We start from the raw sequence: 57,671 nt of genomic DNA, 5'->3' as shown, positions 1-57,671 counted from the left end.
CGATGGCAAAGCGCTGTCGGAAAGCCGATTGAAAGAACTTGGATGTCTGGGTGTGAGCGCGCTGGAAGATGGCGTATGGCACTTGCTGGTGGGGGATCGGGCGCAGAGCCTGAGTGCGGCGTTGGAGGGGTTGGTTAATCGGAGTGAGGTGAGTGCAAAAGTCTGATGGTCGCCATCCAGTTTTGACTTTAAGCGATTACAAACAAGAGACCCGGCCCAGGCCGGGTTTCCTGTTTCATTTGAAGCAACCACCGCAGGACCGGAGCTTCCGAGGGGCAAGCTAAAACCAAATGGGAAGATTCGGTAAAACCCACACATCTTTAAACATTCGAAAATGGAACGCGGAGCGTCCCAGGCTGCATTCCCACGCGGAGCGTGGGAACGATCAAGCAGTACAAAGTTACCTTCTGCTTCCTGCTTCCTGCTTCCTGCTTCCTGCTTCCTGCTTCCGCTTCTGCTTTCGCTCCCCACCACTCAACACGATGAGCGTTAGCTCGAGTAAGGCTTTGACGTGCCGGCCCCATCGGCAGGCTGAGTGGAGGGATTTATCCGGGGGTGGGAGCGCAGCGACCGTGCGGCGCAGCCGCATGCATCGAGAGGAGGTGCAGCGAAGCAAACCGTAGGCGATGCCCCCGGATGAATCCCGGAACGAAGGAACACCGAGCCAAAGCGAGGTGCCGAACGCCGGGGCCCAGCGTTTTTGGTTACTTTTTTCTGGGCCGGCATTCCGGGCGTTTGAAAAAAGTGACTCGCCGTAAGGGCGAAACCGCCAGTGGCAACACCCGAAGCAACGGATATTCACTCAATCCCAAAAACCAAAAAACCCGCTGAAATCACTCTCAGCGGGCTTCCCGTTTCAGCAGCCAAGGAAGATCAAAAATCCTCCAACCGCCAAACCTCATAAGCCGGCGTCTCGTAGGGATGGCTCAACTTAAGAGCCGCCACTACCGAGCGAATCAACTCATCGCAAACGACAAGCTCAACCTTCCACTCCTCGACCCGCTCAACCCGCCCCGCCTCACCAATGAACGGCTGACTCCCGTCCAGAGGCCGAAACTGACCCGTACCAAGCACCTGCCAAGCACAGTGGTCATAGTCACCAATCCGCCCACCACCGGCAGCGAACACAGCCCCTTTGACCACCTCAACATGACTGTCAGGAACAAAAAACCCGAGCTTGTACACAGCGCTTAGTTCACCCACACACGAGCGTTACGGAACATACGCATCCAGGGTGCGTCTTCGTTCCAGTCTTCCGAACGCCACGAGTTCTGCACGGCGCGGAACACACGCTCCGGGTGCGGCATCATGATCGTCACGCGACCGTCGCGGCTGGTGAGGCCGGTGATCCCGCGCGGCGAACCGTTCGGGTTGGCAGGGTAAGCTTCGGTGACCTTGCCGTGGTTGTCGACGAAACGCATCGCCACGCAACCCGACAAATCGGCTTCGAGCAGTGCCTCTTCGCTTTCGAATTCGGCATGGCCTTCACCGTGAGCGATGGCGATCGGCATGCGCGAACCGGCCATGCCCTGCAGGAAGATCGAGTTCGACTCCTGAACCTGAACCATCGCCACGCGCGCTTCGAACTGCTCGGAGCGGTTGCGCACGAAGTGCGGCCAGAATTCGCTGCCCGGGATCAGCTCGTGCAGGTTGGACATCATCTGGCAACCGTTGCACACGCCGAGGGTGAAGCTGTCGTTACGTTCGAAGAAGCCCTGGAACGCATCGCGGGCACGGCTGTTGAACAGTGCGGACTTGGCCCAGCCCTCACCGGCGCCGAGAACGTCGCCGTAGGAGAAACCACCGCAGGCCACCAGACCCTTGAACTCGTTCAGGTCGACACGGCCGGCCAGAATGTCGCTCATGTGCACGTCGATCGCGTTGAAACCGGCGCGGTCGAACGCTGCCGCCATTTCCACCTGACCGTTGACGCCCTGCTCACGCAGTACGGCAACCTGTGGGCGGATGCCTTTCTTGATGTAAGGCGCGGCGATGTCCTGGTTGACGTCGTAGCTCAGCTTGACGCTCAGGCCCGGGTTGTCTTCTTCCAGCAGTGCATCGAACTCTTGCTCGGCGCAGTCGGCGTTGTCGCGCAGACGCTGGATCTGGTAGCTGGTCTCGGCCCACTGACGTTGCAGCAGACGACGCTGGCCTTCGAACACGGTGTCACCGTTGAAGGTGATGTTGATCTGGCCATTGTTGATCGGCTGACCGATCACGGAAACGCAGTCGCCCAGACCGGCAGCGCTGAATTGGGCGAGGATGTCCGGGGTCGCGTCCTGGCGAACCTGGATCACGGCACCCAGTTCTTCGTTGAACAGGATGGCGGCGATTTCAGCGGAGCTTTCGGCAACGCTGTCCAGGTTGAGGCTCAGACCACAGTGACCGGCGAAGGCCATTTCCACCACGGAGGTCAGCAGACCACCGTCGGAACGGTCGTGGTAAGCCAGCAGGTGACCGTCGGCGTTGAGGCCCTGGATCACGGCGAAGAACGCTTTCAGGTCTTCGGCGTCGTCGACGTCCGGAGCCTGCTTGCCGAGCTTGCCGTGAACCTGCGCGAGGATCGAGGCGCCCATGCGGTTCTGGCCGCGACCGAGGTCGATCAGGATCAGGTCGGTGGTGCCCTTGTCCATGCGCAGTTCCGGAGTCAGGGTCTGACGGATGTCAGCCACTGGCGCGAAACCGGTCACGATCAGGGACATTGGCGAGGTGACGGTCTTGTCTTCGCCGTTGTCGTTCCAGCGGGTGGCCATGGACATCGAGTCCTTGCCAACCGGAATGGTCAGGCCCAGCTCAGGGCACAGTTCCATGCCGACCGCTTTCACGGTGTCGTACAGACGCGCGTCTTCGCCCGGATGGCCGGCAGCGGACATCCAGTTCGCCGACAGTTTGATGTCGGAGAGCTTGTTGATGCGCGAAGCGGCAATGTTGGTCAGGGTTTCGCCGATGGCCATGCGGCCCGACGCCGGCGCATCCAGCAGCGCCAGCGGAGTGCGCTCGCCCATCGCCATCGCTTCACCGGTGTAGACGTCGAAACTGGTGGCGGTGACGGCCACGTCGGCCACCGGAACCTGCCAAGGGCCGACCATCTGGTCACGGGCCACGAGGCCGGTGATGGTGCGGTCGCCGATGGTGATCAGGAAGCTTTTGCTTGCCACGGCCGGGTGGTGCAGAACGCGCTCGATGCTTTCGCCGATGTCGAGGTTCGACGGATCGAAGTCATCGCCCAGCTCGGCTTCGCGAACCACCGAACGGTGCATGCGCGGCGCCTTGCCCAGCAACACTTCCAGTGGCATGTCCACTGGGTTGTTGCCGAAGTGGCTGTCGGTCACGGTCAGTTGCGGCTCGGCGGTGGCTTCACCGACAACGGCAAACGGGCAACGCTCACGTTCGCAGATCGCCTTGAAGCGCTCGAAGTCGGCCGGGCCGACCGCCAGAACGTAACGTTCCTGGGATTCGTTGGACCAGATTTCGTGCGGGGCCATGCCCGGTTCGTCGTTCGGAATGTTGCGCAGTTCGAAACGGCCACCACGGTCGCCGTCGTTGACCAGTTCCGGGAAGGCGTTGGACAGACCGCCCGCACCCACGTCGTGGATGAAGCTGATCGGGTTCTTGTCACCCAGCTGCCAGCAACGGTCGATGACTTCCTGGCAGCGACGTTCCATTTCAGGGTTTTCACGCTGAACCGAAGCGAAGTCCAGATCCGCCGAGCTGGTGCCGGTGGCCATGGAGGAAGCAGCGCCGCCGCCCAGGCCGATCAGCATCGCCGGGCCGCCGAGCACGATCAGCTTGGAGCCGACAACGATCTCGCCTTTCTTGACGTGTTCTTCACGGATGTTGCCCATGCCGCCAGCCAGCATGATCGGCTTGTGGTAACCGCGAACTTCGTCACCGTGCGGAGTGGTGATCGATTGTTCGAAGGTACGGAAGTAGCCGGTCAGGGCCGGACGACCGAATTCGTTGTTGAACGCGGCGCCGCCCAGCGGGCCTTCGATCATGATGTCCAGCGCGTTGACGATGCGCTCAGGCTTGCCGTACGGCACTTCCCAAGGCTGTTCGAAGCCAGGGATCTGCAGGTTCGACACGGTGAAACCGGTCAGGCCGGCCTTCGGCTTGGCGCCACGACCGGTTGCACCTTCGTCGCGGATCTCGCCACCGGAACCGGTAGACGCGCCCGGGAACGGAGCGATCGCGGTCGGGTGGTTGTGGGTTTCGACCTTCATCAGGATGTGCACCGGCTCCTGCACCGCGCCGTACTGGCGGGTTTCCGGATCCGGGAAGAAGCGGCCGGCGACGTTGCCGACGATCACCGAGGCGTTGTCCTTGTAAGCGGACAGCACGCCTTCGCTGTGCATCTGATAGGTGTTCTTGATCATGCCGAACAGGCTTTTTTCCTGGCTCTCGCCGTCAATATCCCAACTGGCGTTGAAGATCTTGTGGCGGCAGTGCTCGGAGTTGGCCTGGGCGAACATCATCAGTTCGATGTCGTGCGGGTTGCGCTTGAGACCGTTGAAGGCGTTGACCAGGTAGTCGATCTCGTCTTCGGCCAGGGCCAGGCCCAGTTCGACGTTGGCTTTTTCCAGCGCGGCGCGACCGCCGCCGAGGATGTCGATAGCGGTCAGCGGCTTCGGTTCGGCGTGGCTGAACAGACCGGCGGCCTGCTCGAGGTTGGCCAGAACGATCTGCGTCATGCGGTCATGCAGTACATCGGCAATCTGCTGTGCTTCGGCTTCGCTGAACTGACCGGCCACATAGAACGCGATACCGCGCTCCAGACGCTGGATCTTGCTCAGGCCGCAGTTGCGGGCGATGTCGCTGGCCTTGCTCGACCATGGCGAGATGGTGCCGAAACGCGGCAACACCAGGAACAGACGACCGGTCGGCTCTTGAACCGGAACGCTTGGACCGTACTTCAGAAGGCGCGCAAGCACCTGCTGTTCGTCGCCGGTCAGGACGCCGGTGACTTCGGCGAAGTGAGCGAATTCAGCATACAGGCCACTGACAGCTGGAACCTTCTGGCTCAGTTGCTCAAGGAGTTTGCTGTGGCGAAAGGCAGAAAGGGCAGGAGCGCCGCGCAGGATCAACATCTTCGGGACAGCCTCGGGAAGGGGTGTGCTTTGAGGCCGTGCATTCTAGCCTAAACCGCCCTCAACATCACCCGAAACGCTACGCACGGTTGCACCCGGATGTCGAGTGGTGTTCCTGCCTTGAGGGTCAAATTTATGGGGTATTGCAAGGCGGGTTATTTTTTCTGTCACAAAATGCCTTTCGGGCCCGTTTCTGCGGGGTTTCGCGCGGTTTTGTGATGCCTAGCAGACAACCCCTCGACTGTCGAGATATGGCGCCCGTTGTCCTTTGCGTATACTGCGCACATGTTTTCCCCAACGGCTTTGCGTCCGCGATACGCCAAATGGCTGATCGCTACCGGACTCTTCCTGATGCTCAGTGGCTGTGTTGATAAACCCAACACACTCGAGCGCGTAAAGGAGGATGGCGTGCTGCGGGTGGTCACCCGAAACAGCCCCGCCACCTACTTTCAGGATCGCAGCGGTGAAACCGGCTTCGAATACGAGCTGGTGAAGCGCTTTGCCGACGATTTGGGGGTCGAGCTGAAGATCGAAACCGCCGACAACCTCGACGACCTGTTCAACCAGGTCGGCAAGCCTAACGGCCCGGTACTGGCGGCCGCCGGCCTGGTCAGCAGCGAACAGCGCAAGAAACAGGTGCGCTTTTCCCGCTCCTACCTCGAAGTCACCCCGCAGATCATCTATCGCAACGGCCAGTCACGCCCTACCGATGCGGGCGATCTGGTGGGCAAGAAGATCATGGTGCTCAAGGGCAGCACCCACGCCGAACAACTGGCGGAGCTGAAACAGAAATATCCTGGCATCCAGTACGAAGAGTCCGACGCCGTTGAAGTGGTCGACCTGCTGCGCATGGTCGATGAAGGTCAGATCGACCTGACCCTGGTCGATTCCAACGAAGTGGCGATGAACCAGGTGTACTTCACCAACATCCGCGTGGCCTTCGACCTCGGCGACGCGCGCAGCCAGAGCTGGGCCGTGGCCGCCGGCGAAGACAACAGCCTGCTCAACGAGATCAACAGTTATCTGGACAAGGTGCAGAAGAACGGCACCCTGCAACGTCTGAAAGACCGCTATTACGGCCACGTCGACGTCCTCGGCTACATGGGCGCCACCACCTTCGCCCAACATTTGCAGCAGCGGCTGCCCAAATACGAACAGCACTTCAAGGCCTACGCCAAGAAAGAGAAAGTCGACTGGCGCCTGCTGGCGGCGATCGGTTATCAGGAATCGCTGTGGCAACCGGCGGTCACCTCGAAGACCGGCGTGCGCGGGCTGATGATGCTGACCCAGAACACTGCCCAGGCCATGGGCGTGTCCAACCGCCTCGATCCGAAGCAGAGCATTATGGGCGGCGCCAAGTACCTGGCCTACATGAAGGATCAGCTCGACGAGTCGATCCAGGAACCGGATCGCACCTGGTTTGCCCTGGCGGCCTACAACGTCGGCAGCGGTCATCTGGATGACGCGCGCAAACTGGCGGCCAAGGAAGGGTTGAACCCGGACAAGTGGCTGGATGTGAAAAAGATCCTGCCGCGCCTGTCGCAGAAGCAGTGGTACAGCAAGACCCGCTACGGCTATGCCCGGGGCGGCGAACCGGTGCATTTCGTGGCGAACATCCGTCGCTACTACGACATCCTGACCTGGGTGACCCAGCCGCAGCTTGAAGGCGATCAGGTGGCCGAGGGCAACCTGCATGTGCCGGGGATCGACAAGTCGAAACCCGCTCAAGAGCCCGCCCCGTTGTAACAAACACCCCAAAATAAATGTGGGAGCGAGCCCGCTCGCGAAGGCGTCGTGTCAGCCGTCATCATCGTTGACTGATACAGCGCTTTCGCGAGCAGGCTCGCTCCCACAGTTTTTTTTGTTGAGGCTTAGTGTTTGGCGGCGGCCAGGATCAGCGCTTTCATTTCAGAGACAGCAGACTTGAAGCCTACGAACAACGCGTGCGCCACCAGCGCATGACCGATGTTCAGCTCGTTGATGCCCTTGATCGCGGCAACCGCCTCGACGTTGTGATAGTGCAGGCCATGGCCGGCATTGACGATCAGGCCCTGGGCCAGACCGAAGGCCACGCCGTCCGCCACACGCTTGAGCTCTTCAGCCACTTCGGTCGGCGTTTCGGCATCCGCGTAACGCCCGGTGTGCAGCTCGATGGCCGGTGCGCCGACGCGCTTCGACGCAGCGATCTGCCGCTCGTCGGCGTCGATGAACAGCGATACCTCGCTGCCGATCTTCGACAGACGCTCGACCGCCGCCCTGATCCGCTCTTCCTGCCCTGCCACATCCAGACCGCCTTCGGTGGTCAACTCCTGACGAGTCTCCGGGACCAGACAGATGTGCGCCGGACGGATGCGCTCGGCGAACGCCATCATCTCTTCGGTGACGCCCATTTCGAAGTTCATGCGGGTTTGCAGCACATCCTTGAGCAGCAGCACGTCGCGCTCCTGAATGTGCCGACGGTCTTCGCGCAGGTGCACGGTGATGCCGTCAGCGCCCGCCTCTTCCGCGTCCAGCGCTGCCTTGACCGGATCCGGATAGCGCGTGCCCCGGGCCTGACGCAGGGTGGCGACGTGGTCGATGTTCACGCCAAGAAGAATGCGATTGCTGGTGGTCACGGATGCGCTCCTGAATGGAAAGATTCGGCGCACAGCATACGGCGAGATCAGGGCTTGCGAAACAGCTCGCGACTGACGAGAGGACGACCGCCCAGATGCACGGCCAAAGCTTGGCGCATCAAGCGCTTGGCGGCGGACAGCGCGCCCGGTGCCGACCAGTCGGCTTCGGCCATGGCCAGCAGTTCGGTGCCGTTGAACAGGCCGGGTTGCAGCAGATAGACCCGTTCGAGCCCGGCATCCACCTGCAAACGGTATAGGCCATCCGCAGCGATGGGTTCGTCGTTGATGTCGGTGTTCAGGGAAAAGCCATAACCGAGGTCGTCGAGCAGCCGCCATTCGAAAGAACGCAGCAGCGGCTCCAGCGGCCGGCCTTCGGCCAATGCCAGCAAGGTCGCCGCGTAATGATCGAATACTGCCGGGTGTGGGTCTTCGGCGGGCAACAGGCGAATCAACAGTTCGTTGAGATACAGGCCGCTGAACAGCGCCTCGCCGACCATCCACGTGGCGTTGCCGACACTCTCCATGCGCCCGACGTTCTTCAACTCACCCTTGCCGCGAAACTCCACTTCCAGCGGCACGAACGGCCGCGCCAATGTCCCGGCCTTGCCCCGTGCACTGCGCAACACCGCCCGCAGCCGACCTTGCGGCGTGAGGAAGTCCACCAAGGCGCTGGTTTCGCGGTAGGCGCGGGAGTGGAGGACGTAGGCGGGTTGGGCGGGAGGCGGGCTTTGCGACATTGAGTTCTCGATGACGAAACGCAGTTTTACACACAAACCCAAAAACTAATGTGGGAGCGAGCCTGCTCGCGATGAGGGTGTATCAGACAACAAGGATGTCGACTGAAATACCGCTATCGCGAGCAGGCTCGCTCCCACAGTGGGTATCGGTGTTCTCGGGATCAGCGCTTACAGGTCGCCGTAACCCAACGAACGCAGCGCACGCTCGTCGTCGGACCAGCCGCCCTTCACCTTGACCCACAGGTTGAGCATGATCTTGGAGTCGAACAGCAGCTCCATGTCCTTGCGTGCCTCGGTGCCGATGCGCTTGATGCGCTCGCCCTTGTCGCCAATGATGATTTTCTTCTGGCCGTCACGCTCGACGAGGATCAGCGCATGAATGTGCAGCGTCGCCCCCTGCTGCTTGAACTCTTCGATTTCCACGGTGATCTGGTACGGCAGCTCGGCGCCGAGCTGGCGCATGATTTTCTCGCGGACCAGTTCGGCGGCGAGGAAACGGCTGCTGCGGTCGGTGATCTGGTCTTCCGGGAAGAAGTGATCGTTCTCCGGCAGATGGTCGGCGATGACCTTTTCCAGCGCGTCGAGGTTGTGCCCGTGTTGCGCCGAGATCGGAATGATCTGCGCATTCGGCAGCTGTTCCTGCAACCACGACAGGTGCGGCATCAGCTCGGCCTTGTCTTCGATGCGGTCGGTCTTGTTCAGGGCGACGATCAAAGGGCCGGTCACGTACTGCACGCGCTCCAGAACCATCTGGTCTTCTTCGGTCCATTTGGTACGGTCGACCACGAAGATCACCACGTCGACGTCTTTCAACGCGGCCGAAGCAGTCTTGTTCATGTAGCGGTTCAGGGCCTTTTCGCCACCCTTGTGCATGCCGGGAGTGTCGACGTAGATCGCCTGCACGTCGCCTTCGGTCTTGATCCCGAGCATGTTGTGGCGAGTGGTCTGCGGCTTGCGCGAGGTGATCGCCAGCTTCTGGCCGAGGATGTGGTTCAGCAGCGTGGACTTGCCCACGTTGGGACGGCCGACGATGGCAACATAGCCACAGCGCGTTGCGTTTGTATCAGTCATTGCCATTCTCCACACCCAGGGCAATCAGTGCTGCGGCGGCCGCTACCTGTTCGGCAATACGACGGCTCACACCCTGACCCCGGCTTTTTTCATTCAATAGGACAACTTCGCACTCGACGAAGAAGGTACGGCAGTGCGGCTCGCCCTGGATATCCACCACTTCATAACGCGGCAATTCGCAGCCGCGCGATTGCAGGAATTCCTGCAGGCGGGTCTTCGGATCCTTGTTGGTGTCGACCAGCGTCAGGCCTTCGAACTCGCCGGCCAGCCAGGCCAGTACGCGCTCGCGGGCGACTTCCATGCCGGCGTCGAGGTAGATCGCACCGATCAGCGCTTCAAGGGCGTCGGCCAGAATCGACTCGCGACGGAAACCGCCGCTCTTCAACTCGCCGGAACCCAGGCGCAGGTAATCGCCCAGATCGAAACCGCGGGCCAGCACCGCCAGCGTCTCACCTTTTACCAGCCGTGCGCGCAAACGCGACAACTGGCCTTCGCGAGCCAGCGGGAAACGGTCGAACAAGGCTTCGCCGGCAACAAAGTTGAGGATCGCATCGCCGAGGAATTCCAGACGCTCGTTGTTGCGTCCGGCAAAGCTGCGGTGCGTAAGGGCCAGGACCATCAGTTCCTGGTCCTTGAAGGTGTAACCGAGCTGACGCTCGAGACGGCTTAGAGAAACGCTCACGGTTTACCCACGCTGAGTTCGTGGCTGGATTCCACTGCCATCGCCGGGATACGGCGCAGGCCTGGGACAATTAACGCTGTGTTCAAAAATGACGTCCTGAATATCGTGGCTTCATGCCCCGGAGCCGGTTGTGCCGACGCCAGAAATGCATTCGGCGCTGTGGTCAACAGCGCCGTGTTTGTTTACTTGATCAGGCCGACCCGCGAGAAGTTCGGCAGGTGGCTGAGTTTCGGTTCCGGCCAGCTCATCCAGACCGCGAAGGCCTTGCCGACGATGTTCTGGTCGGGAACCATGCCCAGCAGATCCTTGGGAATGTTCGGATCATCCCAGTAGCGACTGTCGTTCGAGTTGTCGCGGTTGTCGCCCATCATGAAGTAGTGACCGGCCGGCACGGTCCAGCTATGGTCCGGCGTGGCGCGGTAGCGGCTCATTTCCTTGCGGATCAGGTGCTCGGCGGCGCCGAGTTTTTCCTTGTAGAGTTCCGCGCTGCCCAACGTACCCGGCTCGGAGCCGACCAGTTGCTCGGCAATCGACTCGCCGTTGACGAACAGGCGCTTGTCGGCGGTGTACCGCACGGTATCGCCCGGCAGGCCGACCACACGCTTGATGTAATTGACGTTCGGGTCGCTCGGGTAGCGGAACACCATCACATCGCCGCGCTGTGGGTCACCGACTTCGATGATCTTCTTGTCGATCACCGGCAAACGGATCCCGTAGGAAAACTTGTTCACCAGAATGAAGTCGCCGACGTCCAGGGTCGGTTTCATCGAGCCGGACGGAATCTGGAACGGTTCCACCAGGAACGAACGCAGCACCAGCACGATGAACAGCACCGGGAAGAACGACTTGCCATATTCGACCAGCAGCGGTTCCTTGTTCAGCTTCTCGACCACCACCACATCAGGCTGGCTGACGCTGCCCTGATAGGAGGCGATGGCGGCACGCCGACGCGGTGCCAGGATCAACAGATCGAGCAACGCCAACAGACCGCAGACGAACACGGCAATGACCAGCAACAGCGGGAAATTTAGTGACATAGGACCTGACTATTCCAACCTGAGCACGGCGAGGAAGGCTTCTTGCGGGATTTCCACGTTGCCGACCTGTTTCATGCGTTTCTTACCGGCCTTCTGCTTCTCAAGCAGTTTTTTCTTACGGCTGACGTCGCCGCCGTAGCACTTGGCCAATACGTTCTTTCTGAGTGCCTTGACGGTTGTCCGGGCGACGATCTGACCGCCAATGGCAGCCTGGATGGCCACGTCGAACATCTGACGAGGAATCAGCTCTTTCATCTTCTCGGTCAACTGGCGACCTTTGAAGTGCGAATTGTCACGGTGCACGATCAACGCCAGAGCGTCGACCTTGTCGCCGTTGATCAGCACGTCCAGTTTCACCAGATTAGCCGATTGGTAACGATCGAAATGGTAGTCCAGCGAAGCATAGCCGCGGCTGGTGGATTTCAGACGATCGAAGAAGTCCAGCACCACTTCGTTCATCGGCAGGTCGTAGGTCACTTGCACCTGACTGCCGAGGAACAGCATGTCGACCTGCACACCGCGTTTCTCGATGCACAGAGTGATGACGTTGCCCAGATGCTCCTGCGGCACCAGAATGTTGGCGCGCACGATCGGCTCGCGCATATCTTCGATCGACGAGACGTCCGGCAGCTTCGACGGGTTGTCGACGTAAATCGTTTCACCGGTTTTCAGCACCAGTTCGAAGATTACGGTTGGCGCCGTGGTGATCAGGTCCAGGTCGTATTCGCGCTCCAGGCGCTCCTGGATGATTTCCATGTGCAGCATGCCGAGGAAGCCGCAACGGAAGCCGAAGCCCAGCGCGTCGGAGCTTTCCGGGGTGTATTGCAGCGACGAGTCGTTCAGGGTCAGTTTCTGCAGCGCTTCGCGGAAGTCCTCGAAGTCGTCGGAACTGACCGGGAACAGACCGGCGTAAACCTGCGGCTGGATGCGTTTGAAGCCTGGCAGTACCGGAACGTCCGGGGTGGAGCTCAGGGTCAGGGTGTCACCGACCGGCGCACCGTGAATGTCCTTGATGCTGGCGATGATGAAGCCCACTTCGCCGGCCTTCAGGTCAGCGGTGGCGGTGTGTTTCGGGTTGAACACACCCACGCTGTCGACCAGATGCACCTTGCCGGTGGACTTGACGAGAATCTTGTCGCCCTTCTTCACGCGGCCATGACGCACGCGCACCAGGGAGACAACGCCCAGGTAGTTGTCGAACCAGGAGTCGATGATCAACGCTTGCAGCGGATCTTCGATGTTGCCGGTCGGCGCAGGAATGGTGGCGACCAGACGCTCGAGCACTTCGTCGACACCCAGGCCGGTCTTGGCGCTGCAGGTGACGGCGTCGGTGGCGTCGATGCCGATGATCTTCTCGATCTCGTCCTTGACGCGATCGGGCTCGGCCTGTGGCAGGTCGATCTTGTTCAGGACCGGCATGACCTCGAGGCCCTGCTCGATGGCGGTGTAGCAGTTGGCCACGGACTGGGCTTCCACGCCCTGCCCCGCATCGACCACCAGCAGCGCACCTTCACAGGCCGCCAGGGAACGGCTGACTTCGTAGGTGAAGTCGACGTGGCCCGGGGTGTCAATGAAGTTCAGCTGATAGGTGACGCCGTCTTTGGCCTTGTAATAGAGGGTAACGCTGTGGGCCTTGATGGTGATCCCGCGTTCGCGCTCCAGATCCATGGAATCCAGTACCTGGGCTTCCATTTCACGCTCGGCCAGGCCACCGCACATCTGGATGAAACGGTCAGCCAGCGTCGACTTGCCATGGTCAATGTGGGCGATGATGGAGAAATTGCGGATATGACTCAAATCACTCACGGATCAACACTCAAAAAGGCTGCAGGCTTGGCCCGCCGAAAAATAGCCGGGAATTGTACCTGATACACGGCGCAAGCGTCACGTTCGCCTGTCACCCGGATTGCATGCAAAAACGCCCCGGTCTGGCGACCGAGGCGTTTTCAAGGCTAAAGCGTGGGTGAAACCTTGTTCATCAACCGGCTCGGCGCAACAGCCAGACACCTGCCAGCGCACACACGCCAGCCGGCACCAGCACCGCGAACAGCGGCGAGAAGCCGAATACCAGGCTGGATGGACCCAGCAGATCCTGGACGATGCGGAAGGTGAAGCCCACCAGCACACCGGTGAACACCCGCTGACCGAGGGTCACCGAACGCAGCGGGCCGAAGATGAAGGAGATTGCCATCAGCACCAGCGCGGCGGTCACCAGCGGCTGCAACACCTTGACCCAAAATGCCAGCCAGTAACGACCGTTGCTCAAGCCCTGATCAGCCAAATAGTGGATGTAACCCCACAGACCGGTAATCGACAGCGATTCCGGCGCCATCACCACGGTGCTCAACAGTTGCGGGCTCAGGGAAACGTCCCAGCGCTCGACCGGCGTATTGACCACTTCGGTGCTGCGCTCGTGGAATTTGGTGGTGGTCACGTCGGTGAGCTGCCAGTGATCGGTGTCGAACTCGGCGCGCTTGGCGAAGCTCGAGCTGAGCAGATGGCGCTCCCTGTCGAAGTGATAGCGGGTCACGCCGTACAGACGACCGTTGGGTTGCACGGAGTTGATGTGGATGAATTCGTCACCCTGGCGGTGCCACATGCCGTGCTTGGCGCTTTGCGCGTCGCCGCTGCCTTGCGCCAGCGAACGGTTGGCCTGGGCCATGCTTTCGGTGGCCGGCGCCACGTATTCACCGATCAGCACACCGGCCAGCATCAGCACCAGCATCGGCTTCATCACCGCCCAGACGATGCGCCCGATGGACACACCGGCGGCGCGCATCACGGTCAGCTCGCTGCTGCTCGCCAGACTGCCGAGACCGATCAGGCAGCCGATCAGCGCCGCCATCGGCAGCATGTCGTAGAGCCGACGCGGCGCGGTCAGGAGCACGAAGCTCAGAACGTCGACCAGGGTGTAGGTGTCACTGACGTCGCCCATCTCGTCGATGAACGCAAACAAGGTGGCCAGGCCGAGAATGATCGCCAGCACTGCGATGATCGCCATGAACACGCTGCTGCCGATATAGCGGTCGAGTTTAACCACGGGCCACCTCCAGCGCTGCGCTGCGACGGCTGGCCAGCTTCAGGCGCAAAGGCTCCCAGTACAGCAGACCGAGACCGATCGCCAGGAAGATCGCATGCACCCACCACAAGCCGAGCGCCGGTGGAATCTTGCCTTTCTCGAGGGCGCCGCGGGCGGCAATCAGGATGGTCAGGTAAGCCATATAAAGAAGAATCGCCGGCAGCAGCTTGAGGAAACGCCCCTGACGCGGGTTGACCCGCGACAGCGGCACCGCCATCAGGGTCACGATGAACACCAGCAACGGCAGCGACAGACGCCATTGCAGTTCGGTTTTCGAGCGAATGTCGTCGCTGCCCAGCAGGGACGAAGTCGGCATGGCGTCACGGTCGGTGACTTCCTCGCTGACATCCGGCTTGGGCAGCAGTACGCCGTAGGTTTCGTAGTGGATGGCGCGGTAGTTGGCCTGACCCGGGCTGCCGTCGTAGCGGTAGCCATTGTCGAGGATCAAGTAGCGGTTGCCGTCGGGACGCACTTCCTGACGACCTTTCTCCGCCACCAGCACGGAAATCCCGCGATCTTTCTGGTTGGCGCCGAGGTTCTTCTGCGAAATGAACACGCTGCCAAGGTTGACCCGATCGTCGCTCAGGGTTTCGGTGTAGGTCACCCGCGTACCGTCGCGCAGGGCCTGGAAGCGGCCTGGCTCGAGGGTGTCGAATTCGGTCAGGGCGTCCTGCTTGTTCAGCAGCAGCTGGAACTGGTTGGCGCCTTGCGGGGCCAGGCTCAGGCTCAGCCACGCAACCACCAGTGCCACCAGGGTGGCCGGGAACAGGGTCATGCGAAACAGCCGTTGCTGACTCATGCCGGTGGCCGAGAGCACGGTCATTTCGCTTTCCAGATACAGCCGGCCGTAGGCCAGCAGAATCCCGAGGAACAACCCCAGCGGCAGGATCAATTGCATGAAGCCCGGCAGACGGTAGCCCATGATCAGGAACAGCGATCCCGGATCGAGCTGGCCCGCGGCGGCCTGGGCAAGGTATTTGATGAAGCGACCGCTCATGATGATGACCAGCAGCACGGCACTTACCGCACTCAGGGTCAACAGGACTTCGCGGGACAGATAACGGAAGACGATCAAACCAGACACTCCAGGGTTGTCAGGCTAAGGCGGCCAAACAAGCAAACGTATCGACGGGCCCGCAAGGCAGAGCCGTCGAAAAAAGATGCGGCATTATCCTGTGATTGAGGGCGCCTGTCACTGCGCACACTCACGCAAGCATGCAATCCGTTGAAGATCGTACAACCGAGGGTTGTCAGGCGCGGTGAGCGAGGTTCAAACTGCCGCCTCTGTCGCAGGCACTGGCCTGCGCCTCTTCTCTCTATAAGCAGGCGACGGCGGACACGTCGAACGCCTGCGTGTTGACCATTCATTCAGGGATCCGGACATGGAACTGGTTGTAAAAAGCGTTAGCCCAGAAACGTTGAAAACCGCCACCCTGGTGGTTGCCGTCGGCGAAGGCCGCAAACTCGGCGTTGCCGCCAAACAGGTCGACGAACTGAGCGGCGGCGCCATCAGCGCCGTGCTCAAGCGTGGCGACCTGGCCGGCAAGGTCGGCCAGAGCCTGTTGCTGCACAGCCTGCCGAACCTGAAAGCCGAACGCGTGCTGCTGGTCGGCGTGGGCAAGGATGAAGAACTGGGCGACCGTCCGTTCCGCAAGATCGTCGCCGGCATCCTCAACACGCTTAAAGGCCTGGGTGGCAGCGACGCCGTGCTGGCGCTCGATGAAATCATCATCAAGAACCGCGACAGCTACGGCAAGACCCGTCTGCTGGCCGAAACCCTGGTCGATGGCGAATACACCTTCGACCAGTTCAAGAGCCAGAAAGCCGAACCGCGCGCCCTGAAAAAAATCACCCTGCTGACCATCAAGGCCGCTCAGGCCGAAGTGCAACGCGCCGTGAACCACGCCACCGCGATCGCCAACGGCATGGCGTTCACCCGTAACCTGGGCAACCTGCCGCCGAACATCTGCCACCCGACCTTCCTCGGCGAGCAAGCCAAGAACCTCGGTAAAGAGTTCAAGGATCTGAAAGTCGAAGTCCTCGACGAGAAGAAGATCAAATCCCTGGGCATGGGTTCGTTCTACGCCGTCGGCCAGGGCAGCGCCCAGCCGCCGCGCCTGATCGTCATGCAATACAACGGTGGCAAGAAATCCGAGAAGCCGTACGCACTGGTCGGTAAAGGCATCACTTTCGATACTGGCGGTATCAGCCTGAAACCGGGCGCCGGCATGGACGAGATGAAGTACGACATGGGTGGCGCCGCCAGCGTGTTCGGTACCCTTCGCGCCGTGCTGGAACTGAAACTGCCGATCAACCTGGTGTGCATCCTGGCCTGCGCCGAGAACATGCCGAGCGGCACCGCTTCGCGCCCGGGCGACATCGTCACCACCATGAGCGGCCAGACCGTGGAAATCCTCAACACCGACGCCGAAGGCCGTCTGGTGCTGTGCGATGCACTGACCTACTCCGAGCGCTTCAAGCCGCAAGCCGTGATCGACATCGCCACCCTGACCGGTGCCTGCGTCGTTGCGCTGGGCGCCCACACATCGGGCCTGCTGGGCAACAACGACGAACTGATCGAGCAACTGCTGAGCGCCGGCAAGGCTGCCGACGATCGCGCCTGGCAACTGCCGCTGTTCGATGAGTACCAGGAGCAACTGGACAGCCCGTTCGCCGACATCGCCAACATCGGCGGTCCGAAAGCCGGCACCATCACTGCCGCGTGCTTCCTGTCGCGCTTCACCAAGAACCTGAACTGGGCGCACCTGGACATCGCGGGCACCGCCTGGACCAGCGGCGGCAAGGACAAGGGCGCCACCGGCCGTCCGGTTCCGTTGCTGACTCAATACCTGCTGGATCGCGCCAAAGCCTGAAACCGATGAACCTGGGCGGCGCTGCCTTCGGGTGGCGCCGTTCGAGGCTCAGGAACCGCAATGACCAAAGTCGACTTTTATATCCTGCCCAGTGCCGACCCTTCGGCGCGTCTGGATTTTGCCTGCAAGCTCACCGATAAAGCCTGGCGCATGGGCCACCGCATCTACCTGCATTGCAGCGATGCCGCCCAGCGTGATGATCTCGATGCGCGACTGTGGGCGTTCAAGGGCGAAACCTTCGTGCCTCATGGCCCGGCCGACAGCGAACCGGAAGGACTGATCGTGCTGGGACTGGGCGATGACTGCGGCCAGCACACAGACTTACTGGTCAACCTTGACCTGAAAGTCCCGGTTTTCGCCAATAAATTCGCCCGCGTTGCCGAGGTGGTGGTGGAAGATCCGGCGATCCGCACTGCGGCGCGGGAGAGTTTCCGTTTCTACCGCGAACAGGGCTATCCTCTGCAAGACCACCGTTTACAGCGACTCTGAGTACGCCGATGGACACTCCAAAACCGCTGCAAAAACCCGCGCACCTGCTGGACGACCTCGAGTCGATCCGCCAGTTGCTCGGCGATGACAACCTGCAACCGCCGCTTTTGACCGACACGGTCGATGATGGCGAACAGGAACAGATTCCGATGTTGTTCGATTCGGTCGACAACACACCGCAAGCCGTCGAAGCTGCACCCGCGCCAACGCCTGCTCCGCAATCTGCCGCTGCGCCTGTGGAGAAAGGCCCCGACGCTATCCTGCACCTGGACAGCGAACTGCGCGCCGCTGCGCAACTGATCATGCAGGACGTGATCGACGACTTCGCTCCGCACATCGAAACCGAAATCAAACGTCGCCTCGAGGCGCGGATGGAACGGCTTCTCGCCGCAGCTTCGAGCGGCAAGCTTTAAGCGGCGAGCAAAAGCCGCATACCTTCTGAAATCCACAGCTGCCTGAGTCCGCAGACAATAGCTTGCGGCTCGCAGCTTGTAGCCTGCCGCTGCCCCCCCAGCTATACTTCCCGGCTTTTCCTGAATAAATGCCAATAGGGTCCCGCCGCGCATGGATAAGACCTACCAGCCGCACGCCATTGAAACTTCCTGGTACAACACCTGGGAGTCCGAGAACTACTTCGCCCCGCAAGGCGCGGGCGACTCCTACACCATCATGATCCCGCCGCCGAACGTCACCGGCAGCCTGCACATGGGTCACGGTTTCAACAACGCGATCATGGACGCCCTGATCCGGTTCCGCCGCATGCAGGGTCGCAACACCCTGTGGCAGCCGGGCACCGACCACGCCGGTATCGCCACGCAGATGCTGGTGGAGCGTCAACTCGAAGCCCAGGGCCAGAACCGCCATGATCTGGGCCGGGAAAAATTCCTCGAGAAAGTCTGGGAGTGGAAGGATCAGTCCGGCGGCAACATCAGCCGTCAGATCCGCCGCCTCGGCTCGTCCGTAGACTGGAGCCGCGAGCGCTTCACCATGGACGACGGCCTCTCGGAAGCCGTTAAAGAAGCCTTCGTGCGCCTGCACGAAGACGGTCTGATCTATCGCGGCAAGCGTCTGGTCAACTGGGACACCAAACTGCACACGGCGATTTCCGACCTCGAAGTGGAAAACCACGACGAGAAAGGTTTCCTGTGGAATCTGAAATACCCGCTGGCCGACGGCACGAAAACCGCTGAAGGCAAGGATTTCCTGATCGTCGCGACCACCCGTCCGGAAACCATGCTCGGCGACTCCGCCGTCGCGGTGAACCCGAACGATGAGCGCTACAAAGCCCTGATCGGCAAGTTTGTCGAGCTGCCGCTGGTCGGCCGCCGCATTCCGATCATCGCCGACGATTACTGCGATCCTGAATTCGGCACCGGCTGCGTGAAAATCACCCCGGCCCACGATTTCAACGACTACGAAGTCGGCAAGCGCCACAACCTGCCGCTGCTGAACATCTTCGACAAGAACGCCAACGTGCTGCCGGCAGCGCAAGTGTTCAACCTCGACGGCACGCTGAACGACAGCATCGACGGCAAGATTCCGGCCGAGTATGCCGGTCTCGAGCGTTTCGAAGCGCGCAAGCAGATCGTGGCTGCGTTCGACGCCGCCGGCCTGCTGGTCAGCGTCGACGATCACAACCTGAAAGTGCCGAAAGGCGACCGTTCCGGCACCGTGATCGAGCCGTGGCTGACCGATCAGTGGTACGTGTCCACCAAGCCGCTGGCCGAGCCTGCGATTGCTGCCGTTGAAGACGGTCGTATCCAGTTCGTGCCGAAGCAGTACGAAAACATGTACTTCTCGTGGATGCGCGACATCCAGGACTGGTGCATCAGCCGTCAGCTGTGGTGGGGCCACCGGATTCCGGCCTGGTACGACGAGTCGGGCAAGGTCTACGTCGGTCGCGACGAAGCCGAAGTGCGCGCCAAGCACAACCTCGGCCCGGACGTTGCGCTGCAACAGGACAACGACGTTCTCGACACCTGGTTCAGTTCGGGCCTGTGGACCTTCTCCACCCTGGGCTGGCCGGAAAAGACCGAGTTCCTGAAGAAATTCCACTCCACCGACGTGCTGGTTACCGGTTTCGACATCATTTTCTTCTGGGTTGCCCGGATGATCATGCTGACGATGCACCTGATCAAGAACGAGGACGGCACGCCGCAGGTTCCGTTCAAGACCGTTTACGTGCACGGTCTGGTGCGTGATGGCCAGGGCCAGAAGATGTCCAAGTCCAAGGGCAACGTCCTGGACCCGCTGGACATCATCGACGGTATCGAGCTCGAAACCCTGGTGCAGAAACGCACTTCCGGTCTGATGCAGCCGAAACTGGCGAAGAAGATCGAGAAGCAGACCCGCGACGAGTTCGCCGACGGCATCGCCAGCTACGGCACCGACGCCCTGCGCTTCACCTTCTGCTCGCTGGCGTCCACCGGTCGCGACATCAAGTTCGACATGGGCCGCGTCGAAGGCTATCGCAACTTCTGCAACAAAATCTGGAACGCCGCGCGTTATGTTCTGGACAAGGGCGAAGACTGCGGCCAGAACGGCGAAGCCTACGAGCTGTCGCTGGCGGATCGCTGGATCATCTCGCAACTGCAACGCACCGAAGCCGAAGTGACCCGTCAACTGGATCAGTTCCGTTTCGACCTGGCGGCGCAAGCGCTGTACGAGTTCATCTGGAACCAGTACTGCGACTGGTATCTGGAACTGTCCAAACCCGTGCTGTGGGACGAAAACGCACCGATCGAGCGCCAGCGCGGCACCCGTCGCACACTGGTTCGGGTACTGGAAGTGGCGCTGCGCCTGGCGCATCCGTTCATGCCGTTCATCACTGAAGAAATCTGGCAGCGCATCGCGCCGCTGGCCGGCATTCAGGGCAAGACGATCATGCTGCAACCTTGGCCGGTGGCCAACGAAGAGCGTATCGATCCGGCGGCCGAAGACGACATCGAATGGCTCAAGGGTCTGATGCTCGGCACGCGCAACATCCGTGGCGAAATGAACATCGGCCCGGGCAAGCCACTGCCGATCTACCTGAAGAACGTCAGCGCTGAAGACCAGCGTCGCCTGACCGAAAACGAAGCGCTGCTGAAGAAGCTGGCGCGTCTGGAATCGATCACCGTACTGGCCGCCGGCGAAGAAGCGCCGCTGTCCGCGACCGCGCTGGTTGGCGAGATGGAAGTGCTGGTGCCGATGGCCGGTCTGATCGACAAGGGCGCCGAGCTGGCGCGCCTGGACAAGGAAATCCTGCGTCTGCAGGGCGAAGTCCAGCGGGTCGGCGGCAAGCTGTCCAACGCCGGTTTCGTTGACAAGGCCCCGGCCGAAGTCATCGAGAAGGAGCGCGCCAAACTGGCCGAGGCTGAACAGGCCTTGGGCAAACTGGCCGAGCAGCACGCGCGGATTGCCAGCCTGTAACGGCGTATCGCACTGAAAAGGGAGGCCCGCAACGGCCTCCCTTTTTTGTGCCCGGCACTTTTCCGGCCAACAACACGGCTCCCTGTGGGACAATGGCCGCCACTTTCAGCCCTACCCGAATCGACCACGCCCATGAACGCCCCACGTACACCGAAACCTGCGCGCAAGAAGCCTGACTCCGCCACCCCGGCCAAGCCCGTGGCGCCGCGTAAAGAGGCCAGCCTGCATCCGCGCAATCGCCATCAGGGTCGTTACGACTTCCCGGCGCTGATCAAGACCACGCCGGAACTGGCGAAGTTCGTGATCACCAACCCGTACGGCAAGGAAAGCATCGACTTCGCCAGTCCCGATGCAGTGCGTGTGTTCAACCGGGCGCTGCTCAAGTCGTTCTACGGCATCCAGCATTGGGACATCCCGGCCGATTATCTGTGCCCGCCGGTGCCGGGCCGTGCAGACTACATCCACTTCCTGGCTGACCTGCTGGCCAGCAACAACGACGGCGTGGTTCCGCGCGGCGCCATCGTCAACGTGCTGGATATCGGCATGGGCGCCAACTGCGTGTATCCGCTGATCGGCAACAGCGAATATCGCTGGCACTTCCTCGGCTCGGAGATCGATCCGACCGCCGTGGCCGCCGCCAGGGCTATCGTCCAGTCCAACGACCTGAACAAGGTCATCCAGCTGCGCCAGCAGGAGAATCGCAAGCACATCCTGATCGGCCTGCTGGAACCCGGCGAGCGCTTTGACCTGACCATGTGCAACCCGCCGTTCCATGCCTCGATGGAAGAGGCCACCAAGGGCAGCGAGCGTAAATGGCGAGCCCTGGGCAAGGCCGACCCGAAACGCAAACTGCCGGTGCTGAATTTCGGCGGTCAGTCGGCCGAGCTGTGGTGTGAAGGCGGCGAAGCGCGTTTCGTGACGCAACTGATCGCCGAAAGCGCGAACTTTGCGCACAAGGTGTTGTGGTTCAGCACCCTGGTCTCGAAAGCCTCGAACCTGCCTGCCATCGAAACCGCACTGAAGAAGGCCGGCGCGCTGGAAAGCCAGGTGGTGGAGATGTCCCAGGGCCAGAAGCAGAGCCGCTTCGTCGCCTGGACCTTCCAGACCAAGTCCGAGCAGCAGATCTGGCGGCGCGAACGCTGGGTGCGCACGTAATACGTTTCAGCTGGGGCGGCGCTAATTCGCAAAGCAGCCGCTGCTACTGCTGAAACACAATCGGCAGGCACAAAAAAACCGTGCCCGGATCACTCCGGTGCACGGTTTTCTTTTATCGCTGCGTCTTACTTGTTCACAGCGTCGGTCAGGCCTTTGGCCACAACCAGCTTGATCACTTTCTTGGCAGGGATTTCGATGGCAGCGCCAGTCGATGGGTTACGGCCAGTGCGGGCAGGACGCTCGGTCACTTTCAGCTTGCCGATACCTGGCAAAGTGATTTCGGCACCGTTTTCCAGCTGATCGGCAACGATTTGGCCCAGTTGGTCCAGAGCGGCACGCGCGGTGGTTTTCGGCGCGTCGATAGCTTCAGCGATGTCGGCGATCAGTTGGTCTTTAGTAAGAGCCATGTAGTGTTCCTTCCCTATCAAATTCATATGGATTGCAGAGTGCAGTGTCAGCCATCGAGCCCGATCTTCTGGATCTGGCACCCTCGGCGATAACCACGACGAGTCGGGGTTATAGATGCCGAAATCAAGGTTTGGTTCGACCTGACAAAAGCTGAATGCATGCTTGTCGCGGTGACTTCGCACAAGACCGGGCAAAACTAGCACAGAGACAAGGAAATATCCGCTTCCAGCTAGCCAAATGGTCAGGTTTATTGCGCTAAATCGGTAAATAAATGCATAAGGGCGGTCGGCTGACCCGGATTTGCCCTTCACCCCGCGCCAAATCCAGTGGTTGCGGTACACTGGGCGCTTTTTCGGGGGAGCCCGCCCTCCTCCCTTCCACCAGCCGAGAAGCCTATGCCGATCCGTCATTGCATCGTCCATTTGATCGACAAAAAACCCGACGGCACACCCGCAGTTCTGCACGCCCGTGACTCCGAACTGGCTGAGTCCGCAGCCATCGAGAACATGCTCGCCGATCTCAACGAGAGCTATAACGCCAAACAGGGCAAAGCCTGGGGGCTGTTCCATCCGGAGTCTGGTGCGTTTCCGTTCAGCGGCTGGCTGAAGGAATACATGGAAGGCGGCAAGGACTTCACTGCGTTCAGCAAGGTCGCGGTCGAGCACCTGCAAAAGCTGATGGAAGAATCGAACCTGTCGGTCGGCGGCCACGTGCTGTTCGCCCACTATCAGCAAGGCATGACCGATTACCTGGCCATCGCCCTGCTGCACCACAGCGAAGGCGTGGCGGTGACCGATGAACTGGATGTGACGCCGTCGCGCCACCTCGATCTCGGTCAACTGCACCTGGCAGCGCGGATCAACGTTTCCGAGTGGCAGAACAACAAGCAGTCCAAGCAGTACATCTCGTTCATCAAGGGCAAGAACGGCAAAAAGGTCTCGGAGTACTTCCGCGACTTCATTGGCTGCCAGGAAGGCGTCGACGGCCCCGGAGAGACCCGCACCCTGCTCAAGGCCTTCAGCGACTTCGTCGAGAGCGAAGACCTGCCGGAAGATTCCGCCCGCGAGAAGACCAAGACCCTGGTCGACTACGCCAGCAGCCAGGCCAAGCTCGGCGAGCCAATGGGCCTGGAAGAACTCTCGGAGTTGATCGACGAAGAACGCCCGAAAGCCTTTTACGATCACATCCGCAACAAGGATTACGGCCTGTCGCCGGAGATCCCGGCGGATAAGCGCACCCTCAACCAGTTCCGCCGCTTCACCGGTCGCGCCGAAGGCCTGTCGATCAGCTTCGAAGCGCACCTGCTGGGCTCGAAAATCGAGTACGACGAAGAAGCCGGGACCCTGGTCATCAAAGGTCTGCCGACCTCGCTGACCGATCAGCTCAAGCGCCGCAACTGATGCTCGGCAATGTGCTGAAAAAGGTTCTGCTGGTTCTGCTGGTGGTTGTGGTCTATCAGAACTGGGGCAAGATCGAGCGGGTGTTCAACCCGTCGCAGATGTCGTCCGAGCAGGTTCGCGCCAACGCCCATGTCGTGCTGTACGCCACGGACTGGTGCGGCTACTGCAAGCAGACCAAGCGCTTTCTCGACCAGAAAGGCATTGCGTTCAAGGAATTCGATATCGAGAAGGATACCGAGGCACGCAAGGCGTACGAAGCGCTGGGCGGGCGCGGGATCCCGCTGATCGACGTCAATGGCACGTTGATTCGCGGGTTCGATCCGGACGAGATTCTCGCTGCACTGAAATGAACGAGGGAGCCCAAGAGCTCCCTCATTTGTTTCAGCGTTTCTCGATTCGGAAACCGAAACGCGGGAAGTGCACATGCACCACCCCGCCACGTTCGTCTTCACGGCGCAGGATCAGCTCCTCTCGACCGGCAAACACCAGCTCACCGGCCACCGGATCAACGCCGTAGTCTGTCGCGGCGATCAGCACCTGCTGACCTGCCACGAACCCGTTCGGATCAGTGAATTCCTCGTCCGGCAACGCCGCTGGCTTCGAACTGCGCGCGATCTCCAGTGCTTCCTCCGAGCTCATCTCGCTGGCCGCGCCATGGCCAAAACCGAGCACACGCCCCAGCCACGCCGACACTGCCGGATAAGCATCAACCAAGGGCGCCGTCACGTGCGTGGCCTTGAGAAACCACAGCGGATGGGCCATGGCGAAGTCGGCAATCGACGGTTCACCGAACAGGAAGTCACCGTCTTCACGCTGCAACTGCTGCTCCAGACGTGCCATGACAGTCGGCCAGTTGTGTTTGGCCTGCTCGGCTGACAGCTTGCTCGCGCTGCCACCACTGAACAGTCCGGCCCGATCGGCGAGGAAGGCCTTGATCGCTTCCGGCGGCAACTTGCCGAAACGCACCGCCACCGACTCGGGCTGAAACACCAGGCTCACCGCATGCTGGAACACCACCGAATCGGCCCAGGCGGCAAAACTGGCGGCGATCATCTCCTGACCTTCCGGGAAGAACGACGGCTGGGCCTTTTCCTGCTCGAGGCGGCGGGCGATCAACGCGGTGTCGCAGTAGATATCGGCGCCGATCTGCAGCACCGGGGTCTTGCGGTAGCCACCGGTCAGGGCAGTCAGGTCCGGCTTCGGCATCACCGGCGAGATGTGCACCGAACGCCAGGACAAGCCCTTGAAACCCAACAGCAGCCGGGCCTTTTCGGCAAATGGAGAGGTCGGGTAATGATGCAGAATCAACTCGGACATGCTCGGCTCCGCCGCACAGAAAGTGAGCCCGCAGCTTAGCGCGCAATTCGTTCGCAGCCTACGGATCCGGCTGATGGGAACTGATCAGTCAGGTTGATAATGGGCGCAAAGGCGAATAGTCTTCAGCCACGCCAGTGTATTCAGTGAGATGCACCAAGCGCGGCCGCAAACCGATGCTTGCCGAAAAAACCGCCCCGCAAAGGCGGTTTTTTTTCGCCTGCCGCTTGCCTGAGGCAGCGCCTTCGACATGCAGGGACTTCTACCGCCTGCCCCCGATCAATCAGGCCGATAAGACGCCACCAGACATTCCTTCGCACTCTTCCTGAGCTTCTTGATCAACCGCTCCTGACGCAACGCATCACCCTTGTCGCGACAACGCTCGGTGTAGACCAGCGCCATCGCCGGGCTTGAGAGAAAGAATCGCGCCCCTTTGCCGCTCTGGTGCTTGGCAAAACGGCGCACGGGATCATCGCTGATCCCGCAGTACAGCGAACCGTTGGCGGCGCGTACGAGGTAGACGAACCAGGCCTTGTTCACTGGAACGTCGGCATCGGGAGGATTTTCGCTGAGGCTGATCACGGGACAATTCAGGCGTAAGGAAAACAGGCGGCGATCTTATCAGCGACTCGCCTGAAATGCCTTCAGCCCTTTCAGCGCCTGGGCGCGGACGGCGTTGCGCACCAGTGGCGTCCAGCCAAGCAGCAGGCCCTTGAAGCCCAGCGCCTGACGCGACCAGCGCCACAGGTCGAATTGGTCGTGGTGTTCACAGATCTTGCCGTCACGGAAGACGAAGCGTGCCTGGATGTCGTTGATCACGACGTTGCCGGTCTGGCTGAACAGGTAGGTCGCCACCCAGTGGGCGCCGCCGCTGCGTTCGTCGGCGCGGACGTTGTCGAAGGTCAGGGAGAAGTCCTTGGCGCGGGTGGTGAGCATGCGCCACATGTCGCCGGCATCGCGCCCGCGCAGTTCGCCGAAGGCCGGATCGCTGAACACTACGTCGTCGGTGTAGCAGGCGGCCATGGCCTCGGCGTCGAGGCGCTGGAAAGCCTGGTAGAAACGGGTGATCAGGGCGCTGTGGGCTACTTCACTCATGGGCAATCTCCAGGAAATGTACAGATTGCCAGCACGATAATCCGCAACCGCGCGAAACACTATCGGCATTCGCATTCCGAATACCGACAATGTGTGCGCGTCAGACCTTTTCGCTTGTCACCTGCACGTACAGCGCGCGACCGGCACCGAGGCCGGCGAGGATTGCCCCGGCACCGATGATGCCGAAGATCCAGCCCACGGCGTTCCAGCCGCCGGTCCAGTCGTGCACCACGCCGACCGCGAACGGCCCCATGGACGCGAGGGTGTAGCCAAAGCCCTGGGACATGCTCGACAGGTTCGCCGCCACGTGGGAATCCCGCGAGCGCAGCACGATCAGGGTCAGCGCCAGGCTGAACGTACCGCCCTGCCCCAGGCCCAGCAGGATCGCCCAGCCCCACAGACCTTCGATCGGCGCGTACAGGCAACCGAACAGGCCGCCAAGGGTCAGCGCCATTACTACCACGATCGCCAGGCGCTGATCCTTGCCCCGGGTGGCCAGCCACGGTGCCGCCAGGGAACTGGCGAGCTGGATGATCACCGAACCGGACAGCACCAGACCGGCCTGGGTTGGCGTCAGCCCGCGACCGATGAGGATCGACGGCAACCAGCCGAACACGATGTAGGCCAGCGACGATTGCAGGCCCATGTACAAGGTCACTTGCCAGGCCAGCGGATCCCGCAGCAGACCGCGCACCCGGTAGGCAACGTTGTGCGCACCGTGCTTCTGGCCGATTTGCGGCAGCCAGAAAACCGCAGCAACCAGCGCCGGAATCACCCAGAACCCCAATCCCATGGCCCAGCTGTGGTTGAAGTGCTCACTCAGTGGCACGGTGGACCCCGCCGCCATCGCCGCACCCAGGCACAGGGCCATGGTGTAGACACCGGTCATGGTGCCGGCATGCTTGGCGAAGTCACGCTTGACGATGCCCGGCAGCAACACGCCGATGATGCCGATGCTCGCGCCACCCACCACGCTGCCGGCGAACAGACCGATCTCACCGAAATTGCTGCGCAGGATAATGCCGCCGGCCAGTGTCAGAAGAATCCCCAAGACCACCCGCTCGGCACCGAAACGCCGCGCGAGCACCGGGGCCAGCGGGGCGAACAAGCCGAGGCAGAGCACCGGCAATGTCGTCAGCAATCCTGCCTGAGCAGCTGACAAGCCAAGGCTTCTCGACACCTCACTGAGCAACGGCGCCATGCTCGACAGCGCCGGTCGCAGGTTCAACGCCACCAGGATCAGCCCCAGCAGCAACAGCCACGGGCGCCGCACCAGCGGATGGCTTTGCTGCACCTGCTCGTCATCGGCTTCGGCGTCGATCAACAACTCTTCGAGCTCGGCCTTGCGAACGGCAGCCGGGGAGACTTCTGGACGGGACATGGTTTTCTCGGTTTCAAGGTTCATTGATCAACTGCCTCGACAGGGCTTTGGCCCGCTCCGGGTCGCGTTGCTCGACGGCCTCCAGCAAGGCGACGTGCAAATCGAAGACTTCCTGTCGACGGGGGACGATGTTCAGGGTCTGGCGCAATTGCGCGCCGACGATGCTGGAAAAATAGCGATACAGCTCGCTGAGGGTCGGGTTGTGCGCGGCGTCCACCAGACGGCGGTGGAACACCAGATCGCAGGCGATGTAGCTGTCGAGGTCGCCATGGTAGTGACTGCCGGCGTGCCCCAGTGCCTCGCGCAGAGCCACAAGGTCGTCGTCGGTCCGACGCAAGGCCGCCAGGCCGATGGCCTCGACTTCAAGGATGTGCCGGGTTTCCCGGGCCTGGTCCAGCGAGCATCTGGACAGCGCCTTGAGCGTGTCCATCGGATCGACCACCGCCCGCAGGTAACTGCCGTCACCCTGACGGATTTCGATCAACCCGCAAAATGCCAGCACCCGCATCGCCTCGCGCACGGTGTTGCGACTGATGCCGAGTTCGGCGCACAACTCGGGCTCGGTCGGCAACCGCTGACCGACCTGCCAGGTGCCGTCGGTGATGCGCTGACGCAATTGATCCAGGGCCTGATCGACCAAAGATCGCTTAATGAGTGGAGAAATGTCTGACATAGGATTCGCCCTTTCATCCAATCATGGGATGAATTTTCTGACATGTTAGTCAGCTCCGTGTAGGACGGCAACCACCTAGGGTCAGAGAGAGACAAATGGAGCGGGATTTTCGATTAGTCAAAATTACCCTTTAAGGGTAATTTCAGGGATAGGGTTTTGGTTTCTTATGGAAAAGAACACACCCCATTACGACTTGGTGGTGATCAAGGCAGAGGTCAGGCGACGGGGAAGACAGGCATTCACCAAGAGCGCAGAAAAAACCGGACTGGATCTCGGCTTCAGCATCATAGAGATGCAAGAAATCGTTTTCGAACTGCAGAACAGGATGTTGTACAAGTCGATGACCACCTATGACGATCATCGAGTCTGGCAAGACGTTTATCACACGCACTCACACGATCTGGAGATTTACATCAAGGTGACATACCGCCCCGAAGGTGGCCCACCGGTAATCTCCTTCAAGGAGAAAAACCAATGAAGACCCGGCAATGTTTCAGCTGCGGTGCACGTGAGGGAATGACACATTTCGAGGGCCGCGGCGAAACCATCAGTGTCAAAGGCATGGAACGTCGTATCGATGACCTTGCTGGCTGGGAATGTCGCAAATGCGGTGAGGTCGAGTGGGACGCCGATACCGATAGTGCAGAACGCTACACGCAAGCCGGTGATGATCTGGTGATTGCTGCCCGACAAATGATCGGTAACGAGATGAAGCGCATCCGGCGCAAATTGCACCTGACGCAAAAAGAAACGGTGCAACTGCTTTCTGGTGGCGGACACAACGCATTTTCCCGCTATGAGCGCGGCGAAGTGCTTCCGCCGAAGGCGTTGATGCTGCTGATGCGCCTGCTCGATCGCTATCCGCACTTGCTCGCCGATGCGAAAGCCCTGGGTGAAGGGGCGGATCTGAGGAACGCCTTCAAGTTCACCGAGCACAAAGAACAAGAAGCCCTCACCGCCTCCTGACCCACAAAAAACAAACCCGGCACTAGGCCGGGTTGGTTTTACTCATCAGATATCAATGCAGGATCTGACTCAGGAACAGCTTCGTCCGATCATTCTGTGGATTGTCGAAGAAATCGTTCGGTGCCGCCTGCTCGACGATTTCGCCCTTGTCCATGAAGATCACGCGGTTGGCCACGGTGCGTGCGAAGCCCATTTCGTGGGTTACGCAGAGCATGGTCATACCGTCTTCGGCGAGGCCGATCATAGTGTCGAGTACTTCTTTCACCATCTCCGGGTCGAGTGCCGAGGTCGGTTCGTCGAACAGCATGATTTTCGGTTTCATGCACAACGCGCGGGCGATCGCCACACGCTGCTGCTGACCGCCGGACAGTTGCCCCGGGTACTTGTGCGCCTGCTCCGGAATGCGTACGCGCTCCAGGTAATGCATGGCGATTTCCTCGGCCTTGCGCTTGGGCATCTTGCGTACCCACATCGGCGCCAGGGTGCAGTTCTGCAGGATGGTCAGGTGCGGGAACAAGTTGAAGTGCTGGAACACCATGCCGACTTCGCGGCGGATCGCTTCGATCTGCTTGAGGTCGTTGGTCAGCTCCACGCCATCGACCACGATGCGGCCCTGCTGGTGCTCTTCCAGACGGTTGAGGCAGCGGATGGTGGTGGATTTGCCGGAACCCGACGGGCCGCACAGCACGATACGCTCGCCCTGACGCACGTTGAGGTTGATGTCTTTCAGCACGTGGAACTGGCCGTACCACTTGTTCACGCCCTGCATCTGAATGATGCCTTCAGGGCCCACTGGCTTTTTGATTGCTTCGCTCATCGAAAAAACTCCTAACGCTTGTGGCCAGTGTCGAGCTTGCGTTCCAGGTGCATGGAATAGCGCGACATACCAAAACAGAAAATCCAGAACACCAGGGCGGCGAACACGTAGCCTTCGGTGGCCATGCCCAGCCATTTCGGATCGGCAGCGGCTTGCTTGACGCTGTTGAGCAGGTCAAAGAGGCCGATGATGATCACCAGGCTGGTGTCCTTGAACAGCGCGATGAAGGTGTTGACGATGCCGGGAATCACCAGCTTCAGGGCTTGCGGCAGAATCACCAGGCCCATGGCGCGCCAGTAACCGAGCCCCATCGCGGCCGCGGCTTCGTACTGGCCCTTGGGGATCGCTTGCAGACCGCCGCGCACCACCTCGGCGACGTACGCCGACTGGAACAGGATCACGCCGATCAGCGCCCGCAGCAGCTTGTCGAAGTTCATGCCTTCGGGCAGGAACAGCGGCAGCATCACCGAGGACATGAACAGCACCGTGATCAACGGCACGCCGCGCCAGAACTCGATGAAGGTCACGCAGACCACACGGATCGCCGGCATGTTCGAACGCCGGCCCAGCGCCAGGACAATCCCCAGCGGCAACGCACCGGCGATGCCGACAGTGGCGATCACCAGGGTCAGCATCAGACCGCCCCACTGGCTGGTCGCCACGGTGTCGAGGCCGAAGACGCCGCCATGCAGCAGGCACCAGGCAACGATCGGGTAGACCACCAGGAAGCTCAGGCCGTACACCGCCTTGTGCGCCACGCGCTTGATGAACAGTGGCGCCACGCCGATGACCGCCAGCCACACCGTCAGGTCCACGCGCCAGCGTAGTTCCGGCGGGTAGTAGCCGTACATGAACTGACCGAAACGCTGCTGGATGAACACCCAGCAGGCGCCGTCCTTGGTGCAGTCGGCGCGGGTAGTGCCGACCCAGTTGGCATCGATGATCGCCCAGCTGAGGATCGGCGGAATCACCAGATAGATCAAGTAGAACGCGAACAGGGTCAGCAGGGTGTTGAGCCAACTGGAGAACATGTTCGCGCGGATCCACGCCATCGGGCCGAAGACCTTGGCCGGCGGTGGCATGTCGGGTTTGAAAGTATGAGTACTCATGCGCTATTCCTTACCGCTCGATCAGCGCGATGCGCTTGTTGTACCAGTTCATCAGCAGGGAAATGCTGATACTGATCGCCAGGTACACGCTCATGGTGATGGCAATGACTTCGATCGCCTGACCGGTCTGGTTCAGCACGGTGCCGGCGAACAGCGAAACCATTTCCGGATAACCGATACCGGCCGCCAGCGAGGAGTTCTTCGCCAGGTTCAGGTATTGGCTGGTCAGCGGCGGGATGATGACCCGCAGCGCTTGCGGAATGATCACCTTGCGCAGGGTCGGGCCGTTGCGCAGGCCGAGCGAATGCGCCGCCTCGGTCTGGCCATGGCTGACCGACTTGATGCCCGAACGCACGATCTCGGCGATAAACGCGGCGGTGTACACCGTCAGCGCCAGGGTCAAGGCCAGCAGTTCCGGAATCAGCACCCAGCCACCGACGAAGTTGAAGCCCTGCAGCTTCGGCATTTCCCAGTGCACGGGCGCACCGAAGATCAGCGCACACAGCGCCGGGATCACCAGGAACAGCGCCAGGCCGGCCCAGAACTTGTGGAACGGCTCGCCGGTGGCTTCAAAGCGCTTGTTGGCCCAGCGGCTCATCAACACGATGGCGACGATGGCCACCACGATGCTGATCACGAACGCCCAGAAACCGTCGGCCATTTGCGCGGCCGGCATGTTCAGGCCACGGCTGCTGACGAAGAAGGTATCGCCAAAGTTGTGGCTGTTGCGCGGCCCCGGCATGGTCAGGAACACCGCGAAGTACCAGAACAGGATCTGCAGCAGTGGCGGGATGTTACGGAACACCTCCACGTACACCGTTGCCAGTTTGGCGATGATCCAGTTCTTCGACAGGCGCGCGACGCCGACGATGAAGCCGAGGATCGTGGCCAGGATCACACCGATGAACGTCACCAGCAGCGTGTTGAGCAGGCCGATGACAAACACCCGGGCATAACTGTCCGCTTCGGTGTAGGAGATCAGGTGTTGAGCGATGCCGAACCCGGCACTGCGCTCGAGAAAGTCGAACCCCGAAGTGATACCCCGGTGTTGCAGGTTGGTCTGGGTGTTATCGAACAGATACCAGCCCAGGGAGACCACCGCCACGATGGTGATGATCTGAAATACCCACGCACGCACTCGTGGATCGCTGAGGCTGAGCCTCTGCTTTGGTGCGCCGATTGAATTTTGCATGAAGTGCCCCGGAAATAATGGAACAGAACGTCACCCGGCAGTTGGCCTGCCGGGTGACAGAACCATCAGCGCACTGGTGGTGCGTATTGAATGCCGCCGTTGTTCCACAGCGCGTTCAGGCCGCGGTCGATTTCCAGCGGAGTGCTCTTGCCGAGGTTTTTCTCGAAGATTTCGCCGTAGTTGCCGACTTGCTTGACGATCTGTACGACCCAGTCCTTCGGCAGTTTCAGGTCTTTGCCGTATTCGCCGTCTGCGCCGAGCATACGAGCGACATCCGGGTTCTTGGTGGCTTTGGCTTCAGCTTCGACGTTCTTCGAAGAGATGCCGGCTTCTTCGGTGTTCAGCAGCGCGTAGCCAACCCAACGCACGATGGCCAGCCACTCGTCGTCGCCGTTACGCACGACCGGGCCCAGGGGTTCCTTGGAAATGGTTTCCGGCAGAACCACGTAGTCCTTCGGCGAAGCCAGCTTGCTGCGCTGGGCGAACAGCTGGGACTTGTCGGAGGTCAGCACGTCGCAACGACCGGATTCCAGCGACTTGGCGCTTTCATCGGAGGTGTCGAAAGTGATCGGGGTGTATTTCAGACCGTTGCCGCGGAAGTAGTCGGAAACGTTCAGCTCGGTGGTGGTACCCGCCTGGATGCAGATGGTTGCACCGTCCAGCTCTTTGGCACTCTTCACGCCCAGCTTGTTGTTTACCAGGAAGCCGATGCCGTCGTAGTAGGTAATGAAGCCCGGGAATTTCAGGCCCATGCCCGCGTCACGGGAGCTGGTCATGGTGGTGTTGCGCGACAGGATGTCAATCTCGCCCGACTGCAGCGCGGTGAAACGCTCCTTGGCGTTCAACTGACTGAACTTGACCTTGGTCGCGTCGCCGAACACGGCAGCGGCCACGGCGCGGCAGACGTCAGCATCGATACCCACGATCTTGCCGGTGGAATCCGGAACCGAGAAGCCTGGCAAGCCATCGCTGACGCCGCACTGCACGAATCCTTTCTTCTTCACTGCATCCAGGGTTGCACCCGCCTGAGCGAACCCGCTGACACCCAGTACTGCAGCAGCAGTCACGATCGCCAGAGTGGATTTCAACATCTTCATTCAAACCTCCAGTTTTGCTCTTGTTGTGTCGGAGCTTGAGTCCAGTCGCACCCTTTTGAGGCGTTGTTGACCCGTGTTGGCTTTTTTTGGGGTCAACCGACGCAGGACCTTCGCTATGAGTCTAGTAGGAGACAATCCACATCATGGACAACTCACTTCTCACCAGTCGGCCGAACGGGCGGTAGCCCTTTCACGTTCGCTAAGCCCGTTGCGGCCATTGGCGAACATCCATCACCGGATTCTTTGCTATCCCGTCGCCAGGCGTTCACTGATAGTGTTACCGCCAGGCGCGAGATCGATTGCACGACTACCTCATAGCAAAGCCCGTACCACACCGGCTGCTGAAGCGATTGAGTGGCAGGTCAATAGCAAAACTTGCAGCCTTGCGACATCTTCTTAACGGATCAACCGGGCGCGCACGCAAATCACGCACTCAATGAGAGCGCCCGCACACAATTGGAGCAGCCATGACCGAGCCCTTGATTCTTCAGCCTGTTAAGCCCGCAGACGCCTGCGTGATCTGGCTGCACGGCCTCGGCGCCGACCGCTACGACTTTCTGCCGGTGGCCGAAGCGCTTCAGGAAAGCCTGCTGAGCACGCGTTTCGTCCTGCCCCAGGCGCCGACCCGTCCGGTGACGATAAATGGCGGATATGCCATGCCGAGCTGGTACGACATCAAAGCCATGAGCCCGGCCCGGGCAATCGACCGCGATGAGCTGGAAGCGTCCGCCGACCGCATCATCGAATTGATCGAAGAACAGCGGAGCAGCGGAATAGACGCTTCGCGGATTTTCCTCGCCGGCTTTTCCCAGGGCGGCGCCGTGGTCTATCACACCGCATTCCTGAAATGGCAGGGGCCGTTGGGCGGGGTGCTGGCACTATCGACATACGCGCCGACGTTCAGCGATGAACTGGAGTTGTCCGCCAGCCAGCAGCGGATTCCGGTGCTGGCACTGCACGGCCAGTTCGACAACGTGGTGCAGAACTCCATGGGTCGCACGGCTTATGAGTATCTCAAGGCCCATGGTGTCACCGTGACATGGCAGGAATACCCAATGGAGCACGAAGTGTTACCCGAAGAAATTCGCGACATCGGCACATGGTTGAGCGAACGCCTGCGCTGACAATTGCGACAGGGCTCGCCCTTTGATCATCCCACTACGCCGCGCCCGTTTCTTGCATTACACTGGCCGGCGTACATTCCTTAACCAATTGATGAGATGACCGTGCTCAAAGCACTCAAGAAAATGTTCGGTAAAAGCGAGGCTGAGCAGCTCGCGCCAGTCCCCACTGCGCCGTCGCACGCCCCCGGTCATCGCAACGATGCCAGCCAGGCCGACCGCCAGACGCCCAAACGCGAACCGAAACCCGCTCCAGCTGCCGCGCCCGCTACCGAGCCGGCCCGCAGCGAAGCACCGAAACCGGCCAAACCACGTCGCGAACCCAAGCCCAAGGCGCCGGTGATTCCCTGGAAACTCGAAGACTTCGTCGTCGAGCCGCAGGAAGGCAAGACCCGCTTCCACGATTTCAAGCTCGCCCCGGAACTGATGCACGCCATCCACGACCTGGGTTTCCCGTATTGCACACCGATCCAGGCCCAGGTGCTGGGTTATACCCTCGCCGGCAAAGACGCCATCGGCCGCGCCCAGACCGGCACCGGCAAGACCGCCGCGTTCCTGATCTCGATCATCACCCAGCTGTTGCAGACCCCGCCGCCGAAAGAGCGCTACATGGGCGAACCACGGGCGCTGATCATCGCGCCGACCCGCGAGCTGGTGGTGCAGATCGCCAAGGACGCAGCCGACCTGACCAAGTACACCGGCCTCAACGTCATGACGTTCGTCGGCGGCATGGACTTCGACAAGCAGCTCAAGCACCTCGAAGCGCGCCATTGCGACATCCTCGTCGCGACCCCGGGCCGCCTGCTTGACTTCAACCAGCGCGGCGACGTGCACCTGGACATGGTCGAAGTGATGGTGCTGGACGAAGCCGACCGCATGCTCGACATGGGCTTCATCCCGCAGGTCCGACAGATCATTCGCCAGACCCCGCCGAAAAGCGAACGCCAGACTCTGCTGTTCTCCGCGACCTTCACCGACGACGTGATGAACCTCGCCAAGCAGTGGACCACCGATCCTGCGATCGTCGAAATCGAAGTCACCAACGTGGCCAACGAGAACGTCGAGCAGCACATCTACGCGGTGGCCGGTGCCGACAAATACAAACTGCTGTTCAACCTGGTCAACGATAACGGCTGGGAGCGAGTGATCGTGTTCGCCAACCGCAAGGACGAAGTGCGCCGTATCGAAGAACGCCTGGTGCGTGACGGCATCAACGCCGCGCAACTGTCCGGCGACGTGCCGCAGCACAAGCGGATCAAGACGCTCGAAGGCTTCCGCGAAGGCAAGATCCGGGTACTGGTCGCCACCGACGTGGCCGGGCGCGGTATCCACATCGACGGCATCAGCCACGTGATCAACTTCACCCTGCCGGAAGTCCCGGACGACTATGTGCACCGTATCGGTCGTACCGGTCGTGCTGGCGCCGACGGCGTGTCGATCAGCTTCGCCGGTGAGGACGACTCCTATCAGTTGCCGTCCATCGAAGAAAAGCTCGGTCGCAAGATCAGCTGTGAAACGCCGCCGACCCATCTATTGCGGGCGGTTGAGCGCAAGCGTCCACAGTAAGCGACGCTATAAAGCGAAGCGCAGCCGGCAACGGACTGCGCTTTTTTTTCGCCCGGATATTGTTCAACAAAACTAAAAGTCCATAATGGACAAATTAGTTTAGAAACAATCTGCGGAGTCCAACATGTCCAGTACGCCTTACGTGATCGACCAAACCCAGGCCCGCGAGCTGCTGGCCCGAATCGATGTGCCGCAGATCCTGCGCAAGCTGTTCCGCGATCTGGCGGCCGGAGACGCGGTGCAACCGGCGCAGCAACTGGTGGAATTCCCCCAGGGCGCCGGGGACTTCATCAACTATCTCGGCGTGCTGGCGGAAGACGGCGTGTACGGAGTCAAGACCTCGCCGTACATCGTACGCGAACAAGGCCCGCTGGTGACGGCGTGGACGCTGCTGATGTCGATGCACACCGGCCAACCGCTGCTGCTCTGCGATGCCGGCGAACTGACCACTGCCCGTACCGCTGCGACCACGGCCGTGGCGGTCGATGCCCTCGCCCCGTTGAACGCCACGCGTCTGGCAATCATCGGCAGCGGCAAGGTCGCACAGGCGCACCTGCATTACGTCAAAACGTTGCGCGACTGGCAGAGCATCAGTGTGTACTCGCCGACCTTGAGCGACGACCCGGCAACCGCCCGCCAACTGCAAACCCTTGATTCACGGGTGAGCATCGCCGACAGCCGCGAAACCGCCATCGCCGAGGCCGACGTGATCATGCTCTGCACCTCGTCCGCCGGCCCCGTGATCGACCCGGCAACTTTAAGCAAACCGGCGCTCATCACTTCGATAAGCACCAACGCACCGCGCGCCCACGAAGTGCCGCCGCAAAGCCTCAACGACATGCAGGTGTTCTGTGACTATCGTATGACCACCCCGGACTCGGCCGGCGAGATGCTGATCGCCAGCGAACAACATGGCTGGGACCACAGCGCGATCCTCGGTGATCTCGCGGATCTGCTCAGCGAAAAAGTGCAGCGCCCCGATTACAACCGTCACGTGTTTTTCCGCTCCATCGGTCTGGGCCTGGAAGACATCGCCCTGGCCAACGCCGTCTATCAATTGCAGCGCTGACACCGGAGATTTTCATGAGTCATGCAGATTTCATCATCATCGGCGGCGGGATTGCCGGCGCTTCCACCGGATTCTGGCTGTCGCAACATGGCAAGGTCATGGTGCTGGAGCGCGAGTCGCACCCGGCCTATCACTCCACCGGGCGTTCGGCTGCTCTGTTCACTGCTGCTTATGGCACTGCGCAGGTCCGGGCGCTGACCCAGGCCAGCCGCGAATTCTTCGACCATCCGCCCAGCGGTTTCTGCGAGCACCCGCTGCTGACCCCGCGCGGCGAAATGACCGTCGACTTCACCGGCGACGCCGCCGAGCTGAACAATCAATACCTCAGCGCCAAGGCCACGGTGCCACAGATGCAGCTGCTCAGCGCGGATGAAGCCTGCGCGCGGCTGCCGATCCTGCGTCGGGAGAAAGTCCATGGCGCGATCTACGACCCGACCGCCAGCGACATCGACACCGACGCCCTGCATCAGGGCTATCTGCGCGGTATCCGCCGCAACAACGGCCAGGTGCAGACCGATTGCGAAGTGCTCGGAATGAGCCGCGACGCCGACGGCATCTGGCAAGTGCAGACCAACGGCCAGAGCTTCAGCGCTCCCGTCGTGATCAACGCCGCCGGCGCCTGGGCCGACAAGATCGCTGCCCTGGCCGGCGCCCGGCCGCTGGGCCTGCAACCGAAACGCCGGGCCGCGTTCATTTTCGCCGGCCCCGAGGGCGTCGACATCCACCATTGGCCGATGCTGGTCAGCCTCGACGAATCCTTCTATATGAAGCCCGACGCCGGCATGTTCCTCGGCTCGCCGGCCAACGCCGACCCGGTCGAACCGCACGACGTACAGCCCGAAGAACTGGACATTGCCATGGGCATTTACCAGATCGAGGAAGCGACGACCCTGACCATCCGCCGCCCGACCCGCACCTGGGCCGGCCTGCGCAGTTTCGTCGCCGACGGCGATTTGCTGTCCGGGTTCGATCCGCAGGTGCCGGGGCTGTTCTGGGTTGCGGCCCAGGGCGGTTACGGTATCCAGACCTCACCGGCCATGGGCATGGCCAGCGCAGCGCTGGTGCGTGGCGAATCGCTGCCCGACCATCTCAAGCAGTTCGGCCTGACCGCCGCCATGCTCGCCCCTGCCCGCCTGGCCTGAACGTCCGCCCGGATGACGCGCCCGACGGATTGCGGCACACTCGCAACGCCCCCGGATCACGGGGGCGTTGACGTTGCCTGGAGCTCCACAGTTATGACCGCCCCCGAACACACGCCCGAGCTGCATGACGCCGCGCTGGATAACTACCACGCCATCGCCGATGCCATTGCCACGTTGTTCTTTCCCCATGCCGAAGTGGTGTTGCATGACCTGCGCACGCAGAAGGTCGACTACATCGCCAACAACCTGTCGAAACGGGTGATCGGCGATGAATCGTCGCTGGAAGACATGCTCAGCGACGAGGTCAGCGAACGGAACATCGGCCCGTACGAAAAGCTCAATTGGGACGGCCAGAAGATTCGCAGCCTGAGCACCGTGCTGCGCGACAGCGAAGGGCATCCGCTGGCGGTGCTGTGCATCAACCTGAATATTTCGCTGTTCGAAAATGCCAAAGCTGCGCTGGACCTGTTCCTCTCGCCGAGCAAACTGATCCCGCAACCGGACTCGCTGTTTCGCGATGACTGGCAGGAGCGCATCAACACTTTCCTGCACGCCTGGCTACGCGAACGGCAACTGAGCCTGAACCTGCTGACCCGCGATCACAAACGCGAACTGGTATTGGCGCTGCACGCCGAGGGGGCGTTCAAGGGCAAGAGCGCCTCGAACTATGTGGCCAATGTGCTGAACATGGGGCGGGCGACGGTGTACAAGCATTTGAAGGAATTGAAGGGCTGAAGATTTTGCGGTGAATCTGACGGCCTCATCGCTGGCAAGCCAGCTCCCACAGGTTTTGTGTACACCGAAAATCTCTGTGGGAGCTGGCTTGCCAGCGATGGCGGACGATCAGTCGCCGTAGATGTCCGATTTGAAGTACTTCTCGGAAATCTTCTGATATTCGCCACTGGCGCGAATGCCGTCGATGGCACTGTTCAACTGGCTGACCAGTTCGGTATTGCCCTTGCGCACCGCAATCCCCGCGCCCTCGCCCACATACTTCGGATCCTTCAGCTCAGGCCCGACAAAGGCGTACCCCTTGCCGCGCGGCATCGACAGGAAGTCGTTCAGCGGGATGGTGTCGGCGAAGATCGCGTCGAGACGCCCGGCCGCCAGGTCCATGTAGATTTCTTCGTTGTTGCCGTAGCGCTTGACGTTGATGCCCTTGGGCTCGAACACCTCGGTGGCGTAACGGTCGGTGGTGGTTGCACGCTGTACGCCGACGGTCTTGCCTTTGAGGCTGGCGTACTGGTCATCGACGCTCGCGCCTTCCTTCATCACCAGCCGCGACGAGGTGAAATAGTACTTGTGGGTGAAGTCCACCGACTTCTTGCGGTCTTCGTTGATGGTCATGGACGACAGCGCCATGTCGATTTTCTTCACTTTCAGGGAAGGAATCAGACCGTCGAACTCGCCCTCGACCCACACGCACTTGACCTGCATCTGCGCGCACAGGGCATTGCCGATGTCGTAGTCGAAACCGACGATTTCACCCTTGTCGGTCTTCGAGGCGAAGGGCGGATACGCCGCTTCGATACCGATGCGCAGGGTTTTCTCGGCGGCGAACGCGCTGCTGCACGCCAACAGGCTCAGTGCCAGACCGGTGATGAGGGGGAATTTCTTCATGTTCGTTCTCTCGCGGGTTGTTGTTGGTTTGGCAAGACGAAGAAGAGCAGCTGCAAGCGGCAAGCCTGAAGCTTCAAGCATGAGACTATTTTTGTACTTGTAAATCCATATTGGACTTTCATGTACAAATCGTCAATCAGGCAAAAGCCATCGGCATCAGCCAATGGTCGGCTGATGCACTAGAGGGGATAAAAGAAGATTTACTGCTTCCAGCGATCCGCCGCCGCATGATCGCTGTCACGGCCTTCGACCCAGCGCGGGCCGTCGCTGGTGTTCTCTTTCTTCCAGAACGGTGCACGGGTCTTCAGGTAATCCATGACGAAGGCGCAGGCGTCGAATGCCGCCTGACGATGGGCGCTGGCGGCGCCGACGAACACGATCGGTTCGCCCGGCTCCAGCGCGCCGATGCGGTGCAACACTTCCAGCTTCAACAGCGGCCAGCGCTGTTCGGCCTCGACGGCGATCTTGCCCAGAGCCTTTTCGGTCATGCCCGGATAGTGTTCGAGGAACATTCCGGCGACATCGAGGCCATCGTTGAAGTCGCGCACGTAGCCGACAAAACTCACCACCGCGCCGACGCCGACATTGGCCGCGTGCATCGCGTTGACTTCGGCACCCGGATCGAACGGTTCGGACTGCACCCGAATGTGCATGGCTCAGCCTCCGGTCACGGTGGGGAAAAACGCCACTTCGTCGCCATCCACCACCGGCTCGTCGAGCTGGCAGAGGTCTTCGTTGCGTGCGCACATCAGGTTCTGTTCGCTCAGCACCTCGGCCCCCTCACGCTGCGCCAGCAACGCACGAACGTCATCGACGGTGAAGAAATCACCCTCGACCTTCACCGAATCCACGCCCAGCGCCTCGCGGTAACGGGCAAAAAACTTCACGGTCAGGTTCATGGCTGCTCCGCCTGGAAATGCCCGCTCTTGCCGCCGACCTTCTCCAGCAGACGCACGCTTTCGATGGTCATGCCACGGTCCACGGCCTTGCACATGTCGTAGATCGTCAGCGCGGCGACGCTGGCGGCGGTCAGTGCTTCCATCTCGACGCCGGTCTGCCCGGACAGTTTGCAGCGAGCCACGATGCGTACCGTGTCATCGCCTTCGGCGCTGAGTTCGACCTTGACGCCGGTCAGCATCAGCGGATGGCACAGGGGAATCAGGTCACTGGTTTTCTTCGCCGCCTGAATGCCGGCAATGCGCGCCACGGCGAACACGTCGCCCTTGGGATGGCCGCCGCTGACAATCATCTGCAGGGTATCGGGCAGCATGCGCACCAGCGCTTGGGCCGTCGCTTCACGGAACGTCACGGCTTTTTCGGTGACGTCGACCATGTTGGCGCGACCTTGGGAATCGAGATGAGTCAGCACGGGATTACTCCTGATCAGGAGCGTCGATTGTAAACCTGGGGGTCAGAATTGCGCACATAAAAAACCGGGCGACTTTGCAGTCGCCCGGTTCGGTTTGACGGTTACAGATGCGATTCGGCGTATTCGGCCAGGATCGAGCGAGGCACCCCTTGCAGGGTGATGTGCACACCGTTGGGGAAATCCTTGAAGCGTTCGGTCAGGTAAGTCAGCCCGGAGCTGGTCGCGGACAGGTAAGGGGTGTCGATCTGTGCCAGGTTGCCCAGGCACACCACTTTGGAACCGGCGCCGGCCCGGGTGATGATGGTTTTCATCTGGTGCGGCGTGAGGTTCTGGCATTCGTCGATCAGGATCAGGCTCTGCTGGAAGCTGCGACCGCGAATGTAGTTGAGCGATTTGAACTGCAACGGCACTTTGCTGAGGATGTAGTCGACGCTGCCATGGGTGTTTTCGTCATCCATGTGCAAGGCTTCGAGGTTGTCGGTGATGGCGCCGAGCCAAGGCTCCATTTTTTCCGCTTCGGTGCCCGGCAGGAAGCCGATTTCCTGGTCCAGGCCCTGCACGCTGCGGGTGGCGATGATGCGGCGATAACGCTTGCTGACCATGGTCTGCTCGATCGCAGCGGCCAGCGCCAGAATGGTTTTACCCGAACCGGCGGCACCGGACAGGTTGACCAGGTGAATATCCGGATCCAGCAGCGCATACAGCGCCAGGCTCTGATAGATGTCCCTTGGCTTGAGGCCCCAGGCTTCCTGGTGCAACAGCGGTTCCTGGTGCAGGTCGAGGATCAGCAGCTTGTCTTCTTCGATCTCCTTGATCCAGCCGACGAAGCCCTGCTCATCAATGATGAATTCGTTGATGTGCACGGCAGGCAGGTTGTCGATCAGCTGTACCTGATGCCAGGTGCGGCCGTGGTCCTGACGGGTTTCGACCTTGCTCACGCGGTCCCAGAAAGAGCCGGTCATGTTGTGATAGCCGTTGGGCAGCAGGGACACGTCGTCGACCAGTTGGTCGGTGCTGTAGTCCTCGGCGTCGATCCCGCAGGCGCGCGCCTTGAGGCGCATGTTGATGTCTTTGGTGACCAGCACCACCGGTTTGCTCGGTTCGCGGGTGTGCAGGTCAATCAGCTGGTTGATGATTTTGTTGTCGTTCAGATGCTCGGGCAGAATCAGGTTCGATTCGGCCTGCTTGCTCATCAGAATCGACAGCAAGCCCTTCGGACCGCCCTTGCCACGCTGGATCGGCACGCCCTGTTCGACATCATCGGGTGAGGCATCGCCCAGGGTCTTGTCGATCAGCCGGATCGCCTGACGGCATTCGGCGGCCACGCTGTGATGCCCGCTCTTGAGCTTGTCCAGCTCTTCAAGCACGGTCATCGGGATCGCGACGTGGTGTTCTTCGAAATTCAGCAGGGCGTTCGGATCGTGAATCAGTACGTTGGTATCGAGTACATAAAGGATTGGCTGGTTGGAGGAAGGGCTACGTCCGTGATCATCCATACTCGGTCACCTTTGTGGGAGCCATTCGACGCAATACCTCGGCGGTGCTGCGCCTCGAAGTGACTGCCGAATCCACCTGCACAGCTTTTGTCGGGATAGCAGGTGAACTGCACACAAAATGGGTCTTGGAAGACGCCACCTGTGTTGCAGGTTTCGGCGGTCTGACTTCGTAATACTCCAAAACCCGTGACAGAAAAAAGCACTTTGACGCTTTTTTGAAGTTTATTTTGCAAAGTGACGAAAAGCCCTTGGCGGACCGCCCTGCCCCCGTTAGAGTCGGAAGTCCGCCTGCATCGAATTCTGCAAAAAATTCACCCCAAGCCCAATGTTTCCGGGCTCTTGCCGTTTTTCAGCGAAACGCGTCCTGACAGTCTTCCCAGCCGATGCCGCTTTGCGCGGTTTGCGTGATCAGCCACGGCAACGCGGTCTTCACCGCATCCTGTTTCATGTTGAAATTGATCACCCCGTGCCGCCACAGCAGCATCAGGGTCAGCACCCGCTGCGCGCTCGGAGCGCCCTTGAGCTTGCCGGCGCCGTCCTGGGCATCGATGTCCCACAGCGCCACTTGCAGGCCCTGGCTGTTGAAAAAGCTCCGGGCATCGCTGCGACGTTGCCCTTCCGGTGGACGGAACAGCGGCACGTAGTTTTCCGGCAGCTTGTTGCGGACCAGATCGGCACTGCGCCGCACCGAATCCTGCCAGTCCTGCCAGTGGCTGTGGGACCTGAATTCCCAGCCCTGCACGCCGACGCACTGCTGCGAAAACGCCGCTTGCAGGCTGCTGACGGAACGGTCGGCCAATCGCGCCTGAACATCCTTGCCCAACATGAAGAAGGTGCCGCTCAGGTTCGACTTGCGCAGGTACTCGGCGAGCCAGTCGGTATTGTCCGGCTGCAGGTTGGCGGCGCTGTCGAAAGTCAGCAGAAACAGGCGATCGTGCATGTCGTCGCCGTTGCGCTCGTAGTCTCCGAAATGATCGATTTCGCTGCTGGTCTGCGGTGACAGCGCAGCCTTGCGCATCAGTTCATCGAGATATTGCAGATGGAAGATCCGGCTCGGCTCGGCCCACTTGGTGTAATAGCTTTCGTCGCTGACCACGAATTTGGCGGCCTGCTCGCGCAAGGTCGGCAGGTCTTCGACGAGGAAGCAGAACGAGGCGTCCTGATCGCAGCTTTGCTGGGCGAAGTTGTAGTTGGCGAGCAGACGCTGCCACAGCCGCTCGCGCAGGCTGTTGATCGCATCCAGATTGACCGTGCGCAGCCCCAGACGCTGAGCCAGCGCAGCCTCATCCAGCGCTTCGGTGCCGAGCAGGCCTCGGGCGAACATCAGAATTTCCGCCCGCGAGGCGACGTCGAACAGCGTCGGGTTGTCGAGCTTTTCCGGCCAGGTGCTGCGATCCAGCGTCGCGATATCGCCCGGCGCCGCAACGGCACCGACGCTCAACAGCCACGCGGTGAAGAAAAGAACAATGCGCAAAGGGTGTCTCCATTACAAAACCCGCGCCGCACTATAGCCGATCCGACAGTAATTCCTGCAGGCACACAGATGATCGTTCCCACGCTCTGCGTGGTAACGCCTCCCCGGACGCGCTGCGTCCGCTGCCGGGGTGACGCAGAGCGTCACTGACTACATTCCCATGCAGAGCGTGGAAACGATCAGGGTTGGGTGGCACACCGCCGATCACCTATGGACCTGATAGCTGGAGTCATCCGCCCCAACCCCCTAGAATCGCCCCCACGATTAAAGGAGACGACTTCATGCTGATGGTGATTTCCCCCGCCAAGACCCTCGATTACGAAACACCGCCGGCGACCCAGCGCTTCACTCAGCCGCAATACCTCGACCATTCCCAGGAACTGATCCAGCAACTGCGCGAACTGAGCCCGGCGCAGATCAGCGAACTGATGCACGTGTCCGACAAGATCGGCGGCCTCAACGCCGCGCGTTTCGGCAGCTGGACACCAGCGTTCACGCCGGAAAACGCCAAGCAGGCGCTGCTCGCGTTCAAGGGTGACGTCTACACCGGTCTCGACGCGCAATCCTTCAGTGAAGCCAATTTCGATTACGCGCAAAAACACCTGCGCATGCTCTCCGGCCTCTATGGCCTGCTGCGCCCGCTCGACCTGATGCAGCCATATCGCCTGGAAATGGGCACCAAACTGGCCAACGCCCGGGGCAAAGACTTGTACGCCTTCTGGGGCACGCGCATCAGCGAGTGGCTGAACGAAGCGCTGGCCGATCAGGGCGATGACGTGCTGTTGAACCTGGCATCCAACGAGTACTTCTCGGCGGTCAAGCGCACGGCCCTGAACGCGCGGATCATCAACACCGAATTCAAGGATCAGAAGAACGGCCAATACAAGATCATCAGCTTCTACGCGAAAAAGGCCCGAGGCCTGATGAGCCGTTTCGTGATCCAGGAAAAAATCAACGATCCGGCCCTGCTCAAACAGTTCGATGTGCAGGGTTATCGCTACAGCGCCGAGCAATCGAAACCGGATAATCTGGTGTTTCTACGCGATCACGCCCCCGAATAAAGCATGCCTAATGCACGACTCTTTATATGAAGAGTCGTGCAGCTCGCACGATGTCAAAAAACCCTCGCCACATTTCGCCATTTTAATGGCGCCAGAAAAACCTCCCTGCCTTTTCTAAGATTAGTTTCACTCGACACTGATCATTTTTTTCAGTAGTGGCACCTAAATTTTTTCACCGTAGTGGCACAAAACTATCTAACGTGATTTTTCGCCTGTTATTAAAGGTCGAAAACGAAATTGCTATCAAATTGATACTGGTGCCATCTCTGACAATATTTCAAGAAATTTCAGATTTCGCGATGAGCGGACAGGAACTTCGTCCGAATGCATAGCTCATACCACCGGTAACGATTCTCGCCGAGTTTGTACGAGATAACTTACGCGGAGCAGATAGCCATGTAACCAAGTTGTCACAGCAACTTGCCTAGATGACTAACTAGTCTCAAAGCAGACGATGGACAGGAGATACGAACCATTAATATCCCCTACAAAGGCCATGGCCGCGCCCTTATAAACGTGCTCGCCTGAGCACCCAACCGCTTGATTTACGGGACTTTCATCCTGACATCGAGCGCGCAAGACGATTGCACAAGAGTCTTCTCCAAAGAAGATCGGCTGCATAACAGGGCACGTCATAACAACAAGGCCTGGTTACGCACATCTTGAGTGCACTTATTTAGACACTCGAAACTTAGTATGCCTGCACACGGCATTGTGGCGCCTGTATGCCGCACTTTCGAGTGCACTAATGAACGCTGAACACCATTAACTCCGGCCCTCTAAGGCCTGATATATACAGAGGTAATTGCGATGCGCATCAGCATATTTGGTTTGGGTTACGTTGGCGCAGTATGTGCCGGTTGCCTGTCTGCTCGGGGCCACGACGTGGTGGGCGTCGATGTTGCCAAAGACAAGATCGACATGATCAACGCTGGCAAATCTCCCATTGTTGAACCGGGCCTGGGTGAGTTGCTCGCACAAGGTATCCAGACCGGTCGTCTGCGCGGTACGACCAACTTCGCCGAAGCGATTCGCGACACCGACCTGTCGATGATCTGCGTCGGTACGCCGAGCAAGAAGAACGGCGACCTGGAACTGAACTACATCGAAGCGGTGTGCCGCGAGATCGGTTTTGTCCTGCGTGAAAAATCCACCCGTCACACCATCGTCGTGCGCAGCACCGTACTGCCGGGCACCGTGGCAAACGTTGTCATCCCGATTCTCGAAGACTGCTCCGGCAAGAAAGCCGGCGTCGATTTCGGCGTGGCGGTCAACCCAGAGTTCCTGCGTGAATCCACCGCGATCGCCGACTACGACCAGCCACCGATGACCGTCATCGGCGAGTTCGACAAGGCGTCGGGTGACGTTCTGCAATCGCTGTACGAAGAACTCGACGCACCGATCATCCGCAAGGACATCGCCGTCGCCGAGATGATCAAGTACACCTGCAACGTCTGGCACGCCACCAAAGTGACCTTCGCCAACGAGATCGGCAACATCGCCAAAGCGGTGGGCGTCGATGGCCGCGAAGTGATGGACGTGGTCTGCCAGGACAAGACCCTCAACCTGTCCCAGTACTACATGCGCCCGGGCTTCGCCTTCGGTGGTTCGTGCCTGCCGAAAGATGTGCGCGCCCTGACCTACCGCGCCGGCTCCCTGGACGTCGAAGCGCCGCTGCTCAACTCGCTGATGCGCAGCAACGAATCGCAAGTGCAGAACGCCTTCGATATCGTTGAAAGCCACGACAAACGCAAAGTCGCCCTGCTGGGCCTGAGCTTCAAGGCCGGCACCGACGACCTGCGCGAAAGTCCGCTGGTGGAGCTGGCCGAGATGCTGATCGGCAAGGGCTACGACCTGAGCATCTACGACAGCAACGTCCAGTACGCCCGTGTCCACGGCGCGAACAAGGACTACATCGAGTCGAAGATCCCGCACGTATCGTCCCTGCTCAATTCGGACTTCGATTCGGTGATCGACAACTCCGACGTGATCATCCTGGGCAACCGCGACGAGAAGTTCCGCGCCCTCGCCGAAGAAGCGCCGCAGGGCAAGCAGGTGATCGACCTGGTGGGCTTCATGTCCAAGGCCACCAGTGCCGGTAGCCGCACTGAAGGCATCTGCTGGTAACTCGGCCCTAAGCGACAAGCCTCGAGCTGCAAGCCAAAGCGTTTCACTTGCAGCTCGAAGCTTGAAGCTTGTCGCTTAAAGCTCCCATCACCTTCGGATGACGGTCATGTCCAAGCTCAAACATTTTTTTCTGCAATCCGCCGGCTGGCTTTTGTTTCTGAGCCTGCTGATGGGCCTGGCCCTGATGCTGCCCACGTCCACATTCGACTCCGAGTCGAAGGACTTCATTTTCCTGATTGGCGCCGTAGGTATCTGGCGCTACTCGATGGGTGCCACGCACTTTGTGCGCGGCATGATTTTTCTCTACATCGTCTACCCGCACCTGCGCCGCAAGGTTCGCAAGCTGGGTAAGGCGGCGGACCCGTCCCATGTGTTTCTGATGGTCACCAGTTTCCGCATCGACGCGTTGACCACCGCGCAGGTTTACAGCTCGGTGATCCGCGAAGCCATCGACTGCGAACTGCCAACCACCGTGGTCTGCTCCATCGTCGAAATGTCCGATGAGTTGCTGGTCAAGGCACTGTGGGCGCGGATGAATCCGCCAGACCGCGTGAAACTCGACTTCGTACGCATTCCCGGCACCGGCAAACGCGATGGCCTGGCCTATGGTTTCCGCGCGATCTCCCGTCACCTGCCGGACGACCGCGCCGTGGTGGCCGTGATCGATGGCGACACCGTGCTCGGCGAAGGCGTAGTGCGCAAAACCGTGCCGTGGTTCCAGATGTTCGGCAACGTCGGCGGCCTGACCACCAACGAATTCTGCGAAGTGCGCGGCGGCTACATCATGAGCGAATGGCACAAGCTGCGTTTCGCCCAGCGCCACATCAACATGTGCTCGATGGCCCTGTCCAAACGCGTGCTGACCATGACCGGGCGCATGTCGGTGTTCCGCGCCACCGTGGTCACCAACCCGGAATTCATCGCCGACGTTGAAAGCGACTCGCTGCAACACTGGCGCCTGGGCCGTTTCAAATTCCTGACCGGCGACGACAAGTCGAGCTGGTTCAGCCTGATGCGCCTGGGCTACGACACCTTTTACGTGCCGGATGCGGCGATCAATACCGTTGAACACCCGCCGGAAAAGAGCTTCATCAAGGCCAGCCGCAAACTGATGTTCCGCTGGTACGGCAACAACCTGCGCCAGAACTCCCGGGCTCTGGGTCTGGGTGTAAAACGCCTCGGCGCCTTCACCTCGGTGGTGCTGTTCGACCAGCGCGTATCGATGTGGACATCCTTGCTCGGCCTGACCGTGGCAATCATCGCCAGCTTCAAGTACGGCACCGCGTTCATCCTGGTTTACCTGCTGTGGATCGGCATCACCCGTCTGATTCTGACGCTGCTGCTGTCCTGCTCCGGCCACCGGATCGGCCCGGCTTACCCGGCAATTCTCTATTACAACCAGATCGTCGGTGCGCTGGTGAAGATCTACGTGTTCTTCCGCCTCGACCAACAATCCTGGACCCGACAACCCACTTCCCTGACCCGTGATCTCGCCAGCTTTCAACGTTGGTTCAACACCTGGTCGTCTCGGACCATGACCTTCTCCGCCGGCAGCATTTTCGTCGCCGTGCTGCTGATGATGGTCTGACCTGCCCCTATTGAATTAACAAGGAAATCGCCCCCATGAATACCGCCGTCAACGCCAACGTAGTGCATGAATCCGAAGCCCAGCGCCAGCACGCCCGTGTGAAAATCCCGGCCAAGCTGCGTTTCTTCGGCCCCGACCGGACTCCGGTTGAAGCGCGGGTCCTCGACCTGTCCGCCGGTGGTCTGGCGTTCAACGCCGGACAACTGCCGCTGACCGTCGGCGAGGTGTACAAGGCGCGTCTGCAGTTCGTCATCGACAACCTCGGCCTGGCCATGGACGTTGAACTGCAAGTGCGCTCCTACGACCGCCAGACGGGTCGTGCTGGCTGCCAGTTCCAGAACCTCGAGCCGCAGGACATTTCCACCCTGCGCCACCTGATCACTTCGCACCTGGCCGGCGACATCGTCAGCATCGGCGAAGTGCTGGCAACCCTGCAGCGCGATAACTTCACCAAGGCCCGCAAGGTCAAGGACGGCGACTCCGGCATGACCCCGTTCGGGCGTCTGAAAGCGGTGACGTTCAGCGCCGGTATCTTCGCGGTCGGCCTGGTGGCGGCGGGTTTCATTTTCAAATCGGTGTACAGCATGTACTTCGTCAGCCATGCGCAGGCCGGTCTGGTCAGCGTGCCGGGGATGAACATCACCATGCCGCGCGACGGTACCGTACAAAGCCTGGTGAAGTCCGACGGCGTCGCCGCCAAGGGCGCTCCACTGGCAACGTTCAGTACCAGCATGCTCGACGTACTCAAAGGTCACCTGGAAGAAGATCAACTGTCTCCGGCCAAGGTTGAAGAACTTTTCGGCAAGCAGATGACCGGCACCCTGACCTCGCCGTGCGATTGCACCGTGGCCCAGCAACTGGTGGCCGACGGTCAATACGCGAGCAAGGGCGACGTGATCTTCCAGCTGGTGCCGCGCAACACCCAGGCCACCGTCGATGCGCGCTTCTCCTATCGCCAGTTCGGCGACGTGCGTCCGGGCACCCCGGTGAGCTTCCAGATCGCCGGCGAAGACAAGACCCGCACCGGCAAGATCGTCAGCAGCACCAGCCTGAAAAGTGCCGACCTGTCCTCCGACATCCGTGTGCAGATCCAGCCTGACGAGCCGCTGGACAGCCGCTTCGCCGGCCGCCCGGTGGAAGTCAACAGCGACCGTGGTCCGAACCTGAACTGGCTGATCGACAAAGCCATGGCTGCCGGTCTTTAAGTCGAGGACATGCCCGTGACGAGCCCTATCAGAATCCTGCCGGTCCCGCTGACGCTGGCCATGGCAATCGCCCTGGCCGGTTGCGCCGGCCTGCCCGACCAGCGTCTGGCCAACGAAGCGCTCAAGCGCGGTGACACCGCGACCGCCGCGCAGAACTACCGTGCGCTGGCCGATCTGGGTTACAGCGAAGCCCAGGTGGGCCTCGCCGATATTCAGGTCGACAGCCGCGACCCGGAACAGATGAAACAGGCCGAAGCCACCTACCGCGCCGCCGCCAGTGTTTCGCCGCGTGCCCAGGCCCGACTCGGTCGTTTGCTGGTGGCCAAGCCCGGCTCCACCGAAGCCGAGCATCAAGAAGCCGAAAGCCTGCTGAAAAAGGCCGCCGCCAGTGGCGAAGGCAACACGCTGATCCCGCTCGCGATGCTGTACCTGCAATACCCGCACAGTTTCCCGAACATCAATGCCCAGCAGCAGATCGACCAGTGGCGCAAATCCGGTTACCCGGAAGCAGGTCTCGCACAAGTGCTGCTGTATCGCACCCAGGGCACTTACGACCAGCATCTGGATGACGTGGAAAAAATCTGCAAGGCCGCGCTCAACACCACCGACATCTGCTACGTCGAGCTGGCCACGGTCTATCAGAAACGTGGCGCGCCGGAGCAACAGGCCGAACTGATCAAGCAGCTGCAGGCCGGTTACAGCCGCGGCACCGTCAGTGCTCAGCGGGTGGACTCCGTGGCCCGTGTGCTGGCCGATTCGACCCTGGGCAAGACCGACGAAAAAACCGCGCAGTCGCTGCTCGAGCCGATCGCTCCGGGATACCCGGCGTCGTGGGTCACCCTCGCGCAACTGCTCTACGACTTCCCGGAACTGGGCGACGTCGACCAGATGATGAAGTACCTGGACAACGGCCGCGCCGCCGATCAGCCGCGCGCCGAACTGCTGCTGGGCAAGCTCTACTACGAAGGCAAACTGGTCCCGGCCGACGCCAAAGTCGCCGAGGAACATTTCCAGAAAGCCGTCGGCCGCGAAGTCGCTGCCGATTACTACCTCGGCCAGATCTACCGCCGTGGCTACCTGGGCAAGGTCTATCCGCAGAAGGCCCTCGACCATCTGCTGACCGCTGCGCGCAACGGCCAGAACAGCGCCGATTTCGCCATCGCCCAGCTGTTTTCCCAAGGCAAGGGCACCAAGCCCGACCCGCTCAATGCCTATGTGTTCAGCCAGTTGGCCAAGGCGCAAAACACCCCGCAAGCCGATGAGCTGGCGACCACCCTCGCCGCGCAACTGCCGCCCGAGCGCCTGGCCGAAGCCCGGCGCCTGCTGCAACAGGAACAGGCGACCCGTGGCGCCCTGAGCCAGAACACGCTGCAACTGCACGCCCTGCAAGAAGAAGACGGCGAGGAAAAACCATGAAATTGAATCCCTTTGTGAAGGCCGGCATTGGCCTCACGTTCGCGCTGATCTGGTCTTGCCCGACCCTGGCTGCGATGACTGAATCGAAGAACTTCGGCCTCGAAGTGAAAATCACCGGCCAGTCCGAAGACGACCGCGACCTCGGCACCGCCAGCGGCGGCGACGTCAACGGCCTCGGCCTCGACCTGCGCCCGTGGGTCTACGGCGAAAGCGGCGCGTGGAGCGCCTACGCCATGGGCCAGGCCGTGACCTCGACCGACATCATCGAAACCGATACCCTGCAGCAGTCCGACAGCGACGGCACCCAGACCACCGACAACGGCGACCGCAAGACCAAGAAAAACTACCTGGCGATGCGTGAGTTCTGGGTCGGCTACAGCGGCCTGACGCCCTACCCCGGCGAGATCCTCAAGTTCGGTCGCCAGCGCCTGCGCAACGACGACGGCCAGTGGCGCGACACCAACATCGAAGCCCTGAACTGGACCTTCGACACCACCCTGCTGCGCGCCAACGCCGGTGTCGCCGAACGCTTCAGCGAATACCGCACCGACTTGAAAGAGCTGGCGCCGAAAGACAAGGATCGCCTGCACGCCTACGCCGATGCCGCTTACCAGTGGACACCGGGCAACTGGGTCGGGATTCGCGGTCACCACACCCACGACGACGGCAAGCTCGACTATCCGGAGCCGGGCGTGGCCGGCGATTCGCTGGACAAGAAAGAAAACGGCGACATCAGCTGGCTCGGCCTGACCGCTGACAGCGACGCCTACAACTGGCGCAACACCAACACCGTCAACTACTGGGGCAGCATCACCGGCATGAGCGGCGACCGCGACACGGTCAACGCCCTCAACGCCGACGGCACCCGCCCGGCCCAGGCCAAGCGCAGCGACAACGTCGACGGCTGGGCGACCGACATCGGTGTGCGTCTGCGCCTTGATCCGCAATGGCAGGTCGGTGCGGCGTATGCCCGTGCGAGCGCCGATTACGAACAGAACGGCCTGGAAAGCAACCGCTCGAACTACACCGGTACTCGCTCGCGGGTTCACCGTTTCGGCGAAGCCTTCCGTGGCGAAATGAACAACATGCAGACCGCCACCCTGTTCGGTTCGTGGATGCTCAACGACCAGTACGACGCCAGCCTGATCTACCACAAGTTCTGGCGTGTGGACGGCAACAAGCCGGTGGGCAGCAACGGCATCAACGCCGTGGAGAACAACACCGACGACGTCACCGGCGCGATCCTTTCCAGCACTTCCCTGCCACTGCAAGACGGCAACAAGGATCTGGGCCAGGAAATGGATCTGGTGGTCACCAAGTACTTCAAGCAAGGCTTGCTGCCGGCGGCGCTGAGCCAGTCGATCGACGAACCGTCGGCGCTGGTGCGTTTCCGAGGCGGCGTGTTCAAGCCGGGGGACGCCTATGGCAGCCAGGTCGATTCGTACATGCACCGCGCGTTCATCGACGTGATCTGGCGCTTCTGATGCTGACCGCCAAGGGAGTGCCCGACATGAACAGTGCCCGCAAAGGCTCACTCAGCCTGCTGGCCGGCGCGATGCTGCTGGCCTCGGCCGGCGCCTTCGCCAGTGTGGAACCGGCCAAACCCGCGACCACCGCCAAGGAGCTGCAACAGGCCAAGACCTACACCGTCAGCAGCGCGCCGACCGAAGCGCTGGAACTGGCCAAGCCGAAATTGCCCGACCTCTCCGGCTACACCGCCGAAGCCGCCGCCGCGAAAATCGTGCGCAGCAAACCGGGCAAGATCAGCGTGCGCCGGATGATGCAGGAAGACGCCCTGAAGGACTTCATCGGCGGCGACAACAAGATGGCCGAATGGGTGGTGCGTCAGCACGGCATCCCGCAGGCGATCTTCGTCGACGACGGCTACATGAACCTGAAAGAGCTGGCGCAAAAGCTGCCGAAGCAGTACTTCAGCGAAACCTCGCCGGGCGTGTATCTGGCCAAGTTGCCGATCGTGGTCGGCCGCAAAGGCATCCTCGAAATCGACGGCCAGACCCAGGAGTTGCGCCTGTCCCAGGAGGCCGGTTCGTTCCTGGTCAACGACGGCCAGTTGTTCGTGCGTGATACCAAGGTCACTGGCTGGCGCGAGAAGGAAAACGGCCCGGCGACCTTCCGTTCGCCGAAGGAATTCCGCCCGTTCCTGTTGGCCTGGGGCGGCACCGAGACCTACATCGTCAACAGCAAGATGGCCAGCTTCGGCTACGCCAACAGTAAGTCCTACGGGGTGAGTATTTCCCAGTACACGCCGAACATGGCCAAGGTGCTCAAGCGTCCCGAGCCGACCGGCTGGATCGTCGGCTCCGAGTTCTCGGACATGTGGTACGGCTTCTACTGCTACGAGACCCGCGACTTCGTGGTCAAGGGCAACACCTACAAGGACAACATCGTCTACGGCATCGACCCGCACGACCGCTCCCACGGTCTGATCATTGCCGAGAACACGGTGTACGGCACGAAGAAGAAGCACGGGATCATCATTTCCCGTGAAGTGAACGACAGCTTCATCTTCAACAACAAAAGCTACGACAACCACCTCTCGGGGCTGGTGATCGACCGTAACAGCGTGAACAACCTGATCGCCTACAACGAGATCTACAAGAACCACACCGACGGCATCACCCTCTACGAGTCCGCCGACAACCTGCTGTGGGGCAACAAGGTCATCAGCAACAAGCGCCACGGCATCCGCATTCGTAACAGCGTGAACATCCGCCTCTACGAAAACGTCGCCATGGCCAACGGCCTGACCGGCGTCTACGGGCACATCAAGGACCTGACCGACACCGACCGTGACATCAAGCTTGACCCGTTCGACGCCCAGGTCTCGCTGATCGTGGTCGGCGGTGAACTGGCGGCCAACGGCAGCGGCCCGCTGTCGATCGATTCGCCGTTGAGTGTCGAGCTGTATCGCGTGTCGATGCTGGCGCCGACCAAATCCAGCGGCATCAGCTTCAACGGCATCCTCGGCGAGCGCCAGGATGAAATTCTCGACCTGCTGGTGCGCCAGCAGAAAGCCGTGCTGATCGACCCTGTCGAACGCCAGACCGAATTGCAGGACTGAGGATAATTTTATGCACCCACACCTGATCAAATTACTCAGCCTGTCGGCCCTGACCGTGGGCATCCTGGCGGCCGGCAACGGCGCCCGCGCGGACGAAGTGAAAGCGCCAACGTTCACCGCCGAACCGTGCTGCAGCCTGTGCCCGGCCGCCCATGACGCGAAGAACTACACCACGCGCTATCAGCAGAACTTCACCACTCTGGTGCAAGCGCAGGGCGACTGGTTGTTCCGGACCCAGGAAGACCTGCGCACCGAGTTCAACACCACCCCGGCCGGTTACAAACGCCTGCAACAGCTGCACGATGCGTTCAAGGCCAAAGGCGTCGAACTGGTGATCGTCTACCAGCCGACCCGTGGCCTGGTGAACCGCAACAAGCTCAACCCGGCGGAAAAAGCCGCGTTCGATTACGAGAAAGCGCTGGGCAACTACAAGACCATGCTCGGCCGTTTCGCCAAGATGGGTTACGTGGTGCCGGACCTGTCACCACTGACCAACGAATCGCTGCCGGACACCCTGCCCGCCCACGATTTCTACTTCCGCGGCGACCAGCACTGGACCCCGTATGGCGCCCAGCGCACGGCGAAAATCGTCGCCGAGAAGGTCAAGCAGATTCCGGCCTTCGCCGACATTCCCAAGCGTGAGTTCGAAACCAAACGCTCCGGGCGCATGGGCAAGACCGGCACCCTGCACAACATGGCCGGGCAACTGTGCGGCACCAGTTACGCGATCCAGTACATGGACCAGTTCACCACCGAGCCGAAAGGCGAAGCGGGTGACGGCGACCTGTTCGGTGATTCCGGCAATCCGCAGATCACCCTCGTGGGCACTTCGCACAGCGGCAAGAACTACAACTTCGCCGGTTTCCTCGAAGAAGCCATCGGCGCCGACATTCTCAACGTCGCGTTCCCCGGCGGCGGTCTGGAAGGTTCGATGCTGCAGTACCTGGGCAGCGACGAATTCCAGAAGACGCCGCCGAAAATTCTCATCTGGGAATTCTCGCCGCTGTACCGCCTCGACCAGGAAACCATCTATCGCCAGATGATGGCGCTGCTCGACAACGGCTGCGAAGGCAAAGAGGCGCAAATGTCCGCCAGCACCACGCTCAAGCCGGGCGGCAAACAAGAACTGCTGGTCAACAGCAAGAACCTGAACCTGCAGAACAGCAGCCACCAGGTCGACATCCGCTTCGCCGACACCTCGGTGAAAACCCTGCAAGCCACCCTCTGGTACATGAACGGTCGCCACGAGGACATCAAGATCGAGAAACCGGAAACCTCCGATACCGACGGTCGTTTCGCCTTTGAGTTGCGCACGGACGAAGACTGGGCCTCGCAAAACCTGCTGGCGGTCGAAGTCCAGGGCCCGGAAGCGGGCACCGCGCCACAGAAAGTCGAAGCGAAAATCTGCAAACGCAACGTATTCCCGGGCGCTGGGCAACAAACCGCTCAGGTCGGGCAATGAGGTCTGCTATGCGAAATCCGAAACTGAAAACTCTTTTGGCGCCGACGCTGCTCGGGCTGGCGATCTTCGCCGGCACCGCGCAGGCCGCCGCGCCGCTGCGTCCTCCTCAGGGCTACTTTGCGCCTGTGGATAAATTCAAGACCGGTGACAAGAGCGAAGGCTGCGACGCGATGCCGGCGCCCTACACCGGCCCGCTGCAATTTCGCAGCAAATACGAAGGCTCGGACAAGGCTCGCGCGACGCTGAACGTGCAGTCGGAAAAAGCCTTTCGCGACACCACGAAAGACATCACCACCCTGGAGCGCGGCACCGCCAAGCGGGTGATGCAGTTCATGCGCGACGGTCGTCCGGAACAGCTCGATTGCACGCTGAACTGGCTCACCGCGTGGGCCAAGGCCGATGCGCTGATGTCGAAAGACTTCAACCACACCGGCAAGTCGATGCGCAAATGGGCGCTGGGCAGCATGGCGTCTTCGTACATTCGCCTGAAGTTCTCCGACTCCCATCCGCTGGCCCAGCATCAGCAGGAAGCCCAGGTGATCGAAGCCTGGTTCAGCAAGATGGCCGATCAGGTGGTCAGCGACTGGGACAACCTGCCGCTGGAAAAAACCAACAACCACTCGTACTGGGCCGCGTGGTCGGTGATGGCGACAGCGGTCGCGACCAACCGCCGCGACCTGTTCGATTGGGCAGTCAAGGAATACAAGGTCGGCGTCAATCAAGTCGATGCCGACGGTTTCCTGCCGAACGAACTCAAGCGCCAGCAACGCGCCCTCGCCTATCACAACTACGCCCTGCCGCCACTGGCGATGATCGCCAGTTTCGCCCAGGTCAACGGTGTGGATCTGCGTCAGGAAAACAACGGCGCGCTGAAACGTCTGGGTGACCGGGTGTTGGCCGGGGTGAAAGACCCGGATCAGTTCGAGAAGAAGAACGGCAAAGAGCAGGACATGACCGACCTGAAAGAGGACATGAAATTCGCCTGGCTCGAACCGTTCTGCACCCTCTACACCTGTTCGCCGGATGTGATCGAGAAAAAACACGGCATGCAGCCGTTCAAGACCTTCCGCCTCGGCGGCGACCTGACCAAGGTCTACGACCCGTCCCATGAAAAGGGCAACAAAGGTTCCTGACACTGACCGCTGATCGTTCCCACGCTCTGCGTGGGAACGCAGCCCGGGACGC

51 protein-coding genes (1 of these 51 running past the window's edge) are annotated in these 57,671 nt (G+C 60.8%); 25 read left to right on the top strand and 26 right to left on the bottom strand.

The window, feature by feature from the left end:
• Positions 1 to 166 carry the 3' end of an N-acetylglucosamine-specific PTS transporter subunit IIBC gene (nagE, locus tag AC07Y2_RS17150; protein ID WP_103386434.1) on the top strand. It extends 1,550 nt beyond the left edge of the window, so 166 of the gene's 1,716 nt are visible here — the last part of the coding sequence; its start codon lies off the left edge, out of view; its stop codon occupies positions 164 to 166.
• A 707-nt stretch (positions 167 to 873) separates the two neighbouring features.
• Here the strand turns inward: nagE and AC07Y2_RS17145 are convergent.
• Positions 874 to 1,185, bottom strand: coding sequence for a YqfO family protein (locus tag AC07Y2_RS17145; RefSeq protein ID WP_103386433.1), 312 nt, complete (start codon positions 1,183 to 1,185; stop codon positions 874 to 876).
• 5 nt (positions 1,186 to 1,190) lie between these two features.
• Positions 1,191 to 5,087: a phosphoribosylformylglycinamidine synthase gene (purL, locus tag AC07Y2_RS17140; RefSeq protein WP_103386432.1), complete on the bottom strand. Its 3,897-nt coding sequence runs from the start codon at positions 5,085 to 5,087 to the stop codon at positions 1,191 to 1,193.
• 285 nt (positions 5,088 to 5,372) lie between these two features.
• Between purL and mltF the strand changes: the two genes are divergently transcribed.
• Positions 5,373 to 6,833 (top strand): membrane-bound lytic murein transglycosylase MltF, encoded by a 1,461-nt coding sequence (gene mltF / locus AC07Y2_RS17135; protein WP_011332593.1) that lies wholly within the window; start codon positions 5,373 to 5,375, stop codon positions 6,831 to 6,833.
• A 125-nt stretch (positions 6,834 to 6,958) separates the two neighbouring features.
• Here the strand turns inward: mltF and pdxJ are convergent, their stop codons facing one another.
• The 8 genes from pdxJ to lptF form a co-directional block, all read right to left on the bottom strand.
• Complete coding sequence (pdxJ, locus tag AC07Y2_RS17130; RefSeq protein ID WP_064382428.1) at positions 6,959 to 7,702, bottom strand: pyridoxine 5'-phosphate synthase; 744 nt, start codon at positions 7,700 to 7,702, stop codon at positions 6,959 to 6,961.
• A 47-nt stretch (positions 7,703 to 7,749) separates the two neighbouring features.
• Positions 7,750 to 8,439: a DNA repair protein RecO gene (recO, locus tag AC07Y2_RS17125; RefSeq protein ID WP_039769514.1), complete on the bottom strand. Its 690-nt coding sequence runs from the start codon at positions 8,437 to 8,439 to the stop codon at positions 7,750 to 7,752.
• 168 nt (positions 8,440 to 8,607) lie between these two features.
• Positions 8,608 to 9,510 carry a GTPase Era gene (gene era / locus AC07Y2_RS17120; RefSeq protein ID WP_039769512.1) on the bottom strand — a complete coding sequence of 301 codons (903 nt, stop codon included), beginning with the start codon at positions 9,508 to 9,510 and terminating at the stop codon, positions 8,608 to 8,610.
• Positions 9,503 to 10,192, bottom strand: a complete 690-nt coding sequence (gene rnc / locus AC07Y2_RS17115; RefSeq protein ID WP_011332589.1) for a ribonuclease III — start codon at positions 10,190 to 10,192, stop codon at positions 9,503 to 9,505. The genes era and rnc overlap by 8 nt, the downstream gene beginning before the upstream one ends.
• A gap of 182 nt (positions 10,193 to 10,374) precedes the next feature.
• Positions 10,375 to 11,229 (bottom strand): signal peptidase I, encoded by an 855-nt coding sequence (lepB, locus tag AC07Y2_RS17110; protein WP_074691207.1) that lies wholly within the window; start codon positions 11,227 to 11,229, stop codon positions 10,375 to 10,377.
• Between the two features lie 9 nt (positions 11,230 to 11,238).
• Positions 11,239 to 13,035, bottom strand: coding sequence for a translation elongation factor 4 (gene lepA, locus AC07Y2_RS17105; RefSeq protein ID WP_103386431.1), 1,797 nt, complete (start codon positions 13,033 to 13,035; stop codon positions 11,239 to 11,241).
• 172 nt (positions 13,036 to 13,207) lie between these two features.
• Complete coding sequence (gene lptG / locus AC07Y2_RS17100) at positions 13,208 to 14,269, bottom strand: LPS export ABC transporter permease LptG (protein ID WP_103386430.1); 1,062 nt, start codon at positions 14,267 to 14,269, stop codon at positions 13,208 to 13,210.
• Positions 14,262 to 15,383 carry an LPS export ABC transporter permease LptF gene (lptF, locus tag AC07Y2_RS17095; RefSeq protein WP_103386429.1) on the bottom strand — a complete coding sequence of 374 codons (1,122 nt, stop codon included), beginning with the start codon at positions 15,381 to 15,383 and terminating at the stop codon, positions 14,262 to 14,264. The genes lptG and lptF overlap by 8 nt, the downstream gene beginning before the upstream one ends.
• Before the next feature lie 307 nt (positions 15,384 to 15,690).
• Here lptF and AC07Y2_RS17090 point away from each other — a divergent pair, with 307 nt between their 5' ends.
• The 5 genes from AC07Y2_RS17090 (at position 15,691) to rlmF (ending at position 22,236) form a co-directional block, all read left to right on the top strand.
• Entirely contained in the window at positions 15,691 to 17,181 is a 1,491-nt protein-coding gene (locus AC07Y2_RS17090; protein WP_039769503.1) for a leucyl aminopeptidase, read from the top strand.
• Between the two features lie 60 nt (positions 17,182 to 17,241).
• On the top strand, positions 17,242 to 17,670 hold the full coding sequence (locus tag AC07Y2_RS17085; RefSeq protein ID WP_074691201.1) for a DNA polymerase III subunit chi: 429 nt from the start codon (positions 17,242 to 17,244) through the stop codon (positions 17,668 to 17,670).
• 8 nt (positions 17,671 to 17,678) lie between these two features.
• Positions 17,679 to 18,083, top strand: coding sequence for a hypothetical protein (locus AC07Y2_RS17080; RefSeq protein ID WP_039769501.1), 405 nt, complete (start codon positions 17,679 to 17,681; stop codon positions 18,081 to 18,083).
• Between the two features lie 151 nt (positions 18,084 to 18,234).
• Entirely contained in the window at positions 18,235 to 21,081 is a 2,847-nt protein-coding gene (locus AC07Y2_RS17075; protein ID WP_103386428.1) for a valine--tRNA ligase, read from the top strand.
• Between the two features lie 132 nt (positions 21,082 to 21,213).
• Positions 21,214 to 22,236, top strand: coding sequence for a 23S rRNA (adenine(1618)-N(6))-methyltransferase RlmF (gene rlmF / locus AC07Y2_RS17070; protein ID WP_074691199.1), 1,023 nt, complete (start codon positions 21,214 to 21,216; stop codon positions 22,234 to 22,236).
• Positions 22,237 to 22,361: 125 nt separating this feature from the next.
• On the opposite strand, the gene AC07Y2_RS17065 is transcribed toward rlmF, so the two are convergent.
• On the bottom strand, positions 22,362 to 22,643 hold the full coding sequence (locus tag AC07Y2_RS17065) for an HU family DNA-binding protein (protein ID WP_007957357.1): 282 nt from the start codon (positions 22,641 to 22,643) through the stop codon (positions 22,362 to 22,364).
• A 396-nt stretch (positions 22,644 to 23,039) separates the two neighbouring features.
• On the opposite strand from AC07Y2_RS17065, the gene yejK reads away from it, so the two are divergent.
• A complete protein-coding gene (gene yejK, locus AC07Y2_RS17060) occupies positions 23,040 to 24,044 on the top strand; it encodes a nucleoid-associated protein YejK (protein ID WP_039769496.1) in 1,005 nt (334 codons plus the stop codon).
• A complete protein-coding gene (locus tag AC07Y2_RS17055; protein ID WP_039769495.1) occupies positions 24,044 to 24,394 on the top strand; it encodes a glutaredoxin family protein in 351 nt (116 codons plus the stop codon). Before yejK ends, AC07Y2_RS17055 begins: the two co-directional genes overlap by 1 nt.
• A gap of 31 nt (positions 24,395 to 24,425) precedes the next feature.
• Here the strand turns inward: AC07Y2_RS17055 and AC07Y2_RS17050 are convergent, their stop codons facing one another.
• The 5 genes from AC07Y2_RS17050 to AC07Y2_RS17030 all read right to left on the bottom strand — a co-directional run bounded on the left by AC07Y2_RS17050 (position 24,426) and on the right by AC07Y2_RS17030 (position 28,507).
• On the bottom strand, positions 24,426 to 25,361 hold the full coding sequence (locus tag AC07Y2_RS17050) for a glutathione S-transferase family protein (protein ID WP_103386427.1): 936 nt from the start codon (positions 25,359 to 25,361) through the stop codon (positions 24,426 to 24,428).
• 276 nt (positions 25,362 to 25,637) lie between these two features.
• Positions 25,638 to 25,940, bottom strand: coding sequence for a GIY-YIG nuclease family protein (locus tag AC07Y2_RS17045; RefSeq protein ID WP_039769491.1), 303 nt, complete (start codon positions 25,938 to 25,940; stop codon positions 25,638 to 25,640).
• Positions 25,941 to 25,979: 39 nt separating this feature from the next.
• On the bottom strand, positions 25,980 to 26,453 hold the full coding sequence (locus AC07Y2_RS17040; RefSeq protein WP_085666865.1) for a nuclear transport factor 2 family protein: 474 nt from the start codon (positions 26,451 to 26,453) through the stop codon (positions 25,980 to 25,982).
• A 100-nt stretch (positions 26,454 to 26,553) separates the two neighbouring features.
• The gene (locus tag AC07Y2_RS17035) at positions 26,554 to 27,858 is read right to left on the bottom strand and encodes a CynX/NimT family MFS transporter (protein WP_039769487.1); all 1,305 of its coding nucleotides are present in this window, start codon (positions 27,856 to 27,858) and stop codon (positions 26,554 to 26,556) included.
• Entirely contained in the window at positions 27,848 to 28,507 is a 660-nt protein-coding gene (locus tag AC07Y2_RS17030) for a FadR/GntR family transcriptional regulator (protein WP_103386426.1), read from the bottom strand. Before AC07Y2_RS17030 ends, AC07Y2_RS17035 begins: the two co-directional genes overlap by 11 nt.
• A 166-nt stretch (positions 28,508 to 28,673) precedes the next feature.
• Between AC07Y2_RS17030 and AC07Y2_RS17025 the strand changes: the two genes are divergently transcribed.
• Together AC07Y2_RS17025 and AC07Y2_RS17020 are read left to right on the top strand one after the other, a co-directional pair.
• Positions 28,674 to 28,985, top strand: a complete 312-nt coding sequence (locus tag AC07Y2_RS17025; protein ID WP_074691191.1) for a type II toxin-antitoxin system MqsR family toxin — start codon at positions 28,674 to 28,676, stop codon at positions 28,983 to 28,985.
• The gene (locus AC07Y2_RS17020) at positions 28,982 to 29,473 is read left to right on the top strand and encodes a type II TA system antitoxin MqsA family protein (RefSeq protein WP_074691189.1); all 492 of its coding nucleotides are present in this window, start codon (positions 28,982 to 28,984) and stop codon (positions 29,471 to 29,473) included. The genes AC07Y2_RS17025 and AC07Y2_RS17020 overlap by 4 nt, the downstream gene beginning before the upstream one ends.
• A 52-nt stretch (positions 29,474 to 29,525) precedes the next feature.
• Here AC07Y2_RS17020 and AC07Y2_RS17015 read toward each other — a convergent pair whose 3' ends face one another.
• The 4 genes from AC07Y2_RS17015 to AC07Y2_RS17000 all read right to left on the bottom strand — a co-directional run bounded on the left by AC07Y2_RS17015 (position 29,526) and on the right by AC07Y2_RS17000 (position 33,688).
• Complete coding sequence (locus AC07Y2_RS17015; protein WP_007957337.1) at positions 29,526 to 30,290, bottom strand: amino acid ABC transporter ATP-binding protein; 765 nt, start codon at positions 30,288 to 30,290, stop codon at positions 29,526 to 29,528.
• Between the two features lie 11 nt (positions 30,291 to 30,301).
• Complete coding sequence (locus tag AC07Y2_RS17010; protein WP_007957335.1) at positions 30,302 to 31,399, bottom strand: amino acid ABC transporter permease; 1,098 nt, start codon at positions 31,397 to 31,399, stop codon at positions 30,302 to 30,304.
• Between the two features lie 10 nt (positions 31,400 to 31,409).
• A complete protein-coding gene (locus AC07Y2_RS17005) occupies positions 31,410 to 32,591 on the bottom strand; it encodes an amino acid ABC transporter permease (RefSeq protein WP_039769483.1) in 1,182 nt (393 codons plus the stop codon).
• Positions 32,592 to 32,656: 65 nt separating this feature from the next.
• Positions 32,657 to 33,688, bottom strand: a complete 1,032-nt coding sequence (locus AC07Y2_RS17000; protein WP_007957332.1) for an amino acid ABC transporter substrate-binding protein — start codon at positions 33,686 to 33,688, stop codon at positions 32,657 to 32,659.
• Positions 33,689 to 34,155: 467 nt separating this feature from the next.
• Between AC07Y2_RS17000 and AC07Y2_RS16995 the strand changes: the two genes are divergently transcribed.
• The 5 genes from AC07Y2_RS16995 (at position 34,156) to AC07Y2_RS16975 (ending at position 39,321) form a co-directional block, all read left to right on the top strand.
• The gene (locus AC07Y2_RS16995) at positions 34,156 to 34,812 is read left to right on the top strand and encodes an alpha/beta hydrolase (protein WP_039769482.1); all 657 of its coding nucleotides are present in this window, start codon (positions 34,156 to 34,158) and stop codon (positions 34,810 to 34,812) included.
• A gap of 96 nt (positions 34,813 to 34,908) precedes the next feature.
• A complete protein-coding gene (gene rhlB / locus AC07Y2_RS16990) occupies positions 34,909 to 36,375 on the top strand; it encodes an ATP-dependent RNA helicase RhlB (protein ID WP_103386425.1) in 1,467 nt (488 codons plus the stop codon).
• A gap of 124 nt (positions 36,376 to 36,499) precedes the next feature.
• Entirely contained in the window at positions 36,500 to 37,444 is a 945-nt protein-coding gene (locus AC07Y2_RS16985) for an ornithine cyclodeaminase family protein (protein ID WP_103386424.1), read from the top strand.
• A gap of 14 nt (positions 37,445 to 37,458) precedes the next feature.
• Complete coding sequence (locus AC07Y2_RS16980; RefSeq protein WP_103386423.1) at positions 37,459 to 38,586, top strand: NAD(P)/FAD-dependent oxidoreductase; 1,128 nt, start codon at positions 37,459 to 37,461, stop codon at positions 38,584 to 38,586.
• 93 nt (positions 38,587 to 38,679) lie between these two features.
• Positions 38,680 to 39,321: a helix-turn-helix transcriptional regulator gene (locus AC07Y2_RS16975; RefSeq protein ID WP_039769469.1), complete on the top strand. Its 642-nt coding sequence runs from the start codon at positions 38,680 to 38,682 to the stop codon at positions 39,319 to 39,321.
• A gap of 108 nt (positions 39,322 to 39,429) precedes the next feature.
• On the opposite strand, the gene AC07Y2_RS16970 is transcribed toward AC07Y2_RS16975, so the two are convergent.
• From AC07Y2_RS16970 to AC07Y2_RS16945, 6 genes are all read right to left on the bottom strand, one after another.
• On the bottom strand, positions 39,430 to 40,206 hold the full coding sequence (locus AC07Y2_RS16970) for an ABC transporter substrate-binding protein (protein WP_064382451.1): 777 nt from the start codon (positions 40,204 to 40,206) through the stop codon (positions 39,430 to 39,432).
• A 200-nt stretch (positions 40,207 to 40,406) separates the two neighbouring features.
• Positions 40,407 to 40,859 carry a molybdopterin synthase catalytic subunit MoaE gene (moaE, locus tag AC07Y2_RS16965; RefSeq protein WP_103386422.1) on the bottom strand — a complete coding sequence of 151 codons (453 nt, stop codon included), beginning with the start codon at positions 40,857 to 40,859 and terminating at the stop codon, positions 40,407 to 40,409.
• A gap of 3 nt (positions 40,860 to 40,862) precedes the next feature.
• On the bottom strand, positions 40,863 to 41,105 hold the full coding sequence (locus tag AC07Y2_RS16960) for a MoaD/ThiS family protein (protein WP_039769463.1): 243 nt from the start codon (positions 41,103 to 41,105) through the stop codon (positions 40,863 to 40,865).
• Positions 41,102 to 41,575, bottom strand: a complete 474-nt coding sequence (moaC, locus tag AC07Y2_RS16955) for a cyclic pyranopterin monophosphate synthase MoaC (RefSeq protein ID WP_064382454.1) — start codon at positions 41,573 to 41,575, stop codon at positions 41,102 to 41,104. The genes AC07Y2_RS16960 and moaC overlap by 4 nt, the downstream gene beginning before the upstream one ends.
• A gap of 101 nt (positions 41,576 to 41,676) precedes the next feature.
• Positions 41,677 to 43,071 (bottom strand): PhoH family protein, encoded by a 1,395-nt coding sequence (locus AC07Y2_RS16950; protein ID WP_011332563.1) that lies wholly within the window; start codon positions 43,069 to 43,071, stop codon positions 41,677 to 41,679.
• 349 nt (positions 43,072 to 43,420) lie between these two features.
• Positions 43,421 to 44,545, bottom strand: coding sequence for a polysaccharide deacetylase family protein (locus AC07Y2_RS16945; protein ID WP_039769461.1), 1,125 nt, complete (start codon positions 44,543 to 44,545; stop codon positions 43,421 to 43,423).
• A gap of 281 nt (positions 44,546 to 44,826) precedes the next feature.
• Between AC07Y2_RS16945 and yaaA the strand changes: the two genes are divergently transcribed.
• The 9 genes from yaaA to AC07Y2_RS16900 all read left to right on the top strand — a co-directional run bounded on the left by yaaA (position 44,827) and on the right by AC07Y2_RS16900 (position 57,619).
• Positions 44,827 to 45,606, top strand: a complete 780-nt coding sequence (gene yaaA / locus AC07Y2_RS16940) for a peroxide stress protein YaaA (protein ID WP_011332561.1) — start codon at positions 44,827 to 44,829, stop codon at positions 45,604 to 45,606.
• Between the two features lie 810 nt (positions 45,607 to 46,416).
• A complete protein-coding gene (locus AC07Y2_RS16935; RefSeq protein WP_039769459.1) occupies positions 46,417 to 47,733 on the top strand; it encodes a nucleotide sugar dehydrogenase in 1,317 nt (438 codons plus the stop codon).
• A 106-nt stretch (positions 47,734 to 47,839) separates the two neighbouring features.
• The gene (gene alg8, locus AC07Y2_RS16930) at positions 47,840 to 49,321 is read left to right on the top strand and encodes a mannuronan synthase (RefSeq protein WP_163974069.1); all 1,482 of its coding nucleotides are present in this window, start codon (positions 47,840 to 47,842) and stop codon (positions 49,319 to 49,321) included.
• A gap of 35 nt (positions 49,322 to 49,356) precedes the next feature.
• The gene (locus AC07Y2_RS16925; protein WP_039769455.1) at positions 49,357 to 50,526 is read left to right on the top strand and encodes an alginate biosynthesis protein Alg44; all 1,170 of its coding nucleotides are present in this window, start codon (positions 49,357 to 49,359) and stop codon (positions 50,524 to 50,526) included.
• 9 nt (positions 50,527 to 50,535) lie between these two features.
• Positions 50,536 to 51,942, top strand: a complete 1,407-nt coding sequence (gene algK / locus AC07Y2_RS16920) for an alginate biosynthesis TPR repeat lipoprotein AlgK (RefSeq protein ID WP_074691173.1) — start codon at positions 50,536 to 50,538, stop codon at positions 51,940 to 51,942.
• Entirely contained in the window at positions 51,939 to 53,426 is a 1,488-nt protein-coding gene (locus AC07Y2_RS16915; RefSeq protein WP_074691171.1) for an alginate export family protein, read from the top strand. Before algK ends, AC07Y2_RS16915 begins: the two co-directional genes overlap by 4 nt.
• A 26-nt stretch (positions 53,427 to 53,452) precedes the next feature.
• Positions 53,453 to 55,024 (top strand): mannuronan 5-epimerase AlgG, encoded by a 1,572-nt coding sequence (gene algG, locus AC07Y2_RS16910; protein ID WP_103386458.1) that lies wholly within the window; start codon positions 53,453 to 53,455, stop codon positions 55,022 to 55,024.
• 10 nt (positions 55,025 to 55,034) lie between these two features.
• Complete coding sequence (locus AC07Y2_RS16905; protein ID WP_103386421.1) at positions 55,035 to 56,486, top strand: alginate O-acetyltransferase; 1,452 nt, start codon at positions 55,035 to 55,037, stop codon at positions 56,484 to 56,486.
• An 8-nt stretch (positions 56,487 to 56,494) separates the two neighbouring features.
• A complete protein-coding gene (locus AC07Y2_RS16900) occupies positions 56,495 to 57,619 on the top strand; it encodes a mannuronate-specific alginate lyase (RefSeq protein WP_103386420.1) in 1,125 nt (374 codons plus the stop codon).
• The last annotated feature ends 52 nt before the right edge of the window (positions 57,620 to 57,671 follow it).

This window comes from Pseudomonas sp. GW456-12-1-14-TSB6, assembly GCF_059424205.1.
This window is presented reverse-complemented; position numbering and strand designations above follow the sequence as displayed.

Coding starts and splice junctions, on each gene's coding strand:
- purL (WP_103386432.1), bottom strand. CDS start 5,087: ATGTTGATCCTGCGCGGCGCTCCTGCCCTTTCTGCCTTTCGCCACAGC.
- mltF (WP_011332593.1), top strand. CDS start 5,373: ATGTTTTCCCCAACGGCTTTGCGTCCGCGATACGCCAAATGGCTGATC.
- recO (WP_039769514.1), bottom strand. CDS start 8,439: ATGTCGCAAAGCCCGCCTCCCGCCCAACCCGCCTACGTCCTCCACTCC.
- era (WP_039769512.1), bottom strand. CDS start 9,510: ATGACTGATACAAACGCAACGCGCTGTGGCTATGTTGCCATCGTCGGC.
- lepB (WP_074691207.1), bottom strand. CDS start 11,229: ATGTCACTAAATTTCCCGCTGTTGCTGGTCATTGCCGTGTTCGTCTGC.
- AC07Y2_RS17090 (WP_039769503.1), top strand. CDS start 15,691: ATGGAACTGGTTGTAAAAAGCGTTAGCCCAGAAACGTTGAAAACCGCC.
- AC07Y2_RS17085 (WP_074691201.1), top strand. CDS start 17,242: ATGACCAAAGTCGACTTTTATATCCTGCCCAGTGCCGACCCTTCGGCG.
- AC07Y2_RS17080 (WP_039769501.1), top strand. CDS start 17,679: ATGGACACTCCAAAACCGCTGCAAAAACCCGCGCACCTGCTGGACGAC.
- AC07Y2_RS17075 (WP_103386428.1), top strand. CDS start 18,235: ATGGATAAGACCTACCAGCCGCACGCCATTGAAACTTCCTGGTACAAC.
- rlmF (WP_074691199.1), top strand. CDS start 21,214: ATGAACGCCCCACGTACACCGAAACCTGCGCGCAAGAAGCCTGACTCC.
- AC07Y2_RS17065 (WP_007957357.1), bottom strand. CDS start 22,643: ATGGCTCTTACTAAAGACCAACTGATCGCCGACATCGCTGAAGCTATC.
- yejK (WP_039769496.1), top strand. CDS start 23,040: ATGCCGATCCGTCATTGCATCGTCCATTTGATCGACAAAAAACCCGAC.
- AC07Y2_RS17055 (WP_039769495.1), top strand. CDS start 24,044: ATGCTCGGCAATGTGCTGAAAAAGGTTCTGCTGGTTCTGCTGGTGGTT.
- AC07Y2_RS17050 (WP_103386427.1), bottom strand. CDS start 25,361: ATGTCCGAGTTGATTCTGCATCATTACCCGACCTCTCCATTTGCCGAA.
- AC07Y2_RS17040 (WP_085666865.1), bottom strand. CDS start 26,453: ATGAGTGAAGTAGCCCACAGCGCCCTGATCACCCGTTTCTACCAGGCT.
- AC07Y2_RS17035 (WP_039769487.1), bottom strand. CDS start 27,858: ATGAACCTTGAAACCGAGAAAACCATGTCCCGTCCAGAAGTCTCCCCG.
- AC07Y2_RS17030 (WP_103386426.1), bottom strand. CDS start 28,507: ATGTCAGACATTTCTCCACTCATTAAGCGATCTTTGGTCGATCAGGCC.
- AC07Y2_RS17025 (WP_074691191.1), top strand. CDS start 28,674: ATGGAAAAGAACACACCCCATTACGACTTGGTGGTGATCAAGGCAGAG.
- AC07Y2_RS17020 (WP_074691189.1), top strand. CDS start 28,982: ATGAAGACCCGGCAATGTTTCAGCTGCGGTGCACGTGAGGGAATGACA.
- AC07Y2_RS17015 (WP_007957337.1), bottom strand. CDS start 30,290: ATGAGCGAAGCAATCAAAAAGCCAGTGGGCCCTGAAGGCATCATTCAG.
- AC07Y2_RS17010 (WP_007957335.1), bottom strand. CDS start 31,399: ATGAGTACTCATACTTTCAAACCCGACATGCCACCGCCGGCCAAGGTC.
- AC07Y2_RS17005 (WP_039769483.1), bottom strand. CDS start 32,591: ATGCAAAATTCAATCGGCGCACCAAAGCAGAGGCTCAGCCTCAGCGAT.
- AC07Y2_RS17000 (WP_007957332.1), bottom strand. CDS start 33,688: ATGAAGATGTTGAAATCCACTCTGGCGATCGTGACTGCTGCTGCAGTA.
- AC07Y2_RS16995 (WP_039769482.1), top strand. CDS start 34,156: ATGACCGAGCCCTTGATTCTTCAGCCTGTTAAGCCCGCAGACGCCTGC.
- rhlB (WP_103386425.1), top strand. CDS start 34,909: ATGACCGTGCTCAAAGCACTCAAGAAAATGTTCGGTAAAAGCGAGGCT.
- AC07Y2_RS16985 (WP_103386424.1), top strand. CDS start 36,500: ATGTCCAGTACGCCTTACGTGATCGACCAAACCCAGGCCCGCGAGCTG.
- AC07Y2_RS16980 (WP_103386423.1), top strand. CDS start 37,459: ATGAGTCATGCAGATTTCATCATCATCGGCGGCGGGATTGCCGGCGCT.
- AC07Y2_RS16975 (WP_039769469.1), top strand. CDS start 38,680: ATGACCGCCCCCGAACACACGCCCGAGCTGCATGACGCCGCGCTGGAT.
- AC07Y2_RS16970 (WP_064382451.1), bottom strand. CDS start 40,206: ATGAAGAAATTCCCCCTCATCACCGGTCTGGCACTGAGCCTGTTGGCG.
- moaE (WP_103386422.1), bottom strand. CDS start 40,859: ATGCACATTCGGGTGCAGTCCGAACCGTTCGATCCGGGTGCCGAAGTC.
- AC07Y2_RS16960 (WP_039769463.1), bottom strand. CDS start 41,105: ATGAACCTGACCGTGAAGTTTTTTGCCCGTTACCGCGAGGCGCTGGGC.
- AC07Y2_RS16950 (WP_011332563.1), bottom strand. CDS start 43,071: ATGGATGATCACGGACGTAGCCCTTCCTCCAACCAGCCAATCCTTTAT.
- yaaA (WP_011332561.1), top strand. CDS start 44,827: ATGCTGATGGTGATTTCCCCCGCCAAGACCCTCGATTACGAAACACCG.
- AC07Y2_RS16935 (WP_039769459.1), top strand. CDS start 46,417: ATGCGCATCAGCATATTTGGTTTGGGTTACGTTGGCGCAGTATGTGCC.
- alg8 (WP_163974069.1), top strand. CDS start 47,840: ATGTCCAAGCTCAAACATTTTTTTCTGCAATCCGCCGGCTGGCTTTTG.
- AC07Y2_RS16925 (WP_039769455.1), top strand. CDS start 49,357: ATGAATACCGCCGTCAACGCCAACGTAGTGCATGAATCCGAAGCCCAG.
- algK (WP_074691173.1), top strand. CDS start 50,536: ATGCCCGTGACGAGCCCTATCAGAATCCTGCCGGTCCCGCTGACGCTG.
- AC07Y2_RS16915 (WP_074691171.1), top strand. CDS start 51,939: ATGAAATTGAATCCCTTTGTGAAGGCCGGCATTGGCCTCACGTTCGCG.
- algG (WP_103386458.1), top strand. CDS start 53,453: ATGAACAGTGCCCGCAAAGGCTCACTCAGCCTGCTGGCCGGCGCGATG.
- AC07Y2_RS16905 (WP_103386421.1), top strand. CDS start 55,035: ATGCACCCACACCTGATCAAATTACTCAGCCTGTCGGCCCTGACCGTG.
- AC07Y2_RS16900 (WP_103386420.1), top strand. CDS start 56,495: ATGCGAAATCCGAAACTGAAAACTCTTTTGGCGCCGACGCTGCTCGGG.